Genomic DNA, 56,827 nt, shown 5'->3' on the forward strand with positions numbered 1-56,827 from the left:
CGCCGAACTGTCGGAGGCGGACGGCCGGCCCCGCCGCCCCCGCGACGTCCTCGCCGATCTCCTGCGCGACCTCGGCGAACACCTCGGCGAACACCTCGGCGAGCACCTCGGCGAGCGCCTTGGGGAGACCGGCGCCGGGCGGCCCGCCGCCGGGCCGGGCGCCGACCGCGCCACGTACGAGGACCTGGTCCGGCTGTGCCGGGCCCGCACCCGGGGCCGCCGGCTGCTGGTGGTGCTGGACGGCGCGGCCAAGGGGCGGCTGCTCGATCCGCTGCTGGCCGCCCTGCCGGACGCCGTGGTGCTGATCACCGGCCGCACCAGACTCACCCAGGTGACCGGCGCCCGCACCCTGGCGCTGGCGCCGCTCGCCGACGCGGCCGCCCTCGATCTGCTGGCCGCCGCGGCCGGCCGGGCCCGGCTGCTCGCCGAACCGGACGCCACGGACGACCTGATCGGCTACTGCGGCGGTCTGCCGCTGGCGCTGCGCATCGTCGGCAGCCGGCTCACCGCCCGCCCGTTCTGGCCGGTGGCCCGGCTCGCGCAGCGGCTGGCAGCGCCCGAGCTGCGGCTGCGCGAACTGTCCTTCGACGGCATGGACGTGGCCACGGCGCTCCAGCCGTCGCTGCACGCCCTGCCGGCGGCGGCCCGCACGGTGCTGGCGCGGCTCGCCGGCATCGGCGCCGAGCCCTTCCACGCCCACCGGGCATCCGGCCGCCTCGGTCTGGACGAGGCGGCCGCGGAGCAGTGGCTGGAGGAACTCGTGGACGGCGCGCTGCTCGACCTGTGCGGCGTGGACCTGCGCGGGCGTCCCCTCTACCGCTTCCACGGGCTGGTGCAACTGTTCGCCGCCGCGCAGCCCGTGCCGCCCCGCGTCTCCTCCTCGTCCCCCGCGGCCGGCTGACCGGCCCGCCGCGACCACCCGCACACACACGGCGGCCGCGGGGCCTGTCCGGCCCCGCGGCCGCCGTGCTGTGGAACGCGTCAGCGTTCAGGCCCTAGTGCCAGCTCTCGTCGTCGGAGCCGTACGCCCGGGCGGTGCGCGGGTGGATCACACGGATGCTCGTCATTTCTTCGTCCCCCCATGGAGTGGAATGCCGAGGCACACGTTAGAGCAATGCGCTTTCCCCTCATTATCGTTCAGCCTTCCGGGAGCGGAGTCATCTCCTCCTCGACCGGAAATCGACCGGTGTTTTCCTGCCCGTCAGTTCGTACTCGTCAGTTCGTACTCACCGGTTCGTACTCACCGGTTCGTACTCGTCGGTTCGTACCGGTCAGTTCGCACCGGGCAGTTCCGCGAGGGCGGTACGCGCCCGCCGCATCCACTCCTCCACACCGATACGCCCGAAGTCCGCCAATGCGCCCGCGAAATTGCGCCGGGCCTCGTCGGGATCGTCGCATTTCCGGGCAGCCGTGCCGAGGGCGAGTTTGATACGGCCCTCGACGAGCGGGCTGTCCACCAGCGCGGCGACCTCCGTGGCCCGGCGCAGCGTGGCCCGGGCCTGCCGCCACCGTCCGGCGCCCATCCGGGCCTCGCCGAGGGCCAGCAGCCCGTGGGCCAGGCCGAGGGTGTCCATCTGGCCCCGCACGATGTGGATGACCCGCAGCAGGGCCTCCTCGGCGAGGTCGTACTCCTGGCGGGCCAGGTGCACCCGGGCGAGGCGGTGGGTGCCCAGCGCCAGGCTGCGGGCGCCGCCCTCGCCGATCGCGGCGGAGACCCGCACCGATTCCTCGCTCAGCCGCTGCGCCTCGTCGACATCCCCCTGGTCAAGGCGTATTTGCGCCATGTTGTTCAGTACATGGGCCTCCGAGGAGCGGTCGCCGACCTGCCGGAAGACGGCCAGCGCCGCCGTGCTGTGCCGCATCGCGGAGTCCAGCTCGCCGCGCATCTCATCGATCATCGCCATGTTGCGCAGCACCAGTGCCCCGCCGTGCGCCTCGCCCGCCCGTTCGTGCAGCCGCAGTGCCCGGGTGAACAGGTGGTAGGCGGTGGTGAAGTCCCGCAGCCGCATCTCCAGGGCGCCCAGCACGTGCAGCATGGCCGCCTCGCCCCGCGTGTTGCCCGCGGCGCGCACCGCGGCCAGCGAGCGCTCGGCGCACTCGCGCCAGTCGTCGAGGTAGTTGCGGGTCTCGAACAGGACCAGGACGCACAGGGTGAGGTCCCACGCCAGCTCGTCCTGGCCCGCGGCGGCCGCCCGGCCGACGAGCGCCGCCAGCGGGAGCCGTTCGGCCTCCAGCCAGTCCAGCGGCCGGGCCAGCAGCCGGTCGGTCAGCTCCGGCGACAGCGGGAGCTGGGCGACGGAGCCGTGGATGATGCTGAAGTCGCCGCCGTAGGAGCGCCGGTGGGCCTCGGCCGCCAAAAACAGGTAGGTGCGGTGGACCCGGTCCAGGACGGCGGCCCGCTCCCGCGCGCTCTCCTCCTCGGCGCGCTCCCGGGCGAACAGCCGCAGCAGGTTCTGGAACCGGTAGCGGGTGTGGCCGGCCACGTCGGGGCCGACGACGTCGAGGAACTGGGCGTCGACCAGCTCCTCGATGAGCCGTTCGCCGGTGCGCAGGTCGGTGTCGAGCAGGACGGCCGCCACCCAGGAGGTGAAGTCCGGCACGTCCAGCAGGCCCAGTCTTCGGTAGAGCTGCGCGGCCTGCCCGGCGAGCCCCTGGTAGGTGAGCGCGAAACTGGCTCTGACCTGCGAGGCGCCCTGGCTCAGCTCGTCCAGCCGGCTCCGTTCGTCGCTGAGCCGGCGCACCAGGTGGGCCACCGTCCAGTGCGGCTTGGAGGCGAGCCGGGCCCCGGCGATCCGCAGCGCCAGCGGCAGCAGGTCGCACAGCTCGGCCAGGGTGACGATGGCGCCCGGCTCGGCCGCGACGCGCTCCTCGCCCACGATCCGGCCCAGCAGCTCGACCGCCTCGTGCGGGGACAGCGGCCCGAGCCGCACCCAGGCCCGCGGCGGCCACGCCACCAGCTCGGGCAGCTGCTCGCGGCCTGTGACCAGCACGCAGCAGCCGGCGCCGCTGGGCAGCAGCGGGCGCACCTGGGCGTCGCTGCGAACGTTGTCGAGGACGACGAGCACCCGCCGGTCCGCGAGCAGGCTCCGGTAGAGCGCCGCCCGCTCCTCGGGGGCCGCCGGGATCTGGGCGGTGGGCACGGACAGGGACCGCAGGAAGCGGCCGAGGACCTCGTCGGCCGTGGTCGGTTCGAGGTGCTCGTCGTAGCCGTGCAGGTCGGCGAAGAGCTGGCCGTCGGGGAAGAGGTCCGCGACGCTGTGCCCCCAGTGCACCGCCAGGCTGGTCTTGCCGATGCCGGCGACGCCGGTGATCAGCCCGGTGGCCGGGCCGCCCGCGGTGCTGTCCGCGTCGAGCAGCCGGCCCAGCTGCGCCAGCTCCTCCTTGCGGCCGGCCAGCCTCGGCACGTCCGGCGGCAGTTCCAGCGGGTCGCCGACCGGCGTGGGCGGCGCCACCGGCTCGGTGTCCGGCTCGGGCGCCGACAGCGACGGCCGGTCCTGGAGGATCGCCTGGTGCAGCTCGGTGAGGGCCGGGCCCGGCTCGATGCCGAGTTCCTCCATCAGCCACCGCCGCCCCTCCTGGAAGGTCTCCAGCGCCTCGGCGCGCCGGCCGGAGCGGTACTGGGCGGTGATCAGCTGGTGGCGGGCGCGCTCGCGCAGCGGATGGCTGCGGACCATCGCCGCCAGGTCGGGCAGGGCCCGCTGGTGGTCGCCGAGCTGGAGCCGCACCTGCGTGGCGTTCTCGAAGGTGTTGAGCCGCAGTTCCTCCAGGCGCTGCGCCTCGTCCTCCACCCGGTGCCCGGTCACTCCGGCGAGCGGCCGGCCGCGCCACAGCCTGAGCGCCTCGGTGTAGGCGCGGGACGCCTCGGCCAGCCGTTCCCCGCGCACCGCCGCGTCGGCGCCGGCGACCAGGTCGGCGAACTCGGCGGTGTCCAGCGAGTGCCGGCCAAGACGCAGCAGGTAGCCGGGATGCGCGGTGACGATGACCTCATCGGGGCAGCCGGCGTTCTTGAACGCCTTGCGCAGCGCGGCGATGCAGATGGAGACCTGGGTGCGTGCCGTGGCGGGCGGGTGCTCGTTCCACACCGCCTCTATCAGCGAGTCCACCGACACCACATGCCCCGGCGCCAGCAGCAGAACGGTCAGGATGGTGCGGTGCCGGCGTCCGCCCAGGGGGACGGGGACCTCCCCGGCACGTACTTCGAGCGGTCCGAGAACGCGGAATTCCAGCCGCTTTTCCATGCTGCCCATGACCCCCGTGCTCCCCGGACGGCGGAAGCGGTAGTCCGATCGCCCCGATTGCCGTCAGAATCCGGACGGCCTGCCCCTGGCGCCAACAATACGACGACGAAAGTGGCTACTGAACAGTACTGCGCGGATGACCGACGGTAAGGGCAGCACATCCGGTCGAAAGGAGCCCCCGACCGAAAGGTGTCGGCACCGAATGTGAGCCCTGTTCAGTTTTTCGGCGGTGTCTTCCAGCCGAATTCGGGCCGCTTGCGGAAGAAACCCCGGGGCGCGCGGAACCCGCGGCCGAGGCATCCGGTCCGCGCTCAGCGCACCCGCACGTCCAGCCCCTCCAGCCCCCGGATCACGAAGTTCGGGCCGCGCCGCGGCTCGGCGGCCGGGGCGAGGGCCGGGGCGCGGTCCAGCAGGGCGGCCATGGAGGCGGCCAGCTCGATCCGGGCCAGCGGGGCGCCGATGCAGTAGTGGATGCCCGCGCTGAAGGAGATGTGCGGGTTGTCGCCGCGGGCCAGGTCCAGCCGCTCCGGGGCCGCGAAGACCTCCGGGTCGTGGTTGGCCGAACCGAACAGCAGGGCGACCTCCGCGCCCCTGGGGATCACCGTGCCGTCGATCTCGATGTCCTCCAGCACCCACCGTTCGAAGAGCTGGAGCGGCGTGTCGTAGCGCATCAGCTCCTCCACGGCCGTCGGGATCAGCGTGTGGTCGGCGCGCAGGGCGGCCAGCTGGTCCGGGTTGCGGAACAGCGCCCACCAGCCGTTGACCGTCGCGTTCACGGTGGCCTCGTGGCCGGCGTTCAGCAGCAGCACCGCGGTGGAGATCATCTCCTGTTCGGTGAGCCGGTCGCCCTCGTCGTGCGCCGCGATCAGCCCGGAGACCAGGTCGTCGCCCGGCCGGGCCCGGCGGGCCGCGATCAGCTCGCGCAGATAGCCGGAGAACTCCACCGACGCCCGCACCGCCCGCTCAGCCGTCTCCTCGGACGGGTTCAGCTCGTACATCCCGCAGATCGCCGCCGACCAGGGCCGCAGCAGCCGCCGGTCCTGCTCGGGGATGCCCAGCATCTCGGCGATCACCGCCACCGGCAGCGGTTCGGCGACGTCCGCCAGCAGATCGCCGCCGCCGGCCTCCACGAGCCGGGACACCAGCTCACCGGCGAGCGTCCGGACGTACGGCTTGAGGCGCTCCACCGTCCGCGGCGTGAACGCCTTGGACACCAGGCGCCGGATGCGGGTGTGGTCCGGCGGCTCCAGGTCGAGCATCCCGTGGTCGTTGAGGACGTGGAACGGCTCGTGCGCGGCCGGGGGCGGGGTGCGGCCGAACTCCTCGTGCGAGAACCGGTGCTGATAGGTGCGGCCCAGCCGCCGGTCCCGCAGCAGCGCCGAGACGTCCGCGTGGCGCGGCACCAGCCACTGCCCGGTGGGCTCGTAGCGCAGCACCCGCCCGCGGGCGCGCAGCTCGGCGTAGGCGGGATAGGGGTCGGCGACGAACGCCGGGTCCCAGGGGTCGAAGGCAGCCGTCATGAACGGACGATAGGCCGCCACCCCGCCCCGTGCCCATCCCCTACCGGGGGCGCCGCTTGACGGACTCGACGAACGCGGCGAAGGAGGCGGCGGGAACGGAGAGGAGGGCGCGGGCGGGGGCTTTGGAGTCACGGATCGCTACGCGGGCGGGAAGGACAGCGACCTCGACACAGGTGTTGCCCTCGCCGCCCCCGGAGTAGCTGGACTTCCTCCAGTCCACCAACGCTCCTTCGTCACACAGCCGGCCGGGAGTACCGCTTCACGGACTCGACGAAGACGCCGAAGGAAGCGGCAGGCACGGAGAGGACCGCGCGGGCAGGGGCCTTGGAATCACGGATGGCCACGCGGGAGGGGAGGGCGGCGACCTCGACGCACGTGTCGCCTTCACCGCCGTCGGAGTACGTCGACTTACGCCACTTCATCAGCGCTCCTTCGTCACTCGGCCGGCTGGTGGTACCGCTTCACGGACTCGATGAACGAGGCGAAGGAAGCGGCGGGAACGGAGAGGACGGCGCGGGCGGGGGCCTTGGAGTCACGGATGGCTATCCGAGCGGGGAGGGCGGCGATCTCTACGCAGGTGTCGCCGTCGCCGCCGCCTGAGTAGGTGGACTTGTGCCAGCGCGGGGCCTCGGTCATGGCTCGGCTCACAGCTCCTTCGTCAAGCGGTGGATGAAGTCCCGCGACGCGGCAGAGTCCAGCGACGCGCTCTGGATTCTACGAAACAGTGTCCGAAGCTGCTTCAGTTGTGCGTCCGCGTCGATGAACGCGACACCAGTGGGAGCGTCCCGAAGACCAGTGTCCAGCTTGGGCAGAGGGCCGCCCGCGTACATCATCGAGATCCCCGCACCGCCGAAGCCGTCCTGATCGAACGGGATGACCCTGACCTTGGCGTGGCCCTCTTCGATCCGGTTGAGGACTTGCTGGAGTTGAGCACGCGAGGCATTGCGGTCGGCCACACGGACACGGAGAGCGCACTCGTGGATCAGTGTCTCGTAAGGGGTCGGAGTGCCGCCCTCGATCACAACACGTCGCTTCATCCGGTGTTCCACCCGAGGTTCCAGCTCACTCGCGGGCATGGCGGGGTGAACGTAGGTGTAGAGCGCCCGAGCGTACTCAGCAGTTTGCAGAAGCCCTGGGACGTGAGTGATGACGACCTCGCGCAAGAACGTCGCGTGATACTCGGCCTCAGCCGTGTCCTGAAACACCGGCGGCAGCACTCCCCGGTACCTCTCCCACCAGCCACGCGTGCGGTCGGTCGCCATCGCCACGAGTGCGTCGATCAACGCCTCGTCCGTACACGCGTAGTGGGCCGCGAGCCGCCGCACTCGTTCCTCGCTGACACCAGCGAACCCCAGTTCCATCTGACTGATCTGGGCGGATGTCGAGTTCAGCAGTTGCGCTGCCTCGCGCGCCTTCAGCCCGGCCGCCTCCCGTAGGCGCCGCAGCTCGGTACCCAGTCGCACTTGCCGTGCGGTGGCGTGACTCCTCAGCGGCACCCGCTCTCCTCAAGTAGGCGTGCCTCGTTCGAGCGTCAGAATACGGCAGGCGGGTGCGCGGGCAATATTTATTGCCCTACCGTCAGTGACGCGACGCACACGCTGTGGCACCCCGGGGCACCGGAAGCGCACCGCTCCGTCCTGCCATGGCGGGTGCGGCAATGCCACCGACCGAAGGCCGCCACCCTCCCACCTCATCGAACCGGAGCCGACGCATGCCCGAAAACGCGCCCTGGGAGTACTCCCTCTACATCCCGAACGATCCCCGCGCCGTCACCATCTGTCGCCGCACCCTCCGTCTGATCCTCACGATGCACGGACTGATCCGCCTTGTCGACGCCGCCGAGCTGCTCGCGGCGGAGCTGGTCACCAACGCCGTGCTGCACACCGAGGGGCCTGCCGCGCTGCGGGTGCGCTGGTCGGGCACGGCGCTGCGGATCGGGGCGTGGGACGCGGACCCCGAACCGCCGGACGCGCCGGCGCGGTTGGCGGACCTCGGCGACGGCGAGACCGGCCGGGGGCTCGGCCTCGTACAGGCCTGCGCGGACGTATGGGGGTGGCATCCCCTCTCCAGGTTCGGCAACCGGGGCAAGTACGTGTGGTGCGAACTCGCCGCTCAGCCGGGTGTGACCAGCCGGGCCTCGTAGGCGAAGACCGCGGCCTGGGTGCGGTCCCGCAGGCCCAGCTTCACCAGGACGCGGCTGACGTGGGTCTTGACGGTGGACTCGGCGACCACCAGCCGGTCCGCGATCTCCAGGTTCGACAGGCCCTGCGCGATCAGCACCAGCACCTCCGTCTCCCGCTCCGTCAGCTCCCCGTACGCCGACCGGGCGACGGCCGACGGCCGGTACGTCCCGGACAGCTGGGTGAACTCGGTGATCAGCCGCCGGGTGACCGAAGGGGCGAGCAGCGCTTCCCCCGCGGCCACCACCCGCACCCCGTCGGCGAGCTGGCGCGCCGAGGCGTCCTTGAGCAGGAACCCGGACGCGCCCGCCCGCAGCGCCTGGTACACGTACTCGTCGAGGTCGAACGTGGTCAGCACCAGCACCTTCGCCGCACTGTCCGCCGCGACGATCTCCCGTGTCGCGTCGATGCCGTTCAGCTCGGGCATGCGGATGTCCATCAGCACGACGTCCGGGGCGAGTTCGCGCACCCGCTCCACCGCCTGGCGCCCGTTGACGGCCTCGCCGACGACCTCGATGCCGGGCATCGCGTTGAGCAGCACGGAGAAGCCCTCGCGCACCATCATCTGGTCGTCCGCGATGAGCACGCGGATCGCACCGGCCGTCATATCGCGCTCCCGGCGTCGTCCACGGCCCCGGACTCGACAGCCCCGGCGGCGGAGGTGGTTGGGGCGGCCGGGGAGGTTGGGGCAGCTGGGGCGGCCGGGGTGGCCGGCAGGAACACCGTCACCTCGTAGCCGCCCTCCCGCGTCGGCCCCGCCGTCATCTCGCCGTTCAGCATCGACACCCGCTCCCGCATCCCGGTGAGGCCGTGCCCCGCCCCCGGCGAGGGCCGGCCCGTGGACGGCGCGGGCGGCGGGTCGTTGACGACGCGCAGCCCGAGGCCGCCGATGACGTAGCCGATCTCCACCCGGGCGTCCGCGCCGGGCGCGTGGCGCAGCACGTTGCTCAGCGCCTCCTGCACGATCCGGTACGCCGACAGCTCGACGCCCTGCGGCAGTTCGCGCACCGCGCCGGTCACCGCCTTGGACACCGCCGGGCCGGCCCCGCGCACGTTGGCCAGCAGAGCGTCGAGGTCGGCGAGGGTGGGCTGCGGGGCGTCGGGCGCCGCGTAGTCCTCCGCGCGCACCACGCCGAGGACGCGGCGCAGCTCGGTCAGGGCGGCCACCGCGTTCTCCCGGATCGTGGCGAACGCCTTCTCCAGCTCGGGCGGCGGGTCCTGGACCCGGTAGGGGGCGGCCTCGGCCTGGATCGCGACCACGGACATGTGGTGGGCCACCACGTCGTGCAGCTCACGGGCGATCGTGGTGCGCTCCTCCAGCAGCGTGCGCCGGGAGCGCTCGTGCTCGGTCTCCGTCTGCTGCGCGGTCACCGTCCGCTCGGCCTCCTGGTGCACGTGCCGGACGGTGACGACCAGCAGCACCAGCGCGGACAGCACCAGCATCGCGGTGGAGTCGTTGTCGTAGTAGTAACCGCCGAGGGCCTGGGCGGCGGCGGCGTAGCACGCGGTGACGCCCCACATCCAGGCCGCCGTGCGCGGCCGGGTGCGTACGGCCACGACGGTGAGGACCGTCAGGTGCGCCGCGAAGGCGGGCGGCGACCAGGGCCGGCTGCCGTCCACGCCGGGCAGCGCCGACGTAACCGCGGTCGCCGCCAGGACCAGCCAGAACGCCCCGACCGGACGGACCAGGGTGAGCAGCACCGGAACGAGCAGCGCCAGCCCGTACACCGGGGCCGTCAGGTCGTTCGCGGCGGCCGTCGCGGCGATGAGCGCGATCACCGCGCCCGTCCCGCCCACCAGCAGGTGCGGCGCCCAGGCCGCGTACTCCCGCAGCCGCCCGGGCAGCCACCCGGTCAACGGGCCGTCGGTGCCGCGGCGGGGCAGCGGCCGGTAGGCGAAGGCGTCCTGGAACAGGCTCTGGCGCAGCCCGCGCAGGGCCTGCGCCGCCGCCCGGTACTCCGGGCTGCGCGGCTGGTACGGGGCGAACGCGTCGTCGGGCCGCGTCCGGGGCTGCGTCTGTGCCTGGGCCTGGGTGCGGGCCTGGGTCCGGGTCGTCTCGGTCACGGTGAAACGGTAGGCGGCGGCCGGGCCCGCGGTCGTCCTCAGTGAGGGGGTTCCACGGGGTCCGTCTCAGGTACTACGGGCCCGCCGCGTCCGGCGGACCGCAGCCCCGCGGACGCGCTCACCGGCCCGCCGGACGCACCGGCCCCGACTCGTACGCGTACACCGCCGCCTGGGTGCGGCCCCGCAGACCCAGCTTCACCAGGACGCGGCCCCCGCCCCTTCGCCTCACCCGTCCACCCTGGGGCCTCGCGTCCCGATCACCTCGGGCACGTCCAACAGGGCTGCCGGAGCGGGACGTTACGGTGCCCGGCGACTGCCCGGCGGCACGGGCGGCATCGACGCGAGCCGACGGACAGACGGGCGGACGGGCGAAGGCGCGCAGGCACGGCCCTCACCACGCCAGTTGGGCGATCTCCTCCGCGACCACCGCGCAGGCGTCCGCCGCCGGGTCGATCAGCGGGAAGTGGCCGACCTCCTCCAGCAGCGTCAGGCCCACCGGTTCGCCCGCCCGGGCCGCCGCGTCCGCGTACGCCTCCGCCACCGCCTGCGGCACCACCAGGTCCGCCCGGCCCTGCACCACCGTCGTCGCGATGCCGGTGGGCAGCAGCAGGGCCGGATCGGCGTAGGGCCGACGAGCGGCGAACTCCGCTTCCTCACCGAGCAATTGGAGGGCCGCCCCGCCGCACACGTCCAGCTTGCCCGCGGCCTCGAAGTCGGCGATGGGCGCGAGGGCGACCACGCCGCGCAGCGGGGCCGGGCCGCCGGTGCGCCAGGGGGCGTCGGCGGGCAGGACGTGCCGGGCCGCCGCCCACAGGGCGAGGTGGCCGCCCGCCGAGTGCCCGGTGAGCACCGTGCGCCGTACGTCCGCCTGCGGGAGCACCCGCTCGACCAGCGCGGGCAGCGCGTCCAGGGCGGCGGCCACGTCGTCGAAGGTGTCCGGCCAGCGGCCCGCGACCGGCGCCGCGCCGCCCTGACCGCCCGCCGCTCCGCGCCGGTACTCGACGTTGGCCACCGCGAAGCCGCGCCGCGCGAGGAAGTCCGCGAACGGGGTGACGTGCCGCCGGTCGTACGGGTCCCGCCACGCGCCGCCGTGCAGCACCACGACGAGCGGGGCCGAACCGGCGGGCGCCGGGCCGCCGGGGCCGCGCGGGGCGTAGAAGTCCACGACCTGGTCGGGGTGGTCGCCGTAGGCGGCGGTGCCGTCGGGCTCGACGGGCGCGTGCGAGAAGGCGGACGCCTCCTCGGCGGCGTCCCGCGCCGCCGGGTCGCCTGCGGCATCGCGGGGTACGGCGGCGTCCGGCATGGCTCCAACCTCTCAGCGGTGAAACGGCGTTGCGGCAAAACGGCGACGCAACGGAACCGGCGAACCGGGAGCGTGGCTCGGCGTCGGTTCAGCCGTTGGCGGGACGGTACCAGGCAGGTGACGTGCAGCGACACGCACGTACGCCCCCTGGACCGGAGCCCCCACCGAACCGACGCCCCGGCCGGAACGGGGACCGGACGCGACACCGGACGACGGACCGGACGCGACACCGGACGACGGGCCGGACACGACGCCGGGCGAGACGCCGGAGCGGGGGTCAGGCAAGGCGCAGGCGCGCGGGCCGGAGCGGGAACCGGGCGGGCCGGACGAGCGCCGGGCGAGCGAGCCGGAGCTGGGACCGGACGGGCGGGCCGGAGCGCGGGCCGGGCGAGACGGGCGCGGCCCCGCCCGGCCCCGCCCGGCCCCGCCGTGCCGGGCGGCGCAGGACCCCCGGCACCGCCGGGCCGGGTCCGGCGCCGGGGCCGCTGGGCCCGGCCCCCGCGTCGTCAGAACTCCTCCAGCACCTCCGCCAGCACCCGTGCCGCCCGTTCCGCGTCCGCGAAGCCGACGTACAGGGGGGTGAAGCCGAAGCGGAGGACGTCCGGGGGACGGAAGTCGCCGACCACCCCGCGTTCGATCAGCCGCCGCATCACCTCGCCCGCGTCCGCGCAACGCAGCGCCACCTGGCTGCCGCGTTCCGCGTGCGCCGCCGGGGTCAGCGACGTCACGCGCCCGGCGGGCACGTGCGCGGCCACGCACTCCAGGAAGAAGTCCGTCAGCGCCAGGGACTTGGCCCGCACCGCCTCGACCGACACCCCCTCCCACACGTCGAGCGCCGCCTCCAGGGCGAGCAGGGACAGGATGTCCGGGGTGCCCACCCGGCCGCGCACCGCGCCCTTGGCCGGCTCGTAGTCGGGCCGCATGCCGAACGGCTCGGCGTGCGAGTTCCAGCCCGGCAGCGGGGAGTCGAACCGCTCCTGGAGGTCGCCGCGCACGTACAGGAAGGCCGGTGAACCCGGCCCGCCGTTCAGGAACTTGTACGTGCAGCCGACCGCCAGCGCCACCCCGTGCTCGTCGAGACCGACCGGCAGCGCGCCCGCGCTGTGGCACAGGTCCCACACGGCGTACGCCCCCGCCGCGTGCACCGTCGCCGTGAGGGACGGCAGGTCGTGCAGGCGGCCGGTGCGGTAGTCGACGTGGTTGAGCAGGACGGCGGCGGTGCGCGCGGAGAGCGCCGCGGGCGCCTCGTGCGGCGCGACCGGCCGCACGGTGCAGCCCGTCAGCCGGGCCGCGGAGTGCGCGATGTAACCGTCGGTGGGGAAGGTCGCGGCGTCGACCAGGATCTCGTCCCGGCTCGCGCCGCCGTCCTCGCGGGCCATCCGCACCGCCGCCACCAGCGCCTTGAAGACGTTCACGCTGGTCGAGTCGCCGACCACGATCCGTCCCGGCGCGGCCCCGACCAGCGGGGCGATCCGGTCGCCGGTCCGCTCGGGCGCGGTCCACCAGCCGCTCTCGCCCCAGGACCGGATGCGCAGCTCGCCCCACTGCCGGCGCACCACGTCCGCGACCCGGTCCGGTACGCCCGCCGGGAGCGCGCCCAGCGAGTTGCCGTCCAGGTAGACGCCGTCGTCCAGGACGAACCGGTCGCGCAGCGGCGCGAGCGGATCGGCGGCGTCCAGCTCCGCCGCCCGGTCCGCCAGAGGTGAGGCCCCGGAGACCTCGGCCGGCTCCGTCAGCTCCGTGGGCTCAGACATGGGACCTCGCCGTCCACAGCTCGGGGAACACGGACTTCTGGGCCCGCTTCTCCAGCCAGGCCACGCCGGCCGAGCCGCCGGTGCCCGTCTTGGCGCCCATCGCGCGGCGGGTGGCGACGAGGTGGTCGTTGCGCCAGCGCCACACCAGTTCGGCGACGTCCGTCAGCGCCTCGCCGAGGCGGGCGAGTCCGTCGTCCGGGTCGCCGGCGTACAGCGCCGTCCAGACGGCCTCCACCTCCGGGGAGGGCTCGTAGCGCAGCGCCACGTCACGCCGCAGCACAGCCTCGGGTACGGCGTGCCCGTGCCGGGCGAGCAGCCGCAGCACCTCGTCGTACAGGCTCGGCTCGTGCAGCGCCTTCTCCAGCTCGGCGTGGACGCGCGGGGCGCCGCGGTGCGGGACGAGCATCGAGGCGGACTTGTCGCCGAGCAGGAACTCCAGGCGGCGGTACATCGCCGACTGGAAGCCGGAGCCCTCGCCGAGCGCGCCGCGGTAGCTGTTGAACTGGGCCGGGGTGAGCTGGCCGAGCGGCCGCCAGGAGGCGTTCAGCGCCTCCAGCTCCCGGACCGAACGCTTCAGCGCGGCGATCGCCGTCGGCACGTCGTCCGTGCGCAGGGCGTGCGCGGCGGTCTCCCACTCGTGCACGATGACGGTGAACCACAGCTCCATGACCTGGGTCGTGACCAGGAAGACCATCTCTCCGGGATCGTCGGAGAGGGTGTGCTGGAGGTGGGTGAGCACGTCCGCCTTGACGTAGTCCTCGTACGGCGTCGTGCCTTCGAAGTCGAGATGCGGGGTCTCGGGCTCAGCGGCGGCCTCGACGGGCCTGGCGGTCGGTTGAGCCTGGTGCGACATCGCTGTCTCCTGCATGTACTCCGGGTAGCGGTCCGCCCCTGCCGATGCCGGCACGGGGGCCCCGGTCCCCACCCGCATCCTGCGCAGCCGGGGCGCCGGAGCGCAAGGCAGGCCGTCCGGCCGGCGCCCCAGTGGCAGACTTCTGCCATGACGACGCACAAGAACCTGCTCGGCGGCCCGGACCCGACGTACCTCCCCGAGGACGAGGCCGCCCACCGCCTGCTGGCCGAGGAGTCCCGGCCCGCCGCCGAGGTCGCGGCCCAGCACCCGACCTACTCGCCGGCCTGGGCGGAACTCGCCGAGGAGGCGTACGCGGGCGGCCGGGTCGTCGAGTCGTACGCGTACGCGCGCACCGGCTACCACCGCGGGCTCGACCAGCTCCGCCGGGCCGGGTGGAAGGGCCACGGCCCCGTCCCCTGGGACCACCGCGCCAACCGCGGCTTCCTGCGCTGCCTGGCCGCCCTCGCCCGCGCCGCCACCGCGATCCAGGAAACGGAGGAGGCGGACCGCTGCCGCACCTTCCTCCGCGACAGCAGCGAGGAGGCTTACGCCGAGCTGAAGCCGTAACCCTGCCCGACCCACGGCCGACAGCGGGGACCCGGGAACGCAGCCCCTACCCACCCACCCACGCCACCCTCCCAGCCCGTCCGGCGTCTGAGGACAAGGCCGTTCAGGCCGACAGCGGGGGTCTGGGGGCGCAGACCCTGCCCACCCACCCACGCCACCCTCCCAGCCCGTCCGGCGTTTGAGGACGAGGCCGTTCAGGCCGACAGCGGGGGTCTGGGGGCGCGGCTCCCAGGGATGGGACGGGTAGGGGCGGCGGGGGCGAGGAAAAACCCGCCCCCTCACCGCCCCCGCCCCACCTCCAGCGGCGGACACGTCACAGACCCGTGCGTACGGCCCTCGGGCCGACGACACGCACGCGACGGCCGCCGCACCGTAGCGAAGGCGAGCCCCGCCCCCACCACCAACACCCCCGCACAGATCGGCATCGCCCGCCGGAACGCCGCGTCGAAGGCGTCCGCCGACCGGTACGCCTCCGGCCCCATCCCGGCCAGCAACGGCAGCGCGGCCACCGCGATCAGCCCCGCCGCACGCGCGGCCGCGTTGTTGACCCCGCTGGCAAGCCCCGCGTGGGACGCGTCCACGGACGCGAGCACGGTCGCGGTCAGCGGCGCGACCAGCGTCACCATCCCCGCCCCCATCACCAGCAGCGCGGGCAGCACGTCCGTCAGATAGTGCGCGTCCTTCCCCACCCGCAGCATCAGCAGCATCGCCGCCGCGCACAGCAGCGGCCCCACGGTGAGCGGCGCCCGGGGGCCGATCCGGTCGGCGAGGGCGCCCGAGCGGGCCGAGAACAGCAGCATGAGCACGGTCGTCGGCAGCAGCGCGGTACCCGCCCGCAGCGGCGAGTACCCCGCCACCACCTGGAGCTGGAGCGCGGTCAGGAAGAAGAAGCCGCCGAACGCCGCGTACACGCACAGGGTGACCAGGTTGACCGCGGTGAACTGGCGCGAGGCGAAGATGTCCGGCGGCAGCATCGGGTCCGGGCGCCGCTTCTCCACCCGCCAGAAGACGACGCCCGCCGCCACCCCGGCGATCCCGGCCACCGCGACGGCCGGCGAGCCGCCGGGCGCCTCGATGAGGGCGTACGTCACCAGCGCCAGGGCGACCGCCCCCAGGGCCGCCCCGGCGACGTCGAACCGGCCGTGCGGCCCGCCGGCCGAGGACTCGGGCACGTGCCGGACGGCGACGGGCGCGCACAGCAGCGCCAGCGGGACGTTGAGCAGGAACACCCAGCGCCAGCCGGGACCGTCCACGAGCCAGCCGCCGAGGAACGGCCCGACCGCCGCCCCGATGCCGCCGAACCCCGACCACAGACCGACCGCCCGCGCCCGGTCGTCCGGGTGGAAGGACGCCTGGATCAGCGCCAGCGAGCCGGGGGTGAGCAGCGCGCCGCCGACGCCCTGGAGGGCGCGCGCGGCGATCAGCACACCGGTGCCCGGGGCGAGGCCGCACAGCAGGGAGGCCGCCGCGAACCACACCACGCCGATCACGAAGATCTTCCGGCGGCCGTAGGCGTCGCCCAGCGAGCCGCCGAGCAGGATCAGCGCGGCCAGCGTCAGCATGTACGCGTTGACGGTCCACTGGAGGGCGGCCAGATCGGTGTCCAGGTCGCGGCCGATGCGCGGCAGGGCGACATTCACGACGGTCGAGTCCAGCAGGACCATGCTGGAGCCGAGCACGGTGGTGAACAGGATCCATCGGCCGGCCGGGCTGGAGATCCTGACGTCGGGCGACTTCTGCGAAGGGACCGCCATGCGGCGATCCTCCCCCGCCGGCCGCCGCCGGGCCATCCGAGAACCGGCCGGAACCGCCGCCCGCGGCTCTCCCGGCCCGTTCGCACGGAGGACCCGGCACCGAAGAAGGCACCGGGTCCGTCCGCTCGGAGTACCGCCTACTTGATGCGGGTGCCCGCCGAACGCAGGTGGCCGCACGCCTCGACCACCCGCGCCGACATGCCGGCCTCGGCCAGCTTGCCCCAGGTGCGCGGGTCGTACGTCTTCTTCGAGCCGACCTCGCCGTCGACCTTCAGGACGCCGTCGTAGTTCCTGAACATGTGGTCGACGACCGGACGCGTGAACGCGTACTGGGTGTCGGTGTCGATGTTCATCTTGACCACGCCGTTCTCCAGCGCGGTGCGGATCTCCTCCTCCGAGGAGCCGGAGCCGCCGTGGAAGACGAAGTCGAACGGCTGCGAGCCGGCCGGCCGGTCGTACTTCGCGGCCACGCCCTCGTTGAGCTCCTTCAGCAGCTCGGGACGGAGCACCACGTTGCCCGGCTTGTACACGCCGTGCACGTTGCCGAACGAGGCGGCCAGCAGGTAGCGGCCCTTCTCGCCCAGACCCAGCGCCTCGGCGGTGCGCACCGCGTCGTCGACCGTGGTGTAGAGGGAGTCGTTGATCTCGTGCGAGACGCCGTCCTCCTCGCCGCCGGTCGGGGTGATCTCGACCTCAAGGATGATCTTCGCGGCGCGGGCCTGCTCCAGCAGCTCCTGCGCGATCTGGAGGTTGTCGGCGAGGGTCTCGGCGGAGCCGTCCCACATGTGGGACTGGAACAGCGGGCTCAGACCGGCGTCGACGCGCTTCTTGGAGAGCGCGATCAGCGGACGCACGTACCCGTCGAGCTTGTCCTTGGGGCAGTGGTCGGTGTGCAGCGCGATGTTGACCGGGTACTTCTCGGCGACGATGTGCGCGAACTCGGCCAGGGCCACGGCGCCGGTGACCATGTCCTTGTCGTACTGGCCGCCCAGGAACTCGGCGCCACCCGTGGAGATCTGGACGATGCCGTCGCTCTCCGCCTCCGCGAATCCGCGCAGGGCCGCGTGCAGGGTCTGGGAGGACGTCACGTTGATGGCCGGGTAGGCGAACTTGCCTGCCTTCGCCCGGTCGAGCATCTCGTTGTAGACCTCGGGGGTTGCGATGGGCATCTGTCCGCTCCTTGTATGTGCGGGGTGCGTTCTGCGTGCTTACGGCCCTGACCTAGGGAGTGACGTCATCGTCGGCCCCATCTTCGCAGACATCGCCCGCCCTCACGGACACCCCGTCCAGCCTGTGGATAACAGGTCGCCTGTGGACGGCGGAGCGCGCCCCGCACTCCGCTCCGCGCGCCCCGCACCACCCCTCAACCCCGGCCGCCCGCCCGGCGGATCGAGCGGCCGGGCCGGCCGCCGGACCGGCCAGGCGGAACGCTGCGGCTCAGTCGAGGCCCAGCTCGTCCTTCGAGAACGCGAACACGTAGGGCACCCCGGCACCCGCCTGGATCTTCTCGGCCGCGCCCGTGGCCCGGTCGACGATCGTGGCGACCGCGACCACCTCGGCGCCCGCCTCCCGCACCGCCTCGACCGCGGTGAGCGGGGAGCCGCCGGTGGTGGACGTGTCCTCGACGACCAGGACCCGGCGGCCCCGGATCTCCGGCCCCTCCACGCGCCGCTGCATGCCGTGCGCCTTGGCGGCCTTGCGCACCACGAAGGCGTCCAGCTTCCGGCCGCGCGCGGCGGCGGCGTGCAGCATCGACGCCGCGACCGGGTCGGCGCCCATCGTCAGCCCGCCGACCGCGTCGAACTCGAACCCGGCCGTCAGGTCCAGCAGCACCTGGCCGACCAGCGGGGCCGCCTCGCCGTCCAGGGTGACCCGGCGCAGGTCCACGTAGTAGTCGGCTTCCAGACCCGACGACAGGGTCACCTTGCCGTGCACCACGGCCTTGTCCTTGATCTGCTGCAGCAGCTCGCCGCGAACGTCGCTCATGGCAGCCAGCTTAAGCGCGGCGCCAGGACCAGGTGGTCGTGGCCTCCAGCGGCTCCAGCGGCGTGACCAGGCGCGGATGGGTGTTCAGCCCGTTGGGCGGCCCGGTCTGCGGCTCCACGCACACGGCGGCCTCCTGCTCGTCGTAGACGACAACCCACTTCTCCGGACTGCGCACCGTCAGTTCGAGGCGCCCGGGCCACTCCACGGTGACGCCGACGCCGTCCGGCATCCCGAAGCAGTCGTCCCACGGACCCGGCGTCACCTCGATCCGGCGGCCGGTGGGCAGGTGGTCCTCGCCGCGCTCCTCCTGCCAGGCGGCCCGGAAGTCCAGCCGCGCGTCCGCGCCGGCCAGGTTCCGGTTGAACCACGGATGCCAGCCGATCTGCGCCGGGAAGGAGGACCCGTACGTCTCCACGGACATCGTCAGCGTCAGGGAGTCCTCGGTCAGGCCGACGACCTGGGTGATGCGGCCGGGGTAGGGCCACGGCTCGACGAGGTCGTACGTGATCACCGCCTCGTCCGCCGAGACCCGGGCGGTGCGCCAGGCGCCGTCGCGCGCGGTGCCGTGGATGGCGTGCGGCGGGGAGTTGAGCGGCATCCGGTGGACGGCGGCGCCGTCGCGGAACTCGCCGTTCCGGGTCCGTCCGCACCAGGGGACCATCGGGAAGCAGCCGAACCTGTCGCCCTGGCGCAGCAGCTCCAGACCGCCCACCCGGAGTCCGCCGACGCGGCCGCCGTTGCCCGGCTGAACGGTCGCTTCCGCGTCGCCCGCGGTCAGCATGATGTCTTCGTCACTCACGTGACGAGGCTACTGGGCCGAAAGGGGCGGCCGGTGCGCGCCGACGCCGGCCGGGGTGTCAGCGGCGGCGGCCGGAAGGCAGGACGACGGCGTCCGGGAGGTCAGCGGCGGCGGCGCAGCGCCCGGCCCACGACGATCGCCCCGGCCACCGCGAGGGCCGCGGCGGGCGCCGCCCAGCGCAGGGCGGAGCCGGCGGAGACGGTGAGCGGGGCGGGCACGGGCGCGTAACGGCCGCGCGGCGGCGCGTGGTCCACCTCCTCCGCGCTGCGGCCGATCATCGTGCGGCGCGCGTGCGCGGCCTCGGCGGGCGGTCCGGCGGCCTCGCCGAAACCCCCGGGCCCGACGGCCGCGGCCGCGCCACGCCTCCCGGCGCCCGCCTGCTCCTCCCCGTCGTAGGCCCCGTACCCGTCGTACTCGTCGGACTCGTCTTCATCGGAGCCGTCGGAGCCGTCGGAGCCGTCGGAGTCATGGGAGCCGTCGGGATCGTCGGAGCCGTCCTCGGCCGACGGGTCGAGGGAGGACGGCGGGACCTCGGTGTCGAAGACGGAGGCGCGTCCGACGGCGCGGTCGGCGGGCTCGGTGGGTTCGGCCGGGGGCGGTACGGGGGCGTCGTCCGCGTCCGGCGCGGCCTCGAAGTCGCCCGTCGCGAGCGGGGCGAAGTCCTCGGTGGCGAGCTCCTCCGGGGTCTCCGGCGTCTCCGGCGTCTCCGCCTCCGGTCCCGCGCCGGAACCAGGCCCAGCATCGGCACTTGGCCCCGCGCCGTGGTCCGGCCCCGCGCCGGCGCCCGGCCCCGTGTCGGCGCCCGGCCCCGCGTCGGGGTCCGGCCCCGCGGCCAGGTTCCGCGCGAACCGGTCCAGCAACCGCACGGCCGCCGCCCGCACGGCCTCCGGGTCCAGCTCGGCGACCCGCCCGTCGCCCGACGCCGTGCCCCGCACGCCCAGCGCCGTACCCCCGTCGGTCTCCCGCGGGCGCAGCGTGAGCGCGAGCTTCACCGCGCCGGCGCCGCGCGACTCGCCCGCCTCGCCCTCGACGGCGTACGAGCCGTCCTCGCGGGCGTGGACGCGCAGCGCACCCCGGTAGGTGATGGAGGTGCCGCCGATCCGCAGCTTCAGCCGGCCGGCGACGGGCTCGGCGCCCGCGTCCTGCTGGAACCCGGGCAGCGCCCGGGCGACCCGGTCGGGGTCGGCGAGCACCGCCCGCAGTCGCGGGACCGGAACCGGAACGAACACCTCGTGCTCCATGTCAGCCGACATTACCCAGTGACGGCCCCGAATACCCTCCCCCGTCCCCCCGACCGCTCCCGTCCCCCACCCCGCCCGGCCCGCTAGCCCTCCACCCCCGGCCGGACCAGCCCCGTCTCGTACGCCACTACCACCGCCTGCGCGCGGCTGGCCAGGTGGAGTTTGGCCATCGTGCGGTTGAGGTGGGTCTTGACGGTGGCCTCGCTGATGAAGAGGCGGTCGGCCGCCTCGGCGTTGGTCAGGCCCCGGGCGACCAGCTGGAGCACCTCGACCTCGCGGCCGGTCAGCGCGCGCAGGTCCGCCGGGGGCTCCGCGGGCGCCGGCGGGACGTCCGCGCGCTCCGTGAACGCCTCCACCAGCCGCCGGGTGACCACCGGGGCGAACAGGGAGTCGCCGCCGTGCACGGCGGCGACCGCCGCCAGCAGCCGTTCCGGGCCCGCGTCCTTCAGGAGGAACCCGGCGGCCCCGGCCCGCAGCGCGCCGTACACGTACTCGTCGAGGTCGAACGTGGTGAGGATGAGGATGCGGGGCGCGGGGTCCGCCGCGTCGGCGAGGATGCGCCGGGTCGCCTCGATGCCCGTCAGCCCGGGCATGCGGATGTCCATGAGGATGACGTCCGGACGGGTGCGCGCGGCCAGGGCCACCGCCTCCGCGCCGTCCGCGGCCTCCGCGACGACCTCCATGCCGGGGGCGGCGCGCAGCAGCGCGACCAGTCCGCTGCGCACGAGGAACTGGTCGTCGACCACCAGCACTCTGATCATTCCGTGACGGCGTCTCCCCGGCGTGCGGCCTGCTCCGACGTCGGAAGGGTCAGCCGCACGCCGAATCCCCCCTCGCGCCGCGGGCCGACGGCGATCGTCCCGCCGTAGAGCTTGGCGCGCTCGCGCATGCCGATCAACCCGTGGCCGCCGGACCGGCGCATTCTGTCCGGATCCACCCCCTTCCCCACTCCCATCCCCACCCCCTTCCCCCGCTCCCGGCCGCCGTCCCGGCCCTGCCCGCGGCCCTGCTCCCTGCCGTGCCGGGCGCCCGGGCCGCTCCCGTCGTCGGTGACCGACACCCGTATCTCACCCGCGCCGTAGGCGAGTTCCACGGCGGCGCGGCTGCCCGGGGCGTGCTTGAGGACGTTCGTCAGGGCTTCCTGGACCACCCGGTAGACGCACAGCTGCATCCCGGACGGCAGCGCGCGCGGCGCGCCGCGCACCCGCAGCTCGACCGGTACGCCGCCGGACCGGACCCGCTCGACCATCTCCTCCAGCCGGTCGAGGCCGGGCGTCGGCTCGTCCGCGGCGCCCTCCCGCGGGACGTGCGGATCGTCCGCGCGCAGCAGTCCGAGCATGCGGCGCAGCTCGGTCAGCGCCTCGCCGCTCGCACTGCCGATGGTGGTGAGCGCGGCGCGCGCGGTGGGCGCGTCGGAGTCGAAGACGAACCGGGCCAGGCCCACCTGGACGTTGATGACGGCCATGTGGTGGGCGACCACGTCGTGCAGTTCGCGCGCGATCCTGACCCGTTCCTCGGCGACCTCGCGCCGGGCCCGTTCGGCCTGCTCGGCGCGCAGCCGCACGGTCAGCTCGGCGCTCCTGCGGGCGAGGTGGCCGAACCACCACAGCGCCAGCGGGTAGCCGATCGCCTGGCCGACGACCGACGCCAGCATGTCGGAGTGGCTGTACACGCCGGCGTAGATCCACACGCCGCCCATCAGGGCCGCGCACCACGCGGTGGTCCGAGGGGGCCGGGTGCCGGCCACCATGTAGAGGGCGACCATGGCGGCCGGGGAGTTGACCACCGGCCAGTTGCCGAGGGCGATGTACAGGGACCACCACAGGTGGACGGAGAGCAGGACGGCGACCGGGGCCCGGGTGCACAGGGCGAGCGGCAGGTTGGTCAGGGCGACCAGCGCCCAGGCGTACGCGTCGAGCGGGGGCCACTTCTGCGCGCCGGCCTCCATGCCGAGCAGACACGCGACGGCCGTCGGCACCAGGGCCGTCAGGCCGTCGACCACGAGGGGGTGGATCCGCACCGCCGCAGCGTAGACCCGGTACGGGCCCGGCGGCGTCAACCTTTCGCGGTACCGCGGGAGTTTGCCGGGACCGGGCGGCTACCGCGCCGGTCGGCGGCGGTCTCCACCCGGCGCGGGATGCGCGGCCCGGCCGTCCGGCCGTACGTTCTCGGTGCGCCGGCCGAGCGGCGGGGCTCCGCGCCACCGGCCGGGGGGCCGCCGCGGGGGAGGCGGCCCGGCGGTCCGTTCCGCTTCGGGGGAGGGACGGGCCGCCGGGCCGCGCACGGTGCTCCGGGTCCGGGCGGTACGGCCGCTCAGCCGGCGTAGCGGGGGTGGACCAGGGTCGACGGGGGCAGGCCGGAGATCCGGGTGCGGGCGGCGGCGCGGGCGTCCGCGGCGAGCGCGGCGGGGGTGAGCGTGCGCGGGCGGGCGGCCCGCGGGTCCAGGGCGAGGCGGGGCGGGGTGCGGGCGGCCAGTACGAAGCCCCAGTCGCCCGGGGCGCTGCGGGCGCCCGTCGCCCGGTCGGGACCGGCGGCGAACGGGGAGCCGCGGCCGTCCACCCGGTAGGGGGCGGTGCGCAGACCGGCGGCGCGGATCGTCGCCTCCACCGTCCAGAAGACGCCGGGCCGGGAGGCGACCGGCCCCGCGTGCACCGCCAGCCGGCCGCCGGGCGCCAGGGCGCGGCGGGCCAGGTCGTAGAACTCGCGCGAGTACAGCTTGGTGCTGGCCGTGATGCCCGGATCGGGCAGGTCCGCGATCACCACGTCGTACGCCGCCGGCTCCATCGTGCGCAGCCGGGCGAAGGCGTCGGCGGTGCGCACCCGGACGCGCCGGTCGTCGTAGACGTGTCCGTTCAGCCGGGTCAGGGCCGGGTCGGTGCGGGCCAGGCGGACGACGGCCGGGTCGAGTTCGACGACGTCCACCCGCTCCACGCCCGGGTGGAGCAGCACCTCGCGGGCGGCCAGTCCGTCGCCGCCGCCGAGGATGAGCACCCGCGCGTGCGGGCCGGTCATCGCGGGCCGCACCAGCGCCTCGTGGTAGCGGCGCTCGTCCTGGCCGCCGACCCGCAGCCGCCCGTCGAGGAACAGGTCCAGCGGACGGCCGCCGGTGCCGCCGGTCAGGACGATCTCCTGGACGCCGGTCCGCAGCGCCACCCGCACGCCGTCGCCGTACACCGCCTGCCGGGCGGCCTGTTCGAAGGCGCCGACGCCGGCGGCGGCCGCGGCGAGCAGCCCGAGCACGGCGAGGTTGGCGGCGAGCAGCAGCCGGCGGCCGCGCGGGGTGAGGTCGCGCCGGAACAGGCCGAGGACGAGGGTGCCGCCGGCCAGTACGTTGACCGCGCCGGTGAGCAGCGCGCCGGTCAGCTGGCCGAGCAGCGGCAGCAGCAGGAAGGGGAAGGCGAGGCCGCCGACGAGCGCGCCGACGTAGTCGGCGGCGAACAGGTCGGCGACCGCGCCGCCCGCGTCCTGGCGGCGGATGCGCTGGATCAGCTCCATCAGCAGCGGCACCTCGGCGCCGATCAGCAGGCCGATGGCGAGCGAGAAGGCGACCAGCAGACAGCGCGGTCCGGCCACCCACAGGCCGCCCCAGGCGCCGGTCCAGGCGAAGACGGCGTAGAGCGCCATGGCGCTGCACCCGCCGACCAGTGCGAGCGTCGCCTCGATCGCGCCGAAGCCGACGGCGGCGTGCCGGCGCAGCCGCTTGGCGCCGAGCGAGCCGATGCCCATCGCGAACACCATCACGGACAGCACGACGGACGCCTGGGTGACCGAGTCGCCCATCAGGTACGAGGCGAGGGCGACCAGTTCGAGTTCGTACACCAGTCCGCAGGCCGCGCAGACGAAGACGCCGGCGAGGACGAGGAACCGGCCGGTGCCCGGCCGGACGGGCAGCCGGGCGGGTGGCCGCTCGGGGCCGCTCCTCGGGGGCGCCGGGCGGGGCGGGGCCGGGGCGTGCGGTTCGATCACGACTGCGACGTTACGTCACGGGCACGCCACGCTTCGTCACCCACACGTGTGGAAAGCACGGCGTCCGCGCGTTCCGTGTTTGAACGTGTGAACGCGTGAGCGCGAGGGCGTGCGGGCGCGTGGCCGTGCGGGCGTGTGGCCGTGCGGGCGGGCGTGCGGCCGTGCGGGCCGGCTCAGTTGACGGGCAGGGGCACCGGCGCGGACCGGCGCGCGCCGACCCGGGTGCGGGTCGCCACCAGCTGGCCGTCCTGCGGGTAGGCGTGCCAGGTGCGCCAGTGCACCTGGCCCTCCCGCCGCTGCGCCAGCATGGCGGTGAACGCGTGCGGACTGCCCGGGAAGACGCCGGCCAGGCCGTGCGGGTGGTCGCAGACCAGGGCCAGCAGTTCCTGGGCGCGCCCGGCGAAAGAGCCCGGCGACAGTTCCTCGACCCGCGCGGCGAACTGGTACTCCCAGTCGCCGACCCGCTTGGCGACGCCGAGCGGAAGGGGCGTGCTGGACCCCTTGATGCACGCCACCGTCTCCGAGCAGACGCCCCGCTCCTCCTCAAGAAGCACCTGGTGGGAGGCGCCGAGAAGCCGCAACTGGAGCTTGGCGCCGGACAGTTCGAGGTCGAGTGCGGCCAGTGCGGGCAGCGGCTCGCGCCCCAGCGCCCAGGCCAGGTCGGCCGCGCGCGTGTCGGTGTAGGAGGTGTTCAGGGTCGTGAGCATGGATCGGCTCCGCTAGCACGCTTAAGAAAGGGGGTCCAGGAGGCCGGCGCACCCCGGACGACACGGGGGGACGGCCCGGTCAGCCCAGTTCAGAAGGGGTGTGAGCAGGACATCCAGGGGGCTGCGTCGGCACTTTAGAGGGAACCACGAACGGCGGGGCCGCCACAGCTTTTTTACCCAACTTCGTGCGGTTTCCATCCCTCAGAGGGCCTGTCAGCTCAACTGTTCAACTACGGCGTACGCCAGGGCGTACACAGCGGCGCACTTTTCGACGCGCACCGGGCCGGACATGGGGGTCACCCTTCCGCTTCCCCGACGGGAACTCCGCTCCCCGGAAGAGGAGTTGCCGCTTCTCACAACCCCCACCGCCCTGACGGCCGCCCCACCGCCCCCGACATCCGCCCCGCCGCCCCCGTCAGCTGCCCCCGCCGCAGCCGCCCCCGCACGAGGAACCGCCCCCGCAGGAGCTGCCGCCGCCGCAGGAGGAGTTCCCCCCGCAGGAGTGGCCGCCCGAGTGGTGGCCGTGGTGCCCTCCGGAGTGGTGGCCGCCGGACGACGAACCGCTGTCGCCCGAGGCCCACCACCCGGCGCCCCCGCCGCCCGCCGCGCTCCCGCTGCTGTAGGCCCGCGTCCGCCGCCCCTTCGCGGACCGGCGCCCGCGCCCGCTCCCCCGCGCGACGGCGCCCAGGAACACCATCGCGATCACCGCCAGGACTATCGCGAAGACCATGGCGTCACGCTCCTTCCGCTCCCCCGGGAGACCCCCGGGGACGCCCCCCGTGGGCGACACGCTCGCTGCGTGCCCCGGATATCCCCGGCCGCCGCCCGGGCCAAAGCACACTTGAGGAACTCCAGAGCTTCGGCGCAGGATGGCCGGCATGACCTCCAGCGCACGCCCGCTCCTCAACCGCCGGCTCGCCGAGTTCGGGACGACGATCTTCGCCGAGATGTCCGCCCTGGCCGCGGCCACCGGCGCGATCAACCTGGGCCAGGGCTTCCCCGACACCGACGGCCCCGAGGAGATCCGGGAGGCGGCGGTACGGGCGCTGCGCGAGGGGCGCGGCAACCAGTACCCGCCGGGCCCCGGCGTCCCCGAACTGCGCACGGCCGTCGCCGCGCACCAGCTGCGCCGCTACGGACTCTCCTACGACCCGGACACCGAGGTGCTGGTCACGGCGGGCGCCACCGAGGCGATCGCGGCCGCGCTGCTGGCCCTGGTGGAACCGGGCGACGAGGTGATCGCCCTGGAGCCGTACTACGACTCCTACGCGGCGTGCATCGCCATGGCGGGCGGCCGGCGGGTGCCGGTGACGCTGCGGCCGCACGAGGGCGCGTTCCGCCTCGACCTGGACGAGCTGCGCGCGGCCGTGACCGACCGGACCCGGCTGCTGCTGCTGAACACCCCGCACAACCCGACCGGCACGGTGCTCACCCGCGAGGAGCTGACGGCGATCGCCGCGCTGGCCGTCGAACGCGACCTGCTGGTGGTCACCGACGAGGTGTACGAACACCTGGTCTTCGACGACGCCGAGCACATCCCGCTGGCCACCCTGCCGGGCATGCGCGAGCGCACGGTGACGATCGGCTCGGCGGGCAAGACGTTCTCCTTCACCGGCTGGAAGGTCGGCTGGGTCAATCCTGATTCGCCGACCTATTGGACACTGGCCGCGTGACCGTCCGCCCGGCATCGGCCAGGATGGCGCGCGAAGCACCGACGGACACGGGTGAGGACGGTGGAGACATGAGCGGCAGGCCGCTGCTGAACCGCAGGCTGGACGGGCTCGGGACGACGATCTTCGCGGAGATGTCGGCACTGGCGACAGCGACGGGCGCGATCAACCTGGGTCAGGGCTTTCCGGACACGGACGGCCCGGAGTCCGTACGCGAGGCCGCCGTACGAGCGCTGCGCGACGGCCGCGGCAACCAGTACCCGCCGGGCCCCGGCATCCCGGAACTCCGCCAGGCGATCGCCGACCACCAGCGCCGCTTCTACGGCCTGAGCCTCGACCCGGACACCGAGGTCCTGGTCACCGCGGGCGCGACGGAGGCGATCGCGGCGACCATGCTCGCGCTGCTGGAGCCCGGTGACGAGGTGATCGCCTTCGAGCCCTTCTACGACTCCTACGCGGCCTGCATCGCCATGGCCGGCGCGAAGCGCGTCCCGCTCACCCTGCGCGCCCCGTCCTTCCGCCCCGACCTGGACGAGCTGCGGTCCAAGATCACCCCGCAGACCCGCCTCCTGCTCCTCAACACCCCGCACAACCCGACCGGGATGGTCCTCACCGCCGACGAGCAGAGCGCCATCGCCGCGCTCGCTGTCGAGCACGACCTGCTCGTGGTCACCGACGAGGTGTACGAGCACCTGGTCTTCGACGACGCCGCCCATGTCCCGATCGCCACGCTCCCCGGCATGCGCGAGCGCACCGTCTCCATCTCCTCCGCCGGCAAGACCTTCTCCTTCACCGGATGGAAGGTTGGCTGGGTCGTGGCGGACGGCCCGCTCGTCTCCGCGGTCCGGACCGCAAAGCAGTACCTGACGTACGTCAGCGCGGGCCCCTTCCAGTACGCCGTCGCCGAAGCGCTTCGCCTCCCCGACTCGTACTTCGACGGCTTCCGTACCGACCTGCAACGCAAGCGCGACCTGCTCGGCGACGGCCTGCGCGCGGCCGGCTTCGATGTCTACCAGCCGGAGGGCACGTACTTCATCACCACCGACATCACCCCCTTCGGCGAGAAGGACGCCTACGCCTTCTGCCGCGCCCTCCCCGAACGCTGCGGCGTCGTCGCCATCCCCAACTCCGTCTTCTACGACGACCCCGACGCCGGCCGCAGCCAGGTCCGCTTCACCTTCTGCAAGAAGGACGACGTCCTCCACGAGGCTGCCAGTCGGCTGCGACACCTGGCGGCCTGAACCCACTCCGCGCTCTGTCCCGAGTGAGGTTCGGGCGGGTCCTGGTCCCTCTTGAGGACCCGCCTGTCACAGAGGGTGACGCTCCTGGACGGTTGATCGCCGGAACGGTCAGGACAGCCCACCATGAAGGTGGGCAAACTGCGATTGTGATACGCGAACCAGCAGAACTGCAGATCGATGACGACGGCCGCGTGTCCCTGCCGCTAGGGCTCCTTGCGGAGGCGGGGCAGGATGCAGGCGGCCGGATCCTGGCGTTCAGCGACGGCGACGGACGCATTGTGCTGCAGCGAGAGGCAGACGCCTTCAGGGCACTGCTGCAGCACGGGACTCTGTGAGTGGGGATCCCATCGCCAGGCCACTCCCGTTGCAGCGCTCGGGGATCGTCGGGGGCTGGGTGGCGTCGGTGTGTAAGAGGCTCGCGACCGCCCGCCCTCGCCACAGGGAAGCGCCGAGAATGGAGGTGGACGGACAGGAAAGCGGTCCTCGCCAGGCGGGGCCCCGGAGGAAGCTGTCTCTGAGCTGCTGAGATATGAGCGAGCAAGAGCTATCAAAAACGCCGGCCGAGCGGTGGACACCGCCGGAGGGGTCGTGGGCGTCGTCGGCCGCGATCCGGCGAAGCATGCTGGGCAACCGAAGCCGTGATACTGCGCCCGAGCTGCTCCTCCGCTCGCTTGTCCACGCCGCTGGCCGGCGCTACCGAGTAGCGGCAAAGCCGCTCCCGAAGATGCGCCGCACAGCCGACATGGTCTTCCGCCCTGCGAAGGTCGCAGTCTTCATCGACGGCTGCTTCTGGCACGGCTGCCCGGAGCACTTCGTGATGCCCAAGACGAACCAGCCGTACTGGGAAGAAAAGATCGGCCGGAACATCCAGCGCGACCGCGACACAGACAACCGCCTCGCGGAGGCAGGCTGGCTGGTGCTCCGTTTCTGGGAACACCTCGAACCAGAGGCGTGTGCTGCCACCGTCATTGAGGCAGTGGCAGCTCGGCGGCAGGAGGTGCGAGCCTCGAAGCATCTGAGGAAGACCTCCTGACCGTCGCATGGCCGACGGCAGCGGTCAGCTGAACTCCGCCAGGTTCACTGAGCTTCTTCAGCGTTGCAGCTCCAGCGTGAGGACGGCCTTGGTGATTGACGTCATGCGGTTGGGGCTGCAGCGGGATCTGCGGAAGATCCGCCAGGACTTCAGGCGGGCGACGCCGCGTTCGACGGGTGCGCGTGCTGCGGCCAGGGCACGGTTGCGGGTCTTGTCGGTGGGGCTCAGTTCCTGCAGGAGCTTGCGTTTGATGCCCGTGGTCAGCCACGGGCCGGCGCCCTGGTAGGCGAGATCGGCCACGATGGGAACCCCTTGGCGCTCGCAGATCCGGATGATCCGATGGGTGCGGGCAGCGGTCAGGTCGTGGGTGCGGCCCGGCAGGGTGGGCGAGAGCCACAGCAGCCGGCCGACGGGATCGGTAACGACCTGCACGTTCACGCCGTGGCGGCGGTGTTTGCGGGAGTAGTCGGCCCGGCCGTCGCCGACCCGATCGCATTCGGCGAGCGTGCCGTCGAGCAGGACGAAGTCGGGTTCGTGGTCGCGCAGCGTCTTGAGCAGGCCCGGTGCGCGGGCGGCGAGAAGGCCGACGACCGCGCGCGTGTAGGCGTAGGCGGTGGACTCGCTGATCCCAAACCCGGCAGCGATCTTCGCCAGAGTGGTGTGCTCGCGCAGGTACACCAGTGCCACCATCGCCCGCTGGGACGGACGGAGCTTGCGGCGCCGGTCGCCCTCACGGGTGACAACCAGCATGGTGACCCACTCCACGAGCATATGCGGCAGGTCAAGTGCGGCAGGATGCATGACCAACGAGGCCTCCGAGCAACGCGATTGATACGTCAGACATCTCGATCAACAGGCCGGGGGCCTCGCTCGTTGCGCTTCACGGACCGTCACCCGATCGGTGGCCACATCGCAGAAGCTCCACTGAGAAGAGTTCGTACCGCTGATGGCCTTCTTGGCCCCTCTGCCAGATAGAGCTGATCAAATAGGGCGGGACCCGGTCAGCTCCCGTCATAGGCCACCTGCAGTCGCGTGGTGCCCTTAGCCGTGTGCAGAAAGGCGTCGCCCTGTCCGGCCAGAGCTTCGGCTCCAGTCTCGTCCAGAATGATGCGGCTATCAGTTGCCGTCTTGACACGCAGAGCGAGTTGGGCAGGGAAGTTGGAGCGGATGGTCGTAGAGATGACGTCCGCACTCGGTCGCTGCGTGGCCGTGATGACGTGGATACCCGCAGCGCGGGCCTTCTGTGTCAGGCGCTTGAGCAGCGTTTCGATCTGCTTCTTCTCTTCGGGATCGCTAGTGAGATCGGCGTACTCGTCCAGGACGATGACGATCCAGGGCTTTCGATCTGCTTTGTCAACCTTGGCGTTATACTCGACGAGCTTGCGTGTGCGGATCGCCTTCATGTCTTTGTAACGCACGGCCATCTCTTCGACGGTTTCCTCAAGCATCTCGATGGCGTCGGCAGCGTCCATACCGATCACGCCGTCAAGGTGCGGGTCGTCCTCGAAGTCGACAAGCTCGGTGCCCTTGGGATCGACGAGTCGGAGACGCAGGGCACTCTTGTCGTACCGGACCAGGCCCTTGAGGATCGTGTCCAGCGCGACGGACTTTCCTGACCCGGTAGTGCCGGCCACCAACAAGTGCGGTGAGTCTGCGGAGGACAGATCAATCGTGACCGGGTTGCCTTCGATGTCGGCGCCCAGCGGGGCGATGAGACTCTCGGGATCGGCTGGGCACCGCCGCCACAGCGCCTTGGCGTCGACGCCGTACTTCTCGTCGTCGATCTTGGGGATCTCGAAGAGCACGGAGCCGCGATCGCTGCGAGTGCGAATACTGAACCCGGAGGGCAGTGCCAGGGCCAGAAAGATCTCGTCGCGTCGGTTGGTCAACTTGTCCACAGTGACCCCCGGATTGGGGATGAACCGGAAGATGTAGAAGCCGGGTCCCTCCTGCCATTTGCCGACCTCCGGTGCGGTGACCGCGACCTTGTGGCGAGCGAAAACGTCAACGATCTTGTTGTATCGAAGCGCCAGCTCCTCATCCGAGAGCCCACCGCGGGAAGCCTTCAGAGGGGCAGGATCTGCCTCTGCGGCAGGATGACGCGCAAGCACGGCTCCTAGCAGGGCTGTTCGAGCAGCGACCTCGCCGGCCTCGGCAGTTGCCGTTGCTTCCTCCGGAGTGGGCGGTGCTGCGACGAAGCCCACAGAGGAGGCGTTGACGGCATTGTTGGCGACCTTCGCGGTCCCGCCGGGGGCCCCAGAGAGAACAAGGGGATCGGCGTTGTTGGGGTCTTGCTTGGCGCGCAGAGCACCGATGAGGTTCAGCAGTTCCCGTTTGTTCAACCTCACCAGGGTGTGCCTGCCGAGGCTTCCGACCGCGGGTGCCGGCTGATCATCCTCTGCCGAGATAGCCACGGCAACGCCAGTGACGTGGCCAAGCTGGACATCCTCGGAGCGTAGGGCATCAAGGACCTTCGCCTCGACCTGGCGGTGGTCGTCATTGCCGATCAGGGTGCGGGCTGGAAGGTCTTCGGCCTGCGTGGTCTTTCCGCTGGTCTGAGCGATCGCGGCGGCAAGCTCGTCCAGCCAGAAGGGACGGTCGTGGCGAGCCTCGCCGTCCGAACGGAAGGCATCCCTGCACAGGTCGGTCGTGCGGTTGAGCTGTTCCTCAGCCGAACCGACGTCAAAGGTCTGGCGGAACTTGGACTCGGCGACCAGGACATCCAGGCGAACACTGCCGTCCTCCTGGACCGTCAGCACAAACCGGCCGAGGTCGGCACGGGTCTTGTGTCCGCGGCCGAACCAGCGGTGATGCTCGTCGAAGCTGATCCAGGTGACCAGGCTCGTGCCTTGCCGAGAGACGGGAAACTGCTGGTCGATGACAAACCGCGTGGCAACCAGGCCGACGACTTCGTTGACCGTGGTGCCGATGCCGAGGGAGCGCAGCACGGCGCCAGGGGCCACGTTGCGGCCGACCTCGTAGATTCGTTTAGCGGTGCTTTCCGAGTCCTGCGGGGTGACCACACCGATCTGCTCAAGGCGGCGGCGCAGTCGCTGGACGACGAACTGCCGACCGGTCTGCGAGCTGACAATGAGGGTGTAGGACTCGTTCTTGCCGACGCTGGGCTTGACGAGAATGACGTCAGGGCGGTTGCGCAGGGCGTCGATCTGCTCACGGCCGATGAAGCTGTCGAGAGTGACGACCCAGTGGGCCACACGGTGCAGGGTCTCGAACAGCTCCTGGTGCTGGTCGAACTGCACCTGCATCTCGAAGTAGTCGATGCCGTCGACACTCTCCCGGGAGACCGGGGAACGGCGGTCGTAGCGCACGCACAAGGTCGACCAGGACTCAAGAGTCTCGTCGGCGGTCTCAGGCAACAGCGCTCTCACGACATTCTCGCTGGTCTGAGCCAGGTTGTGTGAGGCTGGGTGCTTCCAGGGGTTGAAGGAACCCGACAAGGACTCCTTCTTGGTGCTCTCCTTCATACTGGTCTGTGTGCCGAACAGTGCCGGCGCCAGAGCGAGGTCGATGGTGTCCTCCAGCCCTGACAGGTCTGCTTCCTGGTCGGGCTCCCACGCCTGAAGGATCAGTTGGACATCGGGCAGGAAGCTGTCATCGGACATCTCCGCACCGGAGAACTGCAGGTCGAAACCCTGGATGATCTCGTGGTGGGTGGCCTGCGGAGCCAGTACGACTAGATCGACTTTCAGACGAGGGTTCTTGGCCCGCATCTGCTTTGCCACGCGCATCGGCAGGACAGGGTCGCCGTTGCGGTCCAGAAGCAGTACGCGCAACCCATCAAGCTTGTGGGGGTAGGTCGTCAGGTAGTCGGTGATGACGCGGACCATCTCGTCGATCGCGGTCTCGTCGACGCTGGAGAGCCAGTCCTTGGACTCGTTTCCGCCGTAGCGGACCGGTGCGTACTCCTCGTGCCCGGCCGATTCCCGCATCGGAATGGCAATCGTGCCGCCGGGACCGGCGAGGACCGCCGGTGTCCCGTGAGGGGAGATGCGGTCGATGGCGTCGAAGAAGAGCTCCTCGTTTTCCTGGTTGAGGCTCAGACCTCCCTCCTTGTTCAGGGCGGTGACGATGCTCCCGGCAGTCTCCTCGTAGTTCTTTGCCAGCCAGCGCAGCTTCAACGGGTGAGTGGCCAGCATCATCATGCGGTGGTCGGCCAGCCCGACGACATCGGTCAGGACGACAGCCTCAAGGTCTGCGTTCGGAGCGTTGTCGGGAACCAGAGTGGTGCGAGCTTCGCGGAGCACGCCTTCCCACTCGCGTACGTAATCGTTGATCTTCCCGGCGTCAAGCCCGTCGCAGAACCGGTTGAAGTGCTCCAGCCTGAGGCGCTCCAGCTGACTGGCGAACTGCGACGCGGGAACGGGCACGGGCTCGTCGGCCTGCCACTGCCGGGGGTCATTGAACTTCTCGAGGAATGCGTCGAAGGTCAACTTGCTGGCATAGCCAGGGGGAGTTCGCCAGCCGTGGATGAGGGCCGCCAGCGCAATCTGCCCCGGAATGCCAAGAGGGTCCCAGCGAAAGCGTCGCTGGGCTCCGTCCATCTCGACCAGGATGCGCAGCGGGGCCCACTCCGTGTTCGGGTCGAACGGATCGTCTTCCTCTGGCAGGGGCGGCTTGGTCAGGTCCAACAGGCACTTCTTGACGTCCAGGGTCAGGCGAAGACCGGTGGATTCCCGGACGTCATCCAGGGTGTTGGCGTACAGGAAGGCAAACAGCCAGCGGCTCCACCGCCCGGCTTCCTGGTTGCCTTCAAGCCCGACGACGACGGAGCCTTCGTCTTCATCGGAGAAGTAGGTCAGCTCGCGCAGCAGGGCACGCAGTGGGTCCTGGACGAACTGAGAGTCCGGAAAGGCAAGCTTCTCGACTTTGCGGCGCGACCGCTTGGACAACAGGTCAGCCAGCGGCTCCGCTCCGCCGATAGGAGCCTCGTCAAGGAAGCGCTGTGCGGCTTCCTGATCTCCGCGGTCGAGTGCATCTTCGATCACCATGGCGTCGAACTCGTCGACCCGATCTGCGCCGGCCCTCTCGATCTCCTGTCGGACCTGCTGGCCCAGGCCGATCTTCTTGGACTTCTGCTCGAAGACTTCCAGCCAGAGGGTCAGGTCCTGCTCGCGGCGCAACTGACGAGAATCCTGCGGAGTAGAGCCACTGCGATTGAGGTTGAGTACGAGGCTGCGCATGAGTGCCTTGGCAGTCTCGGAATCCGTACCGATGTGGTCCAGGGACTCATCGCTGAACTCGGTCGCGCTTATGCGGTCTATCAGGTCGTCCTCGGTGATCTCCTTGCCCGTGGGCTGTTTAAAGGCACTGACCGAGACGTTCTTCTTGATCCGGGTGGGCAGCGCGGCGGGCTTGATGAAGAGTCCGCGGTCTGGGAAGAGATCAAGAGCCGGCAGGGCTGCAGAGATCTCCGGGCAGACCATGTCAGGGGTGTGGACCTGGGTTGCTGCGACCTTCCGCGCAGTGTCGACCAGGAATGCCGCCCAGCGGTGCAAGGACCGGGGCTCCTCATCAGTGACGGCACCCCAGATCTCCGGCAGAAAGGTGCCCATTACGGCCGGAACGGTGCCTACACCCCCCGCCTCCTGCCACGCTTCCGCCATGAACCTGTCGAATCCGCGCTCGCCGGCAGGATCGCGGTAGTTGCCCAGGATCGTGGCGTCGTTCAGGGGGTTCATGGCCGCCAGCCCCTGTGCGTCCGGAGACTGCCCCCACTCGAACAGCAGCACTGCCTTGCCCTGTCCCGAATTTCGCCACTTGGTCAGTTGGTCCTGCGGCCCCAGCAGGTATTCAGCAGGTACACCTTCGATTGGCTCTGAGGTGCCGACCTTGACGACAATCTGACGGTCCGGCGCGCCCGACAGCTGCTGGGCGGTGCGGCGGAGAGCCTCGGCCACGGTCGGCCGGTCGAAGCCACTGACCCGCAGCACGGCGCGGGCTCCGTTGGCCTCAGTGACCTTGCGGAGTGCTTCGTCGGCGACGAACCGGCCGAGCGTTCGGATACTGCTGTCGGTCACCGGGGCTCCCCTCGAACCATGCTGGTTGCATCTGAATATTGAGTGAGCAGACCAATAGCAGCGAGCTTCTCCCGGAACGCCTTGCCGTTGTGGTCAAGGACCGATGGGTCGACCTCGTAGGCCAACGGGCTCGCTGCCGCGACTTTGTCCTCCATCACAAGCCCATACTTCTCGTACAGCAGCGTGCAGAACTTGTCGAACTCCATCTCCGCGTCCTGCGCGACGGTGGCAGAGACCAGAGCCTCGAGCATCGGAGGCTTCATGGTGAAGTGCCGGCGCCCGGCCGTCGCGTTCAGGGCTCCGACTGCGGCGAGGGTCTCGCTGAAGAACGCTCGGGGTGAGGCGACCGCGGTCCCACCCTCCTTCGTGAATCTCCCGTAGCGCCGCTTTTTGTCCTCGTCGTCTTCGGATTCGCCGATCATCACCCGAGCCTGGACGTTGATCGCATTGACGATGTCGTTGCGGAAGCCAGCGAGGTTCTTCTGCGATTCCCTGCGCAGCGGGGTTGCCTCGTTGCCGAAGTCCAACAGGATTGACTCGCGGTTGGTGGCACCGAGCTTGGTGCGTGCGAGGTGGAGCTGGTGGCGTGCCAAGCAGTAGGGGACCCAGTGCATGAGGCTCTCAGTGCGCTTGGCCCTCGGGACCGTAGCGATCCGAGTGACGATGTTACAGGTCCCCTCCCTCAGTAGATCAGGCCACGGGCTGCGGTCCTCATACAGCTCGATTCCTGTGTCTGAGCCCTCCACGGGCGCTTCGTCGTAGTCGAAGTCGTGCGCGCTGAGGGCCTTGGCGAGATTGCCCAGCGGGGTTCCGCTGTCCTGCACGAGGTCGCACAGGCCCTGTCGGGTCGCTTCCTTGCGGTCAGGATCGGGGTCGGCACGAAGGACTTTGTAGGCCCAACTCCCACCATCGCGAAAGAGGTAGCGCTCGATACTCGGAGCGTTGATGCCGACAGCGACCTTGGTGGCCTGCTTGCGCTTCTTCGCGCTCTTCTTGGCATCGATTTGCTTGACTCGTCGTTCGACTGCGTCGTAGTGGATGAGCTCACCAACGAACGGATAGATGTGTGCGCCGAACCAACTGGTCTGGCTGCGACGCCCTGGGATCTCAACCAACAAGGACGAGAACAGGGCGTGGAGCGTTTCCATCGTCTCGGGAGAGTCCAGCTCGACGGCCTTGCCGAGTTCCTCATCGCCCTCGACAATGCGGGTCTTGGTCGCGATCCGCCGGGCCAAGTCGTGCGAGGTCCTCTTGTAAGCCGTGCCAGCTCCGTTGTCTAGGAGCCCTGCGAACTTCTCCGGGTCTTCCTGATGCGCCAGGTAGACGCCGCGGGCGATCGCGAGCATCTCAAGCGGGACGTAGAAACCGCGGCCCTGCTGTTCGAGATTCACCCCGAAGAGGCGAAGGACGACCTCGGCTTTGGAACGATCAGCCATTACGCACGCACCGACCTGATCTTGTCGCCAACGTCGATCATGAGCTTTCGCATGACGTTGCCCACCAGTACCTGGATCTCGTCGTCCTTGTTCGACGAGTCAGCCAGCTCAGCCAGGGACCCACTCAGGCCGCGGATCTCTGCCTCGTGCTGCACCTCGCTGCGCAGGCCCGCGGCCCACCGCGTCAACAACTCGAAACGCAAAAGGTCCGCTTCCACCGAGACTGCGTCCTGGCCAGGGGCGACGGCCGGGATACGGATGTAGATGGCCCGGTTGAGCCACTCAACGGCGTTCCGCATCTCGGGGGTGGTGCTCGTGCCGGCTTCCTTTTGCCACTGGGTAACCTGGTCGACCACCTCGACGCCCTTGCTGGGCACTCGCCGGGAGATCACGGCCGCGCGGGCGCGGTGTGTGAAGAAGGCGGGGTCAAGTACGAAGAAGTCAGGGTTGCTCGCTGCCCGGTGGATGCCCTGGGCGGCCTCCAGGCCCTTGAGGAATCGGTCTCGCACTCTGGTGTCTGCCGGGTCCCGGTTCTTGTCCTGGACACGCACAAAGTCGTCGCCAGCCTGCAGGCCCATGCGGGCGAAACGGTCCGTGTCGTCGTCACTGTTGAAGAAATCGGCTCGCCGCAGGAACGTGTACAGGCCCCGCAACTGTTCGGCCTGCTTCTGGGCGTCCCGATTCGTGCGGACCTTCTGCAGGTAGCTGCTGGCGTCCGCGGGAGGGAAGTCGCCCGCCGTGTCAGGGTCCAGTCGGTCGTCGACCTGGCGACGGGAGACCCGGCCCGGATCCAACTTCCGTAGCGCGAAGAAGGCAGGAACCAGATGACGCTGTTGCTGACTCAACCGGTCACCGAAGAGCGCTTGGTGGTACAGGTGGGGAGCTTGCCACAGCCGGTTCGAATGCGACCGCTGGTACCTGGCGTGGACGTCATCGCAGGACAGGCCGCCGGTGAGCATGTAGCTGGTCACCGATAGCGCCTGACGTGTCGTGATTACGGCCCCGGTCTGCTCGGCCGCAGCGAACATGTCCCGGATCGCGGCCCGGCGCTGAGGCCCGCGGGTGGGATCACTCAGTTCGTTGCGGTTGGCCAGGATCGGGCAGACCTCACGTGCATCACAGGTCTCGCACCGCTTCCACCGCGACGACTGGGTAGTTGTCCACTGCTTTAGAACCCAAGGGATGAGCCCGCCGTTGGAGCTGTCGGCCGCTACGGACTGGTAGTTGAGGTTGATGACGGTGACTGCACCATGAGGATCACTGACCTGCCCGCGAACTATGCCTTCCGTTAGGGTCTGCACTAGAACCTTGGCACGCCCAGTGCCGACTTTGCCAAGGTTGTCATCCTCGGCAACGCACTTGCGCAGTTGGCCCTCGTTCGCGCAGATGATCGCGATGCCATTGTCCGGAGGGTCGAGAAGCTCAACGAGCTTGTGGGCACCAGCCTGCGGGCTGAGCTCGCTCAGATCGCTGAGGATGTACAGCGGGCGGCCGCTACGGGTCCGGCCGACAGGGCGGCTCGCGCCTTTTGCCTCGGACAGCTCGACGAAGACCGCCTTCCGGACATCTGGTGTGATCGGCTCATCGCCGGCCCGCAGTTGGGCCAGAAGGCTGGCACACAGGCTCGTCTTGCCATGTCCGGCGTCTCCGGTGAGGACGATGGTCTTCGTGGTCTGTCGCTCGATGGCACTCAGCAGGTAGTCCAGCGTCACAACGGGGAACTGTGGCTGTGTCCAGTCAGCCTGCAGCTCGTAGACCATCTCAGAGGCGTCGACGTCGAACGGCTGGTAACGACGTATCCGTTGGACGTGCTTGTTGACCTCTAGCGGCATGCTGCTGTCCTTCGTCGACCGAGCCGGGAGCTGCAGAATTCTAGCTGCCAGCACGCCCGACGGTAGATCAAATGCCACGACTAGGCGCGAAAGTGCCCCTGGCTCGCCAGTGCGTGGCTATGCCGCAAGCCTTGAGGATTGTCAACCCCCTCGAACTGTGGAGTCCTGCCTTTGCAGCCAGCTCCACGGTGAGGCCGGCCCAGTACTCGATCTCGTAGCCGATCGGGCTCTTGAACCCGCACACGTTGCGTAGTCGGTGGGCGTTGTGGAAGATCGCGCCACGGACGTCGCCGCTGCGGGAGGCCGCTGCATGTTCAGCGCGGCCACGACCAGGTCCGCGTCGTGGTGGGCGCCCATCGCGTAGCCGAGCAGGCGCCGGGAGAGCAGGTCGATGACCGTAGCGAGGTAGAGCTCGCTTGCCCTCCTCGGTGGGGATCTCCGTCATGTCGCCGGCCCAGACGGGATCAGGTTCCCAGGCGGTGAAGTCCCGTTTGACGAAGTCCGGCGCGGCTGGCCGCTTGCCCTGCCTGGTCAGTCCGCTTCGCCGCCTGACCACCTGGGCGACGAGGCCGAGCTCGGCCATTACTGACTTCGGCTCGTCAGGGTGACGCTGGGATGTCGAGGGGGAGGCCGGTCCCGGCGATGAATCCGTCGAGGGTGCCGGGCCGGTATCGGAGGCGTTTGAACCGGTTGCGGACGAGCGCCTCCAGACGGCCCAGGGCGACAACGGCGAGGTTCGCGAGACTCCGTTTGACGTGCGCCCACACCCACTCCACCGGGTTGAGGTCGGGCGAGTAGGCGGGCAGCAGGAACACCGACAGCCACTCCCGCTGCCCGACCAACTTCCACATCTTCTTGGAGACGTGGGTGTTGAGCCGGTCCCAGACCAGCACGATCGGTGCCTTGAGGAGCTGGTGGGCGCCGTCGATCAGCGCGATGAAGTCGCGTTCACCCATGCTGCGGCGCTTGCCCGCCGGGTGGGAGATCAGCCGGTGGCACAGCCGGGTGCGTGAGCCGGGCCGCATCGCGACCAGCCCGGCCACCGGCAGCCGTCCCGAGCGGCGGCCGCTCACCGTGACGACCGGCGTCACGCCGCGCCGGCCCCAGGTGTGTCCTCGGGGCGGCTTGCGGGTGTACCCGGCTTCGTCCTCGAAGCAGATGTAGCCCCTGCAGGCCGTCCGGGCTCTTTTACCTCGGTCCAGGTCGCCTCCTTCCAGACCTTTCACGGCCTGCTCGTCGCGCCCGGCGACCCTCCGGGCAGGCACTTGCGGGCTGAAGCCTAGGCGGTGCATCAGCCGTGTGGCCCCGGGACGCTGCAGGAGACGTGGAACTTCCTGCCGATCAGTGTGGCCACCCGCGCTGCGGTCCACACCTGGTCCTCCACCCAGCCGTGCGCGGCCGGCCCCTCGTCGAGGTACGCGGCCAGCTTCTCCAGACAGCGCGGGGACAGCCGGCACCGCGACCCGCTCGCGCCACGCGAGGCCAGGGCCTGCACACCGCCGTCCCGCCACAGCTGCTGCCACCGGTAGGCCGACTTCCGGCTCACCCGCAGACGCCGCACGACCTCCGGCGGCTTGATCTTCTGCACGAACAACTCGGCCGCCCGCGCTCGTACAGCCTCGCGGCGCTGCCGTCCCACAGCGGTCAGCCCGCCCCCATCCGCATACCTCACACACCACGGAATACAGCCACCCCCCCAGCCCCATCGGCAATTTCAGCAAACATCACCCTGACGAGCCGAAGTCAGTGGCTTCGACACGGTGTTCACCGAGATGTGCCAGCCCCTGCGGACCGGCAGGACGAAGATCTTCGGCGATCCGTAGGTGCCACCGGACTCGGTGAAGATCTCCTCGATCTCGTCGGCCAGCTGCTTCTGCCGCTGTTCCCGCCCGGTGGGCGGACGGTCGCGCCACTTGTAGAACCACGACTCGCTCACGCCCTGAGCGCGGCACGAGACGGTGTGCGGGATGCCGTGCTCGGTCCTGTTGTCGCTGATCACCCCGGCCACGGCGGCCGCGTTCTCCGCCGTCAGCCGAGCGATCAACGCGTCCCCGTCCTCCGACGTGGCCGTCCCGGCCCGCTTCGCCCGCGAGACCCAGCTCGCCAACGTCGTCTCGTTGATCCCCAGGTCCTACGAGACCTCGGGAGCCGGCTTCCCGGTCTCGGTCACGATCCGTACCGCCCCCTCGCGAAGCTCCGCCGTGAACTTACGACGCTTCTCCGTCATGACAACCGACATCCCCTGCTGTCACAGACTCCACGCTACGAGGGGAACCTCAGAATCGGCGATCACTGCGCTTGGCACTGCGGCGCTCAAGGTTGCCTGCGATCCCTTCGAGGAAGTGCGGGACGTCGGCCTGTCGACGCCGCGGTAGCGACAGGGTTGCGGGGTGGTGGTCGTTGACGAGCTCATTCAGAGGCCCCCATTGCCCGAAGGCGAGCCGTGGAACCGTCGCGGTCGGCACGTCAGGCGAGGGATGGGTGCCGGTCTGCAGCACGTGATCACCCCTGATCGAGTACGATGACCGCTCGTTCCGCCGGATCTACAAGCAAGTGCAGATGGGGGTCACACGTGGGTGAGCGACACCCCTTGCAGGCCAAGCGGCGGCCGAAATTTGAAGAGGGTGTCGGCTCCCTGCGAGTCGTGGACCTCTTCGCTGGCTGCGGTGGCCTCACCCTCGGTATCGCCCAGGCAGCACACAAGCATGGCGTCTCACTCGATGTTCGTCTCGCGGTTGATTTTGAGGCGGCTCCCACCAAGGTCTTCAAGGCTAACTTTCCCAAGGCCAACGTCCAACAGGGAACCGTCGAGTCCTTCTTCGATGGTGACCTTGGCGCCCCGTTGACCGCTCAGGAGGACGAGACCCTCTCCACGGTAGGAGAGGTGGATCTCCTGATCGGAGGGCCGCCGTGCCAGGGGCACAGTAACCTCAACAACCACACCCGCCGCGATGACCCCAAGAACCGCCTGTACCTGCGCATGGTTCGTGCCGCAGAGGTTCTGCGACCCAGCGCAGTCGTCGTTGAGAACGTGCTGTCCGTTGTCAATGACAAGCAGCAGGTGGTCTCCCGCGCCATCGTTCACCTCAAGAAGCTTGGATATGATGTCGCCACCAGCCGTATCGACCTACTCAAGCTCGGGGTTGCTCAGACACGCAAGCGCCACATACTGCTGGCCGTCCGTGAAGACGCGTTGCCTTTTGGTTTCTCGGCTGCTGACCTACTGAAGATCGAAGACCACAACGCCGCACCGCATGACCTGCGCTGGGCAATCGGCGACCTGCTCGATGTTTCCGCCAAATCATTCTTCGATGAAGCTGCCGTACCCAACGCGGACAACCAGCGGCGTATGAAATATCTCTTCGATAATGACGAATACAATCTGCCGAACGAGCAGCGCCCCGTGTGTCACCGGGGCAAGCACAATTACGTCGCAATGTATGGCCGTCTGTGGTGGGACCGTCCGTCTCAGACCATTACCAGCGGTTTTGCGACGATGGGTCGCGGACGCTTTGTCCACCCTGCCGTTCCTCGGTGTCTGACCGCCCACGAGGCCGCGCGCATCCAGGGCTTCCCGGACTATTTCAAGATCGTCGATGAGAGGGTCAAGCCTCGCTACGAGCTGACTCGCACCGAGGTTCAGGTCATCATCGGCAACGCCGTACCCCCACCCCTGACCGAGGCGCTGACCTCCAGCCTCTTCGACGCTGACGTTCTGCAGGTGAAGGACGATGCTTCCCGGCAGCTTGATGACGACTTCGGCGCCTCTGCTGTAGACCTTGCCTGCTGAGCCCGCAATGGTCAGGGGCACGCTCGGATCGTCGGCCGGCCGCATATAGCAGAAGAACCGGATGCCCACCGGTTAGCGTGTGACGAACGCGGACTCGTGGCCGGTGGCCTGTCGGATACGGGCGCTGATACTCCGCTCGCTCTCCGGGGCCAGGTCCTCCTTGATCCCTTACAGGGCCCAGCCGCCCTTGCGCAGGATCACGGCGTCGCGGGGCTTGGCATCCGGTGCGGCGCCGCGCATCCATGCGGGCGTGGAGTGCATCCGGGTGCCTGCGGTCTAGGCCGGAGGGAACCGTGGTAAGCGGACAGCCGGGGGTATGTACCTGCAGCGGAACGGGACGGGCGAGGAAAGTACCGGGTCGGCAGAAAACGTCGGTGCGAAGGTAGGGCGAGTGGTCAGAGGCGTAGGTCCGGCGTCGGTACTCTGGAGCGCATGTCTACTGCCCCGGTTCGCGTTCGTTTCGCCCCGTCCCCGACCGGCATGTTCCATGTCGGTGGTGCACGGTCCGCTCTCTACAACTGGGCGGTGGCGCGACAGTCCGGCGGCACGTTCGTCCTGCGGATCGAGGACACCGACGCGGCCCGGAACCAGCCGGAGTGGATCGACGGGATCATCAACGCGCTCGCGGCGATCGGCATCCACGGCGAGGACGCGGCGTTCGAGGGGCCGTACTTCCAGTCGCACAATGCCGACCGGCACCAGGAAGCGGCCCAGCAGCTCTTCGCGGCTGGCCGGGCGTACTACTGCGACTGCACCCGGGAGCAGCTCAAGGAGCGCACCGGGTCGGATCACCTCGGCTACGACGGGTTCTGCCGGGAGCGGGGGCTGACTTTCGAAGAGGGTCGGGCGCTGCGGTTCCGGACGCCGGACGAGGGCGAGACCGTCGTGGTCGATCTGATCCGCGGAGAGCCGGCGTTCCCGAACAGTGCGATCGAGGACTTCGTGGTTGCCCGTGGTGACGGGTCCCCGGTCTTCCTGATCGCCAATGTGGTCGACGACTTGGACGAGGGCATCACTCAGGTCATCCGCGGTGAGGAGCACCTGTCGAACACGCCGAAGCAGCAGCTGCTGTGGGAGGCCCTCGGCGCCAAGCCGCCGGTGTGGGCGCACCTGCCGGTGATCGTGAACGAGAAGCGGCAGAAGCTGTCCAAGCGCCGTGACAAGGTCGCGCTCGAGGACTACCTCGCCGAGGGCTTCCTCCCCGAGGCGATGGTGAACTACCTCATGCTCCTAGGCTGGGGGCCCGGCGACGACCGGGAGATCATGCCGTACGAGGAGCTGGAGCAGCTCTTCCGGATCGAGGACGTCAACACCGCGCCGGCGTTCTTCGACGTGAAGAAGCTGACCGCGTTCAACGGTGACTACATCCGCGCCCTGGCGCCTGAGCAGTTTGCCTCCGCCTGTGCCCCCTGGCTCGTCGCCCCGTACGCGCCGTGGCAGCCGGAGGCGTTCGACAAGGACGTCTTCGAGGTGGCGGCGGCGCTGGCTCAGACCCGGATGGCGCTGTTGTCGGAGATCACCGGCTACGTGGACTTCCTGTTCCTCGACGAGCCGGTCGAGGACGAGGCGTCGTGGAACAAGGCGATGAAGGCCGGCGCCGGCGACATCCTGTCCGACGCCCGTGCCGAGCTGGCCACCGTCCCGGACTGGAAGGTGGACGACCTGAAGGCCGTCCTGCTCGCCGTCGGCGAGAAGCACGGCCTCAAGCTGGGCAAGGCCCAGGCGCCCATCCGGGTCGCGGTCACCGGCCGCACGATCGGACTCCCGCTGTTCGAGTCCATGGAGCTGCTCGGCCGGGACCGCGTGCTGGCCCGTCTGGACGCGGCGGCCAAGAAGCTGGCCGCCGCGCAGGCGTAGCCGCCGGTCAGGCGACCCTCGCGAGAAGGTCGCCCCAGGCGTTGCCGAAGTAGTTCAGATCGAACCGGGCCAGGGCCTCATAGGCGGCCTTGGTCTCGGTCTGGCGCGCCGCCGCGCCTTTCCGGACCTGCGCCGGGAGGCGGACGAGGTCTGGGGCCGGCTGGCCGGTCAGCGCGGCGAGGTCGCCCAGGCCGGCCACCGGTCGGATCAGACAGGGCAGGCCGAGCAGCAGGGCCTCGGCCGCGCAGCGGCTCCAGCCCTCTCGCATCTGCGGGAGGAAGACGCCGACGTCGCACGCGCACAGCAGCCGGAGGTACCGCTCACGCTCCACGTCGTAGTGGGCGCCGTCGAAGCCGATGGTGTTGCTGCCGCTGGTGATCACCCGCAGCCCGGGCGCGTCGGCCAGGGCCGCCGAGACCTCCTCGGTGCCCTTCCAGTGCACGGCCTTGCCCGCGTACACCCCGATCGTGTCCGGGGACAGACCGAACTCTGCGCGGCACTCGGTCCGGTCGAAGCCGCGGGCCCGCTCGACCTCCGCCATGTCGAAGGCGTTGTAGATCACCCGGACGTTGCGGACGCCTCGGGCCTGGAGGAAGCCGGCCCAGTACGGGGCGACGCAGACCACGGCGGCGCACTGGGGCAGTACGCGGAAGAGGTGCTCCCAGAGCATGGCCTCGACGGGAGCGGAGTCGTGCTGCAGCGGCTCGTAGTGGTGCAGGAGGAACACCGTGCGGGCCCGCATCTCCGGCGTGAAGAGCAACAGGCTCAGGTCGTCCCACATGAAGATGCCGGTGGTGCTGTCGAGCGCCCGGATGCTCGGGGCCAGACGGGTGAGGTGGCGGAGCTTGCGCCAGCGGCGGACGCGGTAGGTGCGCTTGTGGTCCGGGACCGTGCGCCATTCCACGTCGTCGGCCGTCGCCTCGTGGAGCATCCGCAGGTAGACCCGGCCGCCGGTCCGGCCGACCGGCTCCATCGAGTAGACGATCCGCTTCACGGACGTACCTCCTGTTGGTGTCGGACGTACTCGACGTGGAGCAGCGCGTGCATGGCCTTCAGGTGGGGGCTGAGGCCGCGGGCGGCGTCGGCGAGCGGGAGGTAGAAGTCCTCCAGGCTCCGGAGGAACCGCCGACGCCGGTCGAGGTTGGGCGAGGCGGCGAGATCGCGCAGGTTGTGGAGGCGGTCGGCGAGCCGGACGAGGAGGTCCTCAGGTGGGAGCGCGGCCTGTTTGAAGCGCCAGCGGGTCTCGTCGCCGGCGGCCTTGGGGCGCTGATCAAGGCGATGGTCGGCCGTCATCGCCCGCAGACGGACGGTGAATCGGCCGCCCAGGTGCTGGACGAGCAGCGCCTCCGATTCGGGGGCCACCTCCAAGGCATCGTGGAGGAGGGCGAGGAGCAGGATCTCGGGGTGGCTAACCCTGATCTCGGTACGCAGAAGCGTGACGACGGCCAGCGGGTGTTCCAGGTACGGGGTGCCCTGGTCGCGGGTGTGGCCGTCGTACACCGCGAGGGCGAGGGCGAGGGCGCCGGCGACGCGGGCACGGGACTGCTCGTCCGTGCTCCACGCGGCGGCGCCGAGCACGGTCAGGACGTGGTCCAGGTCGATGGGGTTCATCCGCCTCACCTCGCACGGAGGGCCGTGGCACGGGGGTCGGGCGCGTGGTCGGCGAGGAGCAGGCGGTCGCCGACCGCCAGGGCGTCGAGGCGCAGGTCCGCCATCGCTGCCACGGCCTGCTCGGCAGTCCGAAGGATCGGGGTGCCCTTGCGGTTGAAGGAGGTGTTCAGCAGCAGCGGCAGTCCGGTGCGCTCGTGGAACTGCGCCAGGAGTTCGTGCAGGCCCCGGTGGTCGGCGGCGACGGACTGCACGCGGGCGGTGCCGTCGTGGTGGGTGACCGCGGCGATGCGGTCCGCTCGGCATCGGCGGACGCGGGCGACACGGTTCATGAAGGGGTCGCCCGCCGACATGAACCACTCTGTGGCGTGCTCGGCGAGGACCGCCGGGGCGAAGGGGCGGTACGTGGCTCGCCTCTTGATCGCGTTGAGCCGGTCGCGCGTGGCGGCGTGGCCAGGGTGGGCGAGGATCGAGCGATGGCCGAGGGCTCGCGGGCCGAATTCGAGCTGCCCCTGTACCCAGCCGACGATGTGGTGTTCGGCGAGCAGTGCGGCCACCGTGGGCGCCAGACCCGGACCGAGGTCGGGCAACGAACGGTATCCGGGCGGCACCGCAGCCGCCAGTAGGACGCCCGGGTGCGGGCCCCAGGCCGCGTCTGCCGGTACCGGGAGGCGCTCCTGGCCGAGCTGGTAGTGCCAGCCGTAGAGCGCGGCGCCCACGGCGGTGCCCGCGTCGTGCGGGGCCGGTGCCACGAAGAGAGTGTCGAAGCCGCTGTCGGCTGCCAGCTGGCCGTTGAGGTGGGAGTTCAGGGCGCACCCACCCGAGAACACCAACGTCGACGACCTGGTGAGCCGTTGCAGGTGACGGGCGACGTGGACGACGGACTCGGCGAAGACCTCCTGGACGGCGGCGGCCAGGTCCGCCCGCTGGTATTCCGGGACCTCCGCGACGTTGTCGGCGGTCCAGGCCCGGCTACCGAGCAGCAGCGGTGTGCTGCTGTCCTCCGAGCCCCAGGGGTGATCGATGCGGACCTCGCCGTCGTCGCCGAGCCGGACCAGCTCGCGGATTTGTGCTCCGTAACGCTGGGGATCGCCGAAGGCCGCGAGAGCCATCATGCTGCCCTCGGGCTCGTCGCCGGGCGGGACCACCCGCCGCGCGAGGTTCCGGTAGAAGTGCCCGAGGGAGGAGTGCACGCGCTGGGGGCCGGCCGGACTGGGAACGACGGTCGGCATGCCCTGGTGGACGCGGTCGATGCGATCGGGTCGCAGGTAGTACCCGGTGATGCGCTCGCGGCCCGGGCCGAAGTCGGAGCCGAGGGAGGAGCCGCCGGCGTCAATGACGAGGCCGGCCGCGTGGTCGTGGCCGGAGAGCAGGTAGCCGGAGAGCACGTGGGCCGTGTGGTGGGAGAGCAGGCGGAGGTGTTCGCCGAGCGGGGCGGGCAGGAGGCCAGCGAGTTCGTTTCGCTCCTCGGCCAGCCACCAGCCGGCGGCGGGGTTGGGGCGCATGGAGGCGGCCCAGACGGCGTCGATGTCCTGCGGGTCGAGGCCGGCGGCCTCCAGGCACCACTGGAGCGCGCGGGTCGGGGCGGTGAGCGTGCCCTTGCGGGTGGGGTGGTTGTGCTTGACGCCGCTCCAGCGTTCCTCCTCGGCCGCGTAGAGGCGGCCGTCGACGATTAAGGCGGCGCTGGTGTCGTGGTGGAAGTTCAGTCCGAGGACTGCGGGCATGGTCGCGTACCTCCGGTCTGGGTTCAGACGGTGCGGGCGGCCGGGGCGGGGAGCAGGGCGGCGCCGGAGTCGGTGTACTCGTGGCAGCGCAGGCAGAACCGGAAGTGGCGGCCTCGGGGCGCGAACACCTTGGCCGCGAAGTCCTCGTCCCAGATGCTGAATTCGCTGTCCTCCTTCGCCATGGCGTTGAAGCAGCGGTAGCAGGACCCGTCCATCTCGATCATCAGGTGCTGGTCGAGGTAGCGGTCGCAGAGGCCGCGCAGCTCGTTGGCCGGCTGGCCGATGTCGACGTGGTGCACGTGGTTGGTGACGTGGATGGCGCCGTACGCGTCGCACAGCCTTGCGAGCTGGGCGAGGCGGGTGGAACTGATGCCTTCCAGGACGCTGTTGATGACCACGGTCTTGCCGGCCTCGCGGAGGCGGGGCACGACGGCGTGGACCTCGTCGTAGTTCTCGTGCTCGTCGTCGCAGCCGATGAGGACCTGGTCGTACGAGCGGAGGGTGGCCTCCATGATTCGCTTGTTGCGGGCCAGAGTGATGGCGTTCGTGCCCAGGACCATGACCTTGTCCGGCAGGCGGGTACGGGCCGCGTCGCTGAGGGCGGGGAAGTCGCGGTGCACGGTGGGCTCGCCGCCGTTGATGTGCAGCTGCTGGAAGGGGAAGGTCTCCAGTCTGGCCAGGATGGTGGAGAACAGTTCCAGGGACATGTTCTCGCCCTGGGCGCCGTCGGCGAAGATGCAGAAGTCGCAGGACCGATTGCACTTCGTCGTTATCTTGATCTTGGCCGTCTTCAGGATGCGGGGCAGGGGCGCACGCGCGGGCATGGCGGGGACTCCTTGGGTCAAGGGTGGATGTCACCGGGGGTGAGGCTGAGGAAGTCCTGCACGGTGGACTTCTGCCGGTGCCAGAGCGCGAGGGTCGCGCGCAGGGTGCCGGCGGTGGTCGGCCCGGTGGGGATCAACGCCGCCATCCGGGCGGCCAGCCGCTGGGTGGGAGTGGCCTCGTCGGCCGCGAGCGCGTTCAGGGTGTGCGCGGCGGCTCGGAGTTCCTTCGCCTCGCGCCGGATCAGGTAGTCGGTCGCCACGCTGGGCGGCGGGTCAAGGTAGTACAGCCAGCGGGCGACACGGACGCGGAGCATCCCGGCGGTCATCACCCAGTCGGTACGGGTGTGCTCCTCGCCCTGGCCGGCGGGCCCCGCGGCGGGAACGCAGCGCATCGCAGCCTCGAGGGCCACGTGGGCCGTGCGGAGCAGGTGGCGCGGACTCCGCGGACGGGCATCGGGTCGATCTTCGGCGTGCCCGAGGAACAGCTCGGCGTACCCGTCCAGCCCCTCCGGCCGCCACTGTGTGAGGGCGGCCGTCTTGCCGGGGCAGCGCGTCCGTGTCGCGAGCGCGGCTGCGGCGAACCAGCAGGGGGCCAGGTAGTGCCAGGCCGCGCAATGGCGTCGGTACGCGACGATGTCCTCCACCACGTTGTCCGTACTGTCCGCCGCCAGCTGGTACCGGCCGCCCAGTCGCCCGTGGAGGATGCCCCGATAGAACCGCTCGTCGACGTCGCACCACGGCGCCATCTGCGCTCGGGACTTCCAGCGCTGGAAGTCCCGGGTGCTTCCGCTGATCAGCGACCAGGTCGCGAGTTCGGGTGCGGAGACGAGCCGCCCGTCTGCCTCGGCCACGGTGAACGCGAAGCCGGGCGGATGCTCCAAGAGACGCCGGTGGGAGTTCTCCCTGCCGACCGCGGCGGTGTGCGCGGCGGCCAGGCGGTGGTTCCACTCCTCCCAGTCCGTCGGGGCCTGGGAGAGGAGGACCCGTACGTCGATGTCGGAGTGGGGAGCCAGCAGGTCGGCCGGCTGCCACTTGTGGGTGAGCATCACTGCGCCGATGCCGTGGGCGTCCAGCTCGCGTTCGTACAGGGCTCCGAGTCCCATGTAGAGGGACGGCGCTTCGATCACCGCCATCACCGTTCCCCCGAGGAGGCGCGGGCGCAGGCGGGCCGGGCCGCGTCCGTGGTGAGCAGCGGCAGCACGGGCAGGACGGGAGTGCCTTCGGGGCGCTCCATCCGGTCCCAGCGCAGGTCGTAGTCGACGTAGTGGAAGCCCTGCCAGGCGTCGTTGGTGTTGCGGTCGAGCATGGCCTGGAAGAGGTGGGCGAAGGCGTCGTCGAGGGTGCCCTCGGCGAGGTGGGGCTTCAGGGGGATGTCGCGGTTGTGGAGGATGCAGGGGCGGGCCACACCGGTGGGCGTGATCTTGATGCGGTTGGCGTCGGAGCAGGTGGCGCAGCTGGAGTTGGAGATGAAGCCGATCGATCCCGCCCAGCCGGCCGGGCGGAGGTATTGCCCGGGGCTGCGGACCCCGAGCTCGTCCCTGCGGACCTCGCCTGCGTTCGCGAACCACTCGTGGAGGCGGTCTCGGACTTCCGCCTCGTTGATGAACTCGGTGTCGAAGAGCGCTTGGGCGGGGCCGATGTTCTGGAGCTCGATCAGGCGGACGGCGACGGGCAGGTCGCGGGCGAGCTCGGCGACGGCGAAGGCGTCGTCCAGGTAAGTGCGCTGGAGAACGCAGTTGATCTTCACGCGCAGGCCGAGGGCGAGAGCGATGTCGAGCGTGCGTCGGGTGATGCGCGGGTCGCCGCCGCCCATGATCTCGGCGGACCGGGTGGGATCGAGGCTGTGGAGGCTGAGGTTGAGGTACGTCAGGCCGGCACCGTGGAGCTTCTCGACGCTCAGGCCGCGGCGCAGGTTGCCGTGGCTGGTCATGCCGATCGCGGCGTCGGGTCCGAGGCCGTCGGCGAGGCCCGCGATCACGTCGAGGATATCCGCGCGGAGGGTCGGCTCGCCGCCGGAGCAGTGTGCCTTCTTGATCTTCCAGGTGCCGGCCTCGGCGGCGATGGCCGCGTAGTCGGAGGCGGTCAGGGGGCGGTCCTTGTGCCCGTAGTCCGGCATGCAGCGGGGCTTGCAGAACACGCAGTCCAGGTTGCAGAGCGAGTTCAGGGTGAAAGCCAGGTAGGGGTGGTTGCGGCCGGTCGCGGCGAAGGCGGCGGCCAGGTCACGGTGGCGTGTGGCGGGCATCGGTCAGCCTCCTACGAAGGGAGAGCAGGCGGCGGGGGCCTCGGCGAGGCCGTTGAGCGGCTGGTCGGTGAGGTAGCGGCGCAGGTTGTCGGCGAAGAACGTGACCGCCTCGTTCATGTACGTGCGGCTGAGCGTGGAGCTCTTCGGCGTGAGGACGACCCAGGGGTGGAGCCGCAGCGGATGGCGGGCGGGCAGCGGTTTCGGGTCGAAGACGTCCAAGGCGGCGCCGCGAAGGTGGCCGGCGTTGAGGGCGGCCAGGAGGGCCGCCTGGTCGACGGTCGCCGCGCGGCCGAGGTTGAGGAAGATGGACTTCGGCTTGAACGCCGCGAAGAGGTCGTGGTCGAAGAAGCGGTCCGTGGCCCGGGTGGCGGGCAGCAGATCGACCACCACGTCGGCAACGGCGACCGCCTGGTGCACCGCCGACGTGTGCATCCATGTGATCCCGCCCTCGGCGGCCACTGGCGGCGTGCGCCGTACGCCGATGACGTCCATCCCGAAGGAGCGGGCCGCACGCGCGAGGTGTTCGCCGATACTGCCGCAGCCGACGATGGTCATCGTCGCCCCTGCCAGGTCGAAGAACTCTTCGGCCAGGTCGTCCTTCCACCAGGTCCGGTTCCGCTGGGCGAGCTGGCTCATGAACAACCCGCGGGAGAAGCCCAGGACCAGCCCCATGGCGTGCTCGGCCATGGGTCGGCCGTGGAATCCGTACGAGCGGGTCAGAGCCACCCCGACGGAGTGGGCCTCGGCGACGGGCAGATGGTCGGTGCCGGCGGCCGGGGACGCGATCCACCTCAGATGAGGCGCGCCGAACAGCCACGACGGCTTGAACGTCCAGCCGAAGTAGACGTGCGCCTCAGCCAGCTGGTGCGGCACGGCTCCCTCGGTCGCCGTACGGAACTCGACACCGGGAAAGGCGGCGGACAGCGCCTGCTCGTGCTCGGCGGACAGCCGCCAGAAGGAGTGCGGGGACTCCAGACTGATCAACACGACCGGCCGGTTCATCGCGCTCGGCCCACCGCGCTCGACGCCGGCACCAGAGCCCAAGGAGCGATGCGCTCGATGACGGAACCGATGCTGGCCTCGTAGTCGTGGCGCGAGCGCACGAGGGCCGCCCCGGCGTTCCGGAGCCGGTCGCGTTCGCGGGGCAGGACGGTCAGGGCGCGGTGGAGTGCGGAGGCCAGGGACCTGGCGTCACAGGGTGCGGCGGTGAAGCCGGTCTCGCCTTCGACGACGGTCTGGGTCAGCCCGCCGGCCGTGGTAGCCACCACCGGGCCCGCTCCGGCCGCGAACGCTTCCAGGGGGATGCGACCGAAGGGCTCCTCCCGGGAGGGAACGACGACCGCACGCAAGGCCGGGTTGTGCAGCCAGGCGCAGATCGCGGGGGTGAAGCTCGTGATCAGCGTCGCGTTCAGGCCGTACGCGCGAATGCGCGCCGCGAGGTCCTCCTGGTACGAGGTCGGGCGCTCGTGCTCGTCCGAGGTCACCGCCGCCAGGACCAGGTGTGGAGCGCGGCCCCCGCGCTCCTTGAGGATGCGCAGCGCTTCCAGGAGGTCGGCGAAGCCCTTCGTCGGCACAGCACGGCCCATGGCGAGAAGGAATCCGGCGCGGGCCTTGAAGGGCAGGGGCGGCGCGCTCGTCGGCGGGGCCATCTCCTCCTGGATCAGCCCGTTCGGGACGCTGACGATGCTTCCTCGCGGGACGGCGTAACTGACGACGAGGTGGCCGCGCATGTGGGAGGAGATGGCGCCGATCCGCCCGCCTCGTACGATCGCCCTCCGCAGGGCGTCCCGCTCCCAGCGGACGCGGGACATGTCCTTGGGCCTTGTCAACGCGGTCGTAGAGCGGGGTACGAGCAACAGGTCCGTGGTCGGCGATGTATAGGGGGCCAGCCCGAGGAACGGGACGTCGAGGCCGATGAGGAGGCACCGGCTCGCGCGGTCGGCGATGCGTACGGCCGCTTCGCATGCCAGGTCGCACAGCTGCATGGAACCGTGGATCGAGTCCGGCGCCGCCTGGACCTCCGGGATCGTGATGACGTCGGCCTCGGCCTGCCGCAGTATGCGCTGGACCTCGCCGGCCCGCCGCCGGTCGTGCGCTCCTGCCGTATCCGGCATGTGCGGGGTGATCACGGAGAGGCGGCGAGGCGGCAGCAGGCGGGCGAGGGCCGTGAGGAAGGCCCGGTTGCTGAAGCCCGTGCCCGACGCCGCACCGTAGAAGCCCTCGTGGAGGGCGACGATGACACGAGGCTGGCGGACCGCCTCCGGTACGGCGGCCGTGGGCGGGAGTGGTGGAGTGGCATGGTCGATGCGCACCGTGTGGTGCCTCCTTCGAAGAGAGGGAGCGCGGGCGTGGGCGTCAGGTGCTGGCGGTCGACGGGCTGGGCTGGCGGGTGAGTCGGCACCAGACACGGGTGCCGTGGGTGCCGGTCGCCAGCGACCAGTCGTCGGCCAGGGCCTCGACGATGACCAGCCCTCGTCCCGATTCGGCCTCCTCCTCGGAAGCTGGAGGGGAGAACGGCAGGGAGTGGGAGCAGCCGCCGTCGGTGACGGTGATCTCGACCTTCAGCCCGCCGGTGGTCGGTGCCGTGCGGTCGACGCACAGGACCAGGGGCGGGCTGCCCGAGGCGAAGGCGTTCGTCGCGAGCTCGGACGTGATCAGCCGGGCGTCTTCGAGGAGGTCCGCCTCTGCGCCGTGGAGGGCGACCACCACAGCCTCTCGGGCGGTCTCGGCCGCTTTCGGTCCGTATGGCAGATCTGTGATCAGCGTGGTCGCGTCGGTGTTGCCGATGCGATTTTGCCTGGCGACGGAGACCGGTTGTCCGACGTCGCGCTCCAGCACAATGCCCGGACGGCTTCCAGACGCGCTCGTGCGGTGTCTCAAGGCCCACTCCTTTCTCCGTCGGCACCGAAGGCGGCGCCTTCCACCGAGATCCCAGAACACCGGATGAGGCCGGTCACGCAGGACCCGATCAACGGGTCAACTCGGTCAACTTCCTTGCGAAGGAGGCGAATCAGCCGTCCGAGGACGTCACCATGAGGGAGCGCGAGAAGTGATGGACGAACCACTGGGGCAAGAGGTGGTCGCACGTGGCACCGCAGGCAGGGGAACCCAACGCCGTACTGGCTGGGTGCCTCGATGAACTCGGGTGGAGCCCGAAGGCGCTCGCTCGCAAGCTCAACAGGGTGTTCGGAGCTGGGACGGTTGCTGAGTCGGCGCCTTACCACTGGCGGGACGCCGGCTCGTTGCCGCGCTCGCCATTACCGATGATGGCCGCCTACGTGCTCTCCCAGGAGCTGGGTAGACCTATGTCGGTGGCCGAACTCTGGCAGGGCCGCGTGGGCGACTCTTCGACGCTCGTTCCGGCCGACACGGATCTCGCACGGCCCTGGACCGTGCAGGGCATGGAGGCGACCGTGGAGGATTGGGTGATGGGAGGGCTCGTCGACCGACGCCGGTTCCTCGCGATCTCAGGTGCGGGGCTCCTCGAGATCGTCGCCCAGTACCTCGACGGCACTGCGGGGCGCGGCCAGTACACGCATCGGATCACACCGTCCGTGGGTGCCGATCCGCTCGTGGACCAAGTCGAACAGCACCTGCCTATGCTCTCCGCGCTCGATGACGAGCACGGTGGGGCACGGCATCTCCCCTACGTAGGTGCCCAATTCCGCGCGGTCGGCCTACTGACCCGCGAGAGCGGTCACCCTCCCGCCGTCGCGAGCCGTCTCATTCGCGCGCTCGCGGAGATCGGCCAGTTGGCCGGCTGGATGGCCTTCGACGCAGCAGATCACGGTCTGGCGCAGCGCTACTTCGCCACGGCGCTACGCGCGGCGCATCAGGTCAACGACCTGCCCCTGTGCGCCCACATCCTCGGCGACCTCTCGTTCCAGGCCGCGAGCCGGGGCCACCCGGCGGACGCCATCGCCCTCGGCGAGGCCGCCCGCCGCGCCAGCGACGCCGCACCGTCGGTCGTCCGAGCATCCGTCCTGTCCCGGCTCGCGTACGCGTACGCCACCGCCGACCGTGACAACGACTTCGCCCACACCCGTGGGGCCGCACGCGAACTGATCACCAGCCGGGACAGCGGCCAAGAGGAACCCCGCTGGATGTACTTCCTCACCGACAACCACCTCGACTGCCAGGCCGGTTACGGCCTTGTCCAGATGGGCCGCGCCCAGCTGAAGACGGACGGTGGTACGCGGGGACGACGCTTCCTCGCTCAGGGTGCGGAGATGCTCCGGTCCGGGGCGTACGACGTCCCGCGCGGTGACCCCAGCCAGCGCAGGGCCATGTTCGAAGGGGCCTGGCTGGCCCTGGGTTACAGCGCTCATGGTGATCTGGAGGCGGCCTGCGAGGTCGGCCAGATCGTCACGGACCGCCTCGACGTCGTGCGCTCGCCTCGCAGCGCGGCTCTGCTCCACCAGCTCGCCGCAGACCTGCGCCGCCGACAGCGCAACGCCCACGTGCGCAGCTTCCTGCCAGCCCTGGAGCACGCCCTCGCCGAACACGCCCCGTCGACGCAACCCGGCCGTTAGGGTCAGGATCATGACCGCAGGGGAGCGCGTTGTCGTTGTCGGGGCTGGGGTGGCAGGGCTCACCACCGCTGTCGTTCTCGCCGAGGCCGGAGTCTCGGTGCACGTGATTGCCGAGCAGGTGCCGGGTGTCACCTCGCTGGCGGCAGGGGCGATGTGGGGCCCGTACCTGGTCGAGCCGAAGGACAAGGTCGACCAGTGGGGACAAAGGTCGCTGGAGATCTTTCGGAAGCTGGCCGAGGACCCGTCCACGGGCGTCCGGCTCACCAGCGGCATTGAGGCGTCCCGCACGGCCGAGGCTCCACCGGACTGGTCCACCGCACTGCCCGGCTTCCGACCGTGCGAGCCGGCCGAACTGCCGGCAGGGTTCTCGGCCGGTTACCGGTTCACGGTGCCGCTGATCGACATGCCCACCTACCTCGACTACCTTCTGCGTCGCCTCGATGCCGCTGGGGGAACGGTTGAGCGGCGGCGCCTGACTTCGCTCGCGGACGCCGGCCCTGCTCCTGTGATCGTCAACTGCACGGGCCTGTGTGCCCAGGAACTGGTCCCGGACCCTGACCTCCGGCCAATCCGCGGCCAGCACGTCGTCGTCACCAACCCCGGGCTGACCGAGTTCTTCTCCGAGGACACCGGCCTCTCCCCGGACCTCCTGTGCTTCTACCCCCACGGCGACACCGTCGTCCTGGGCGGCACAGCGATCGACGGCCAGGGCGATCTGGCCCCCGACGACAAGGCTGCGGCCGGCATCCTCGCCCGCTGTGCCGAGGTCGAGCCCCGCCTCGCCCAGGCCCGTGTCCTGGAGCACCGGATCGGCGCTCGACCGACCCGCACCACGGTCCGTGTGGAGGAAGAGTCGGGGGAGGACGGCACCGTGGTCGTGCACAACTACGGGCACGGAGGCGCCGGCGTCACGCTGTCGTGGGGGTGCGCCGAGGAGGCTCGGGCGTTGCTCTCCGCCAAGTGATCTGCACGTGGAAGAACAGACGTTGCGACGTCCGCAGCGCGGAATCGTTTAGGGAGTCCCGGCACGCTTGTAGCCGACCCACAACCGGCCACCGGTCTGCCCGAGCACCTCGTCCACGACGGCCACGAGAGTCTCGACTCTCCCGGCCAGTGCCTCCTGTAGGCCGTGGTGGAGGCGTGTGCTGAGCCCTGGCGCGGTCGTCTCAAGACGGCGTGCCAGCCATTTTCCACCGCCACCCCACGACCCGCCAACGGCCAGTGCCAGCTCACCGGTGCGTCGGACCAGTTCGGTCGCGATGAACAGACGCTCGCTCTGGTCGTTGCTTCCTGCGAGGTCGTCGAGGAGGTCGGTGATCGCGTAGCGGCGGTCGTCGATCTCTTCCGACGGCACCGGTGGTGGTCCGGCGGCGGTCAGTTTCCGGGCCTGTGCGGCGAGGCGCGCTCCGAGTCCGTCGGTGTCGAAGAGCAGCAGCCCGTCGGCACACATCCACAGCAGCGGTGACCGGCGCTTGCGCAGCTCCCTTTCGACGTAGGCGTGCCACGTCGCCTCGGTGTGCACGAACATCTCCACCGGCCAGTCGGCGTACTGGAGGCTCGCACGGTAGGGGGCGGGGGCTCCGTAGACCAGGACCACGATGTCTAGGTCCGACGTCACCGTGCGGCGACCCGTCACGACGCTGCCGCCCAGGAACGCGGCGCGCGCTTCGGAGTGCTGTTCGTCCACAACGGCGCGTGCGGCCTCGATCGCCTCCATGGGGCAACTATCAGCACTGCCCCCACCGCGCGCACACCGTTTTCTGCGACTGGACCGCGATGTCTAGCGCTCCGCGTCTCAGAAGCGCCAGAACGCTGGACGCGGCGGACACCCTCACCGGCGTCTGGGAGCTCAGTGATGGCGAAGTCTGGGGGATGAGCCCCTTCGGTGGCAGCACCAGTGCCTCGGTGTGGGACAGGCTGGACCCGCGACTCTTCCTCCAGGACGGCGGTCGGCTCTCTCGCGTCCAGGCAGCGTTCAGAGCCGCCTACCACCTCCCGCGGGCCTGCTCCATCGCCGTGGGCACCGACGAGCCGACCCACTTGGAGGAACTCGTCGGAGCCCTGGCAG

At 70.8% G+C, this 56,827-nt stretch carries 49 protein-coding genes and 2 pseudogenes (2 of these 51 cut by a window edge); 11 read left to right on the forward strand and 40 right to left on the reverse strand.

The window, feature by feature from the left end:
- A protein-coding gene (locus ABEB07_RS14980) for a BTAD domain-containing putative transcriptional regulator (protein ID WP_425589005.1) crosses the window boundary here: on the forward strand, positions 1 to 901 show its end. 911 nt of this gene lie to the left of the window's left edge; 901 of the gene's 1,812 nt are visible here — the last part of the coding sequence; its start codon lies beyond the left edge, outside the window; its stop codon occupies positions 899 to 901.
- Positions 902 to 1,271: 370 nt separating this feature from the next.
- On the opposite strand, the gene ABEB07_RS14985 is transcribed toward ABEB07_RS14980, so the two are convergent.
- The 6 genes from ABEB07_RS14985 to ABEB07_RS15010 form a co-directional block, all read right to left on the reverse strand.
- Entirely contained in the window at positions 1,272 to 4,247 is a 2,976-nt protein-coding gene (locus ABEB07_RS14985) for an AfsR/SARP family transcriptional regulator (RefSeq protein ID WP_345668762.1), read from the reverse strand.
- A gap of 302 nt (positions 4,248 to 4,549) precedes the next feature.
- Positions 4,550 to 5,758, reverse strand: a complete 1,209-nt coding sequence (locus ABEB07_RS14990) for a cytochrome P450 (RefSeq protein WP_345668763.1) — start codon at positions 5,756 to 5,758, stop codon at positions 4,550 to 4,552.
- A gap of 40 nt (positions 5,759 to 5,798) precedes the next feature.
- The gene (locus ABEB07_RS14995; RefSeq protein ID WP_345668764.1) at positions 5,799 to 5,978 is read right to left on the reverse strand and encodes a DUF397 domain-containing protein; all 180 of its coding nucleotides are present in this window, start codon (positions 5,976 to 5,978) and stop codon (positions 5,799 to 5,801) included.
- 13 nt (positions 5,979 to 5,991) lie between these two features.
- Entirely contained in the window at positions 5,992 to 6,180 is a 189-nt protein-coding gene (locus ABEB07_RS15000; RefSeq protein WP_345668765.1) for a DUF397 domain-containing protein, read from the reverse strand.
- 13 nt (positions 6,181 to 6,193) lie between these two features.
- Positions 6,194 to 6,394, reverse strand: a complete 201-nt coding sequence (locus ABEB07_RS15005) for a DUF397 domain-containing protein (protein ID WP_345668766.1) — start codon at positions 6,392 to 6,394, stop codon at positions 6,194 to 6,196.
- Between the two features lie 8 nt (positions 6,395 to 6,402).
- A complete protein-coding gene (locus ABEB07_RS15010; RefSeq protein ID WP_345668767.1) occupies positions 6,403 to 7,221 on the reverse strand; it encodes a helix-turn-helix domain-containing protein in 819 nt (272 codons plus the stop codon).
- A gap of 248 nt (positions 7,222 to 7,469) precedes the next feature.
- Here ABEB07_RS15010 and ABEB07_RS15015 point away from each other — a divergent pair, with 248 nt between their 5' ends.
- Positions 7,470 to 7,901 carry an ATP-binding protein gene (locus tag ABEB07_RS15015; RefSeq protein WP_345668769.1) on the forward strand — a complete coding sequence of 144 codons (432 nt, stop codon included), beginning with the start codon at positions 7,470 to 7,472 and terminating at the stop codon, positions 7,899 to 7,901.
- Here the strand turns inward: ABEB07_RS15015 and ABEB07_RS15020 are convergent.
- The 6 genes and pseudogenes from ABEB07_RS15020 to ABEB07_RS15045 all read right to left on the reverse strand — a co-directional run bounded on the left by ABEB07_RS15020 (position 7,871) and on the right by ABEB07_RS15045 (position 13,912).
- Positions 7,871 to 8,545: a response regulator gene (locus ABEB07_RS15020; RefSeq protein WP_176149856.1), complete on the reverse strand. Its 675-nt coding sequence runs from the start codon at positions 8,543 to 8,545 to the stop codon at positions 7,871 to 7,873. The two genes, ABEB07_RS15015 and ABEB07_RS15020, sit on opposite strands and share 31 nt — an antisense overlap.
- Positions 8,542 to 10,002 carry a sensor histidine kinase gene (locus tag ABEB07_RS15025; RefSeq protein ID WP_345668770.1) on the reverse strand — a complete coding sequence of 487 codons (1,461 nt, stop codon included), beginning with the start codon at positions 10,000 to 10,002 and terminating at the stop codon, positions 8,542 to 8,544. Before ABEB07_RS15025 ends, ABEB07_RS15020 begins: the two co-directional genes overlap by 4 nt.
- A 118-nt stretch (positions 10,003 to 10,120) precedes the next feature.
- Positions 10,121 to 10,213 (reverse strand): annotated as a pseudogene (locus ABEB07_RS15030) (DNA-binding response regulator); the annotation flags it as partial.
- A 180-nt stretch (positions 10,214 to 10,393) separates the two neighbouring features.
- Positions 10,394 to 11,305 (reverse strand): alpha/beta hydrolase, encoded by a 912-nt coding sequence (locus ABEB07_RS15035; RefSeq protein WP_345668771.1) that lies wholly within the window; start codon positions 11,303 to 11,305, stop codon positions 10,394 to 10,396.
- Positions 11,306 to 11,811: 506 nt separating this feature from the next.
- Entirely contained in the window at positions 11,812 to 13,059 is a 1,248-nt protein-coding gene (gene kynU, locus ABEB07_RS15040) for a kynureninase (RefSeq protein WP_345668772.1), read from the reverse strand.
- Positions 13,052 to 13,912, reverse strand: a complete 861-nt coding sequence (locus ABEB07_RS15045; protein WP_176149851.1) for a tryptophan 2,3-dioxygenase family protein — start codon at positions 13,910 to 13,912, stop codon at positions 13,052 to 13,054. Before ABEB07_RS15045 ends, kynU begins: the two co-directional genes overlap by 8 nt.
- 147 nt (positions 13,913 to 14,059) lie before the next feature.
- On the opposite strand from ABEB07_RS15045, the gene ABEB07_RS15050 reads away from it, so the two are divergent.
- Positions 14,060 to 14,479: a DUF3151 domain-containing protein gene (locus tag ABEB07_RS15050; RefSeq protein ID WP_345668774.1), complete on the forward strand. Its 420-nt coding sequence runs from the start codon at positions 14,060 to 14,062 to the stop codon at positions 14,477 to 14,479.
- Positions 14,480 to 14,757: 278 nt separating this feature from the next.
- Here ABEB07_RS15050 and ABEB07_RS15055 read toward each other — a convergent pair whose 3' ends face one another.
- From ABEB07_RS15055 to ABEB07_RS15100, 10 genes are all read right to left on the reverse strand, one after another.
- Positions 14,758 to 16,233: an MFS transporter gene (locus tag ABEB07_RS15055; RefSeq protein WP_345668775.1), complete on the reverse strand. Its 1,476-nt coding sequence runs from the start codon at positions 16,231 to 16,233 to the stop codon at positions 14,758 to 14,760.
- A gap of 137 nt (positions 16,234 to 16,370) precedes the next feature.
- Positions 16,371 to 17,402: a class II fructose-bisphosphate aldolase gene (gene fbaA / locus ABEB07_RS15060; protein ID WP_176149848.1), complete on the reverse strand. Its 1,032-nt coding sequence runs from the start codon at positions 17,400 to 17,402 to the stop codon at positions 16,371 to 16,373.
- A gap of 268 nt (positions 17,403 to 17,670) precedes the next feature.
- Entirely contained in the window at positions 17,671 to 18,219 is a 549-nt protein-coding gene (gene pyrE, locus ABEB07_RS15065; protein WP_164588629.1) for an orotate phosphoribosyltransferase, read from the reverse strand.
- Positions 18,220 to 18,229: 10 nt separating this feature from the next.
- Positions 18,230 to 19,018, reverse strand: a complete 789-nt coding sequence (locus ABEB07_RS15070; protein WP_345668776.1) for an aldose epimerase family protein — start codon at positions 19,016 to 19,018, stop codon at positions 18,230 to 18,232.
- Positions 19,019 to 19,119: 101 nt separating this feature from the next.
- Positions 19,120 to 20,259: an SRPBCC domain-containing protein gene (locus tag ABEB07_RS15075; RefSeq protein ID WP_345668777.1), complete on the reverse strand. Its 1,140-nt coding sequence runs from the start codon at positions 20,257 to 20,259 to the stop codon at positions 19,120 to 19,122.
- An 83-nt stretch (positions 20,260 to 20,342) separates the two neighbouring features.
- Complete coding sequence (locus ABEB07_RS15080) at positions 20,343 to 21,020, reverse strand: response regulator transcription factor (protein WP_176149845.1); 678 nt, start codon at positions 21,018 to 21,020, stop codon at positions 20,343 to 20,345.
- On the reverse strand, positions 21,017 to 22,279 hold the full coding sequence (locus tag ABEB07_RS15085) for a sensor histidine kinase (RefSeq protein ID WP_345668779.1): 1,263 nt from the start codon (positions 22,277 to 22,279) through the stop codon (positions 21,017 to 21,019). Before ABEB07_RS15085 ends, ABEB07_RS15080 begins: the two co-directional genes overlap by 4 nt.
- A gap of 293 nt (positions 22,280 to 22,572) precedes the next feature.
- The gene (locus ABEB07_RS15090; protein WP_345668780.1) at positions 22,573 to 24,225 is read right to left on the reverse strand and encodes a polyamine aminopropyltransferase; all 1,653 of its coding nucleotides are present in this window, start codon (positions 24,223 to 24,225) and stop codon (positions 22,573 to 22,575) included.
- 173 nt (positions 24,226 to 24,398) lie between these two features.
- Positions 24,399 to 24,932: a DUF2617 family protein gene (locus ABEB07_RS15095; protein ID WP_164585796.1), complete on the reverse strand. Its 534-nt coding sequence runs from the start codon at positions 24,930 to 24,932 to the stop codon at positions 24,399 to 24,401.
- A 415-nt stretch (positions 24,933 to 25,347) separates the two neighbouring features.
- Positions 25,348 to 25,662 carry a hypothetical protein gene (locus tag ABEB07_RS15100; protein WP_345668781.1) on the reverse strand — a complete coding sequence of 105 codons (315 nt, stop codon included), beginning with the start codon at positions 25,660 to 25,662 and terminating at the stop codon, positions 25,348 to 25,350.
- A 139-nt stretch (positions 25,663 to 25,801) separates the two neighbouring features.
- On the opposite strand from ABEB07_RS15100, the pseudogene ABEB07_RS15105 reads away from it, so the two are divergent.
- From ABEB07_RS15105 to ABEB07_RS15115, 3 genes and pseudogenes are all read left to right on the forward strand, one after another.
- Positions 25,802 to 26,566 (forward strand): annotated as a pseudogene (locus tag ABEB07_RS15105) (aminotransferase class I/II-fold pyridoxal phosphate-dependent enzyme); the annotation flags it as partial.
- A gap of 107 nt (positions 26,567 to 26,673) precedes the next feature.
- Positions 26,674 to 27,843, forward strand: a complete 1,170-nt coding sequence (locus ABEB07_RS15110; RefSeq protein ID WP_345668782.1) for a pyridoxal phosphate-dependent aminotransferase — start codon at positions 26,674 to 26,676, stop codon at positions 27,841 to 27,843.
- Between the two features lie 529 nt (positions 27,844 to 28,372).
- Positions 28,373 to 28,876, forward strand: coding sequence for a very short patch repair endonuclease (locus tag ABEB07_RS15115; RefSeq protein ID WP_345668783.1), 504 nt, complete (start codon positions 28,373 to 28,375; stop codon positions 28,874 to 28,876).
- A gap of 57 nt (positions 28,877 to 28,933) precedes the next feature.
- Here the strand turns inward: ABEB07_RS15115 and ABEB07_RS15120 are convergent, their stop codons facing one another.
- The 8 genes from ABEB07_RS15120 to ABEB07_RS15155 all read right to left on the reverse strand — a co-directional run bounded on the left by ABEB07_RS15120 (position 28,934) and on the right by ABEB07_RS15155 (position 40,680).
- Positions 28,934 to 29,683 carry a transposase family protein gene (locus ABEB07_RS15120; RefSeq protein WP_345668784.1) on the reverse strand — a complete coding sequence of 250 codons (750 nt, stop codon included), beginning with the start codon at positions 29,681 to 29,683 and terminating at the stop codon, positions 28,934 to 28,936.
- A gap of 194 nt (positions 29,684 to 29,877) precedes the next feature.
- Positions 29,878 to 34,914 carry an FtsK/SpoIIIE domain-containing protein gene (locus tag ABEB07_RS15125; RefSeq protein ID WP_345668785.1) on the reverse strand — a complete coding sequence of 1,679 codons (5,037 nt, stop codon included), beginning with the start codon at positions 34,912 to 34,914 and terminating at the stop codon, positions 29,878 to 29,880.
- Positions 34,911 to 36,350 (reverse strand): hypothetical protein, encoded by a 1,440-nt coding sequence (locus ABEB07_RS15130; protein ID WP_345668787.1) that lies wholly within the window; start codon positions 36,348 to 36,350, stop codon positions 34,911 to 34,913. Before ABEB07_RS15130 ends, ABEB07_RS15125 begins: the two co-directional genes overlap by 4 nt.
- Positions 36,350 to 38,182, reverse strand: a complete 1,833-nt coding sequence (locus tag ABEB07_RS15135; protein ID WP_345668788.1) for a hypothetical protein — start codon at positions 38,180 to 38,182, stop codon at positions 36,350 to 36,352. Before ABEB07_RS15135 ends, ABEB07_RS15130 begins: the two co-directional genes overlap by 1 nt.
- A gap of 599 nt (positions 38,183 to 38,781) precedes the next feature.
- Positions 38,782 to 39,474 (reverse strand): transposase, encoded by a 693-nt coding sequence (locus ABEB07_RS15140; RefSeq protein ID WP_425589006.1) that lies wholly within the window; start codon positions 39,472 to 39,474, stop codon positions 38,782 to 38,784.
- Positions 39,474 to 39,821: a helix-turn-helix domain-containing protein gene (locus tag ABEB07_RS15145; protein ID WP_425589007.1), complete on the reverse strand. Its 348-nt coding sequence runs from the start codon at positions 39,819 to 39,821 to the stop codon at positions 39,474 to 39,476. Before ABEB07_RS15145 ends, ABEB07_RS15140 begins: the two co-directional genes overlap by 1 nt.
- Positions 39,822 to 39,896: 75 nt before the next feature.
- The gene (locus tag ABEB07_RS15150) at positions 39,897 to 40,226 is read right to left on the reverse strand and encodes a hypothetical protein (protein WP_345668790.1); all 330 of its coding nucleotides are present in this window, start codon (positions 40,224 to 40,226) and stop codon (positions 39,897 to 39,899) included.
- Between the two features lie 232 nt (positions 40,227 to 40,458).
- On the reverse strand, positions 40,459 to 40,680 hold the full coding sequence (locus tag ABEB07_RS15155) for a hypothetical protein (RefSeq protein WP_345668792.1): 222 nt from the start codon (positions 40,678 to 40,680) through the stop codon (positions 40,459 to 40,461).
- 74 nt (positions 40,681 to 40,754) lie between these two features.
- Between ABEB07_RS15155 and ABEB07_RS15160 the strand changes: the two genes are divergently transcribed.
- The gene (locus ABEB07_RS15160) at positions 40,755 to 41,972 is read left to right on the forward strand and encodes a DNA cytosine methyltransferase (RefSeq protein WP_345668794.1); all 1,218 of its coding nucleotides are present in this window, start codon (positions 40,755 to 40,757) and stop codon (positions 41,970 to 41,972) included.
- A 480-nt stretch (positions 41,973 to 42,452) separates the two neighbouring features.
- Positions 42,453 to 43,829: a glutamate--tRNA ligase gene (gltX, locus tag ABEB07_RS15165; RefSeq protein WP_345668940.1), complete on the forward strand. Its 1,377-nt coding sequence runs from the start codon at positions 42,453 to 42,455 to the stop codon at positions 43,827 to 43,829.
- Positions 43,830 to 43,836: 7 nt separating this feature from the next.
- Here the strand turns inward: gltX and ABEB07_RS15170 are convergent, their stop codons facing one another.
- Genes ABEB07_RS15170 through ABEB07_RS15210 form a run of 9 tightly spaced genes read right to left on the reverse strand, consistent with a single transcriptional unit; the run spans position 43,837 to position 53,065 of the window.
- Complete coding sequence (locus ABEB07_RS15170) at positions 43,837 to 44,823, reverse strand: glycosyltransferase (RefSeq protein WP_345668796.1); 987 nt, start codon at positions 44,821 to 44,823, stop codon at positions 43,837 to 43,839.
- Positions 44,820 to 45,440: an HD domain-containing protein gene (locus ABEB07_RS15175; RefSeq protein ID WP_345668797.1), complete on the reverse strand. Its 621-nt coding sequence runs from the start codon at positions 45,438 to 45,440 to the stop codon at positions 44,820 to 44,822. Before ABEB07_RS15175 ends, ABEB07_RS15170 begins: the two co-directional genes overlap by 4 nt.
- A 5-nt stretch (positions 45,441 to 45,445) precedes the next feature.
- Positions 45,446 to 47,161 (reverse strand): carbamoyltransferase C-terminal domain-containing protein, encoded by a 1,716-nt coding sequence (locus tag ABEB07_RS15180; RefSeq protein ID WP_345668798.1) that lies wholly within the window; start codon positions 47,159 to 47,161, stop codon positions 45,446 to 45,448.
- Positions 47,162 to 47,184: 23 nt separating this feature from the next.
- Positions 47,185 to 47,985, reverse strand: coding sequence for a radical SAM protein (locus ABEB07_RS15185; RefSeq protein WP_345668799.1), 801 nt, complete (start codon positions 47,983 to 47,985; stop codon positions 47,185 to 47,187).
- A gap of 17 nt (positions 47,986 to 48,002) precedes the next feature.
- The gene (locus ABEB07_RS15190) at positions 48,003 to 49,118 is read right to left on the reverse strand and encodes a hypothetical protein (protein WP_345668800.1); all 1,116 of its coding nucleotides are present in this window, start codon (positions 49,116 to 49,118) and stop codon (positions 48,003 to 48,005) included.
- A complete protein-coding gene (locus ABEB07_RS15195) occupies positions 49,118 to 50,227 on the reverse strand; it encodes a radical SAM protein (protein ID WP_345668801.1) in 1,110 nt (369 codons plus the stop codon). Before ABEB07_RS15195 ends, ABEB07_RS15190 begins: the two co-directional genes overlap by 1 nt.
- 3 nt (positions 50,228 to 50,230) lie before the next feature.
- Positions 50,231 to 51,229, reverse strand: a complete 999-nt coding sequence (locus ABEB07_RS15200) for a D-2-hydroxyacid dehydrogenase (protein ID WP_345668803.1) — start codon at positions 51,227 to 51,229, stop codon at positions 50,231 to 50,233.
- Entirely contained in the window at positions 51,226 to 52,539 is a 1,314-nt protein-coding gene (locus ABEB07_RS15205; protein WP_345668804.1) for a glycosyltransferase family 4 protein, read from the reverse strand. Before ABEB07_RS15205 ends, ABEB07_RS15200 begins: the two co-directional genes overlap by 4 nt.
- Before the next feature lie 43 nt (positions 52,540 to 52,582).
- Positions 52,583 to 53,065, reverse strand: a complete 483-nt coding sequence (locus ABEB07_RS15210; RefSeq protein WP_345668805.1) for an ATP-binding protein — start codon at positions 53,063 to 53,065, stop codon at positions 52,583 to 52,585.
- 248 nt (positions 53,066 to 53,313) lie between these two features.
- Here ABEB07_RS15210 and ABEB07_RS15215 point away from each other — a divergent pair, with 248 nt between their 5' ends.
- Positions 53,314 to 54,759, forward strand: coding sequence for a carph-isopro domain-containing protein (locus tag ABEB07_RS15215; protein WP_345668806.1), 1,446 nt, complete (start codon positions 53,314 to 53,316; stop codon positions 54,757 to 54,759).
- Between the two features lie 10 nt (positions 54,760 to 54,769).
- Complete coding sequence (locus ABEB07_RS15220; protein ID WP_345668807.1) at positions 54,770 to 55,723, forward strand: FAD-dependent oxidoreductase; 954 nt, start codon at positions 54,770 to 54,772, stop codon at positions 55,721 to 55,723.
- 48 nt (positions 55,724 to 55,771) lie between these two features.
- On the opposite strand, the gene ABEB07_RS15225 is transcribed toward ABEB07_RS15220, so the two are convergent.
- Positions 55,772 to 56,476 (reverse strand): nucleotidyltransferase domain-containing protein, encoded by a 705-nt coding sequence (locus tag ABEB07_RS15225; protein ID WP_345668808.1) that lies wholly within the window; start codon positions 56,474 to 56,476, stop codon positions 55,772 to 55,774.
- 155 nt (positions 56,477 to 56,631) lie between these two features.
- Here ABEB07_RS15225 and ABEB07_RS15230 point away from each other — a divergent pair, with 155 nt between their 5' ends.
- Positions 56,632 to 56,827 carry the 5' portion of a hypothetical protein gene (locus ABEB07_RS15230; RefSeq protein WP_345668809.1) on the forward strand. Its footprint extends 62 nt past the window's final position, so 196 of the gene's 258 nt are visible here — the first part of the coding sequence; the start codon lies at positions 56,632 to 56,634; its stop codon lies off the right edge, out of view.

This window comes from Streptomyces similanensis, from assembly GCF_039543625.1.
Taxonomy (GTDB): Bacteria; Actinomycetota; Actinomycetes; order Streptomycetales; family Streptomycetaceae; genus Streptomyces; species Streptomyces similanensis.

Excerpts from the sequence above, each read along its gene's own strand:
- ABEB07_RS14985 (WP_345668762.1), bottom strand. The coding sequence starts at position 4,247 with ATGGGCAGCATGGAAAAGCGGCTGGAATTCCGCGTTCTCGGACCGCTC.
- ABEB07_RS14990 (WP_345668763.1), bottom strand. The coding sequence starts at position 5,758 with ATGACGGCTGCCTTCGACCCCTGGGACCCGGCGTTCGTCGCCGACCCC.
- ABEB07_RS15000 (WP_345668765.1), bottom strand. The coding sequence starts at position 6,180 with ATGAAGTGGCGTAAGTCGACGTACTCCGACGGCGGTGAAGGCGACACG.
- ABEB07_RS15005 (WP_345668766.1), bottom strand. The coding sequence starts at position 6,394 with ATGACCGAGGCCCCGCGCTGGCACAAGTCCACCTACTCAGGCGGCGGC.
- ABEB07_RS15015 (WP_345668769.1), top strand. The coding sequence starts at position 7,470 with ATGCCCGAAAACGCGCCCTGGGAGTACTCCCTCTACATCCCGAACGAT.
- ABEB07_RS15020 (WP_176149856.1), bottom strand. The coding sequence starts at position 8,545 with ATGACGGCCGGTGCGATCCGCGTGCTCATCGCGGACGACCAGATGATG.
- ABEB07_RS15035 (WP_345668771.1), bottom strand. The coding sequence starts at position 11,305 with ATGCCGGACGCCGCCGTACCCCGCGATGCCGCAGGCGACCCGGCGGCG.
- kynU (WP_345668772.1), bottom strand. The coding sequence starts at position 13,059 with ATGTCTGAGCCCACGGAGCTGACGGAGCCGGCCGAGGTCTCCGGGGCC.
- ABEB07_RS15045 (WP_176149851.1), bottom strand. The coding sequence starts at position 13,912 with ATGTCGCACCAGGCTCAACCGACCGCCAGGCCCGTCGAGGCCGCCGCT.
- ABEB07_RS15050 (WP_345668774.1), top strand. The coding sequence starts at position 14,060 with ATGACGACGCACAAGAACCTGCTCGGCGGCCCGGACCCGACGTACCTC.
- ABEB07_RS15055 (WP_345668775.1), bottom strand. The coding sequence starts at position 16,233 with ATGGCGGTCCCTTCGCAGAAGTCGCCCGACGTCAGGATCTCCAGCCCG.
- fbaA (WP_176149848.1), bottom strand. The coding sequence starts at position 17,402 with ATGCCCATCGCAACCCCCGAGGTCTACAACGAGATGCTCGACCGGGCG.
- pyrE (WP_164588629.1), bottom strand. The coding sequence starts at position 18,219 with ATGAGCGACGTTCGCGGCGAGCTGCTGCAGCAGATCAAGGACAAGGCC.
- ABEB07_RS15075 (WP_345668777.1), bottom strand. The coding sequence starts at position 20,259 with ATGGAGCACGAGGTGTTCGTTCCGGTTCCGGTCCCGCGACTGCGGGCG.
- ABEB07_RS15080 (WP_176149845.1), bottom strand. The coding sequence starts at position 21,020 with ATGATCAGAGTGCTGGTGGTCGACGACCAGTTCCTCGTGCGCAGCGGA.
- ABEB07_RS15095 (WP_164585796.1), bottom strand. The coding sequence starts at position 24,932 with ATGCTCACGACCCTGAACACCTCCTACACCGACACGCGCGCGGCCGAC.
- ABEB07_RS15100 (WP_345668781.1), bottom strand. The coding sequence starts at position 25,662 with ATGGTCTTCGCGATAGTCCTGGCGGTGATCGCGATGGTGTTCCTGGGC.
- ABEB07_RS15110 (WP_345668782.1), top strand. The coding sequence starts at position 26,674 with ATGAGCGGCAGGCCGCTGCTGAACCGCAGGCTGGACGGGCTCGGGACG.
- ABEB07_RS15115 (WP_345668783.1), top strand. The coding sequence starts at position 28,373 with ATGAGCGAGCAAGAGCTATCAAAAACGCCGGCCGAGCGGTGGACACCG.
- ABEB07_RS15130 (WP_345668787.1), bottom strand. The coding sequence starts at position 36,350 with ATGGCTGATCGTTCCAAAGCCGAGGTCGTCCTTCGCCTCTTCGGGGTG.
- ABEB07_RS15135 (WP_345668788.1), bottom strand. The coding sequence starts at position 38,182 with ATGCCGCTAGAGGTCAACAAGCACGTCCAACGGATACGTCGTTACCAG.
- ABEB07_RS15140 (WP_425589006.1), bottom strand. The coding sequence starts at position 39,474 with ATGCACCGCCTAGGCTTCAGCCCGCAAGTGCCTGCCCGGAGGGTCGCC.
- gltX (WP_345668940.1), top strand. The coding sequence starts at position 42,453 with ATGTTCCATGTCGGTGGTGCACGGTCCGCTCTCTACAACTGGGCGGTG.
- ABEB07_RS15175 (WP_345668797.1), bottom strand. The coding sequence starts at position 45,440 with ATGAACCCCATCGACCTGGACCACGTCCTGACCGTGCTCGGCGCCGCC.
- ABEB07_RS15180 (WP_345668798.1), bottom strand. The coding sequence starts at position 47,161 with ATGCCCGCAGTCCTCGGACTGAACTTCCACCACGACACCAGCGCCGCC.
- ABEB07_RS15185 (WP_345668799.1), bottom strand. The coding sequence starts at position 47,985 with ATGCCCGCGCGTGCGCCCCTGCCCCGCATCCTGAAGACGGCCAAGATC.
- ABEB07_RS15190 (WP_345668800.1), bottom strand. The coding sequence starts at position 49,118 with ATGGCGGTGATCGAAGCGCCGTCCCTCTACATGGGACTCGGAGCCCTG.
- ABEB07_RS15195 (WP_345668801.1), bottom strand. The coding sequence starts at position 50,227 with ATGCCCGCCACACGCCACCGTGACCTGGCCGCCGCCTTCGCCGCGACC.
- ABEB07_RS15200 (WP_345668803.1), bottom strand. The coding sequence starts at position 51,229 with ATGAACCGGCCGGTCGTGTTGATCAGTCTGGAGTCCCCGCACTCCTTC.
- ABEB07_RS15220 (WP_345668807.1), top strand. The coding sequence starts at position 54,770 with ATGACCGCAGGGGAGCGCGTTGTCGTTGTCGGGGCTGGGGTGGCAGGG.
- ABEB07_RS15225 (WP_345668808.1), bottom strand. The coding sequence starts at position 56,476 with ATGGAGGCGATCGAGGCCGCACGCGCCGTTGTGGACGAACAGCACTCC.